This is a genomic window from Odoribacter lunatus (assembly GCF_943193135.1).
Classification (GTDB): domain Bacteria; phylum Bacteroidota; class Bacteroidia; order Bacteroidales; family Marinifilaceae; genus Culturomica; species Culturomica lunata.
In genome coordinates this window covers 1-41,093 of record NZ_CALPCZ010000023.1, presented here as the reverse complement: position 1 = coordinate 41,093, position 41,093 = coordinate 1, and the positions used below count along the sequence as shown (strand labels likewise).

The window sequence follows — 41,093 nt, the reverse complement described above, 5'->3', positions numbered from 1 at the left end:
AAAAGTTAAATTGATTTTTCCTATTTACTAAGGTATTACAATCTATTTTACATACTGCAATTTCTCTTAGGAAGAGAGGATATTGTTTCTACTTAACTATTCAGATGTGTTCCAAATGGGGAATAACGCTTTTAAGGAAAGCAGGTAGAATGATTCAGCGAATCAGCAGATAATGGAATATATCTTCCTCCCCCGCTATGGAGGAAGGAAGCTATTTTAAACTTATCTTAATTTATTCTCTATAATATCTGTCAAGACATCCCGCAAGGCAATTCCCATGACCTTAACCATTTTAGGTATAAAGCTGTTTGCAGTCATACCCGGCGTTGTATTTACCTCCAGCATGATGACTTTGTCCCCCTGCACAAAACCGTCTATACGAACAATGCCTTCACAGCGAAGAATGTCGTAAACTTCCGATGCCATGTTCTGTATCTTTTCAGTTATTTCTTCCGAAAAACGCCCGGGAATGATTTCATCCGACCAGGAGGCGTTGTATTTGGCATCATAATCAAAAAACTCTTTCTTCGGTACCACTTCCGCTACAGGGAAAATCACTTTTTTGTCCCCCGCTTTATATAATCCACATGTGAATTCCGTTCCGTCAATAAATGTCTCGACCAATACTTCCCGGCATTTCTCAAAAGCTGTGTCCAAAGCCTGCTGTAAATCGGCTTTGGTCTTGACCTTCGATACGCCGAAGCTGGAACCCTCCGCGTTCGGTTTTACAAAACAAGGCAAGCCAGCAGTTTCCAACACGGAATCCAAATCATACGTCTTGCCACGCACCAACATCAACGGATTGGTTGTCTCTATGCCAAAGCCCTGCAAATAGTTCGTACACGTATATTTATCAAAGGTTATCGCTTCTCCCAGCAAACTGCATGTAGAATAAGGTATCCCCATCATATCCAGATAGCCCTGCAACATGCCGTTTTCTCCCGGAATACCATGTATTGTAATATAAGCGTAATCAAAAACTATCTTTTCCCCATTCCGGCAAAATGAAAAATCATTTTTATCCACCGGATAATCTTTTCCGTCCACTTCAACATTCCATTCCCATCCCTTCAATATCATCAAATATTTATTATAACGTTCGCCGTCTATTTCCGAAAAAATATGATTTCCCGATTGTATGGAAACCCCGTATTCGGAAGAATTTCCGCCTGCAATAACAACAATATTCTTTTTCATCCCTGGTATCAATTAATATGAATTTTAAAAATATCTTCTTTACGAAGTGCAAAAATAGGGAAATTAGAGAAAAAAATCCCTAATTTTTGGGAAGAATAAAAAAAGGGCTAAATTTGACCAGCGGAAAATAATATCCGACGACAAATAAAAAATTCACTAATAACTAAAAAATAAAAACATGAAAGTAACAGTTGTAGGAGCCGGTAACGTAGGCGCAACCTGTGCCAATTGCATTGCTGAAAAAGATATCGTAAATGAAGTTGTTCTTTTGGATATCAAAGAAGGTGTTTCAGAAGGGAAATCCCTGGATATGTGGCAAACAGCCCCGATTAACATGTATGACACCCGCATCAAGGGCGTAACGAATGATTACACCGCTACTGCCGATTCTGAGGTTGTGGTTATTACTTCCGGACTTCCCCGCAAACCGGGAATGAGCCGTGACGATTTGATTTCCACCAATGCCGGTATTGTAAAATCCGTTACGGAAAATATTATCAAGTATTCTCCGAAGGCTAAAATCATTATCGTTTCCAATCCGTTGGACGTTATGTGCTACTGTGCTTTCCTGGCTGCCAAAGTGGATTCATCCAAAGTATTCGGTATGGCAGGTATTCTTGATACAGCCCGTTACAAAGCATTTTTGGCTGAAGCATTGAATGTTTCTCCCAAAGATATTCAGGCATTGTTATTAGGCGGCCACGGAGACACGATGGTCCCGCTGCCCAGATATACGACTGTAGCAGGTATCCCCGTTACCGAATTAATTGACAGTGACAAGTTGAACGCTATTATTGAAAGGACGAAAGTAGGCGGCGGTGAATTGGTAAAATTAATGGGTACTTCCGCCTGGTATGCTCCGGGCGCCGCAGCTGCCCAAATGGTAGAAGCTATCATCTGCAATTCCAGAAGGGTATTCCCGGTATGTGCCATGTTGAACGGAGAATACGGCATGAAGAACATTTATTTAGGTGTTCCCGTTATCTTAGGCAAGAATGGTATCGAGAAGGTGGTAGAGGTATCTTTGAACGCAGAAGAAAAACAGTTATTGGCCAAATCGGCAGAAGCTGTAAAAAGCGTCATGAGTGTTTTGGACAATATGAAAATGTTTTAAGGCGTAAAACCGATAATTTTATACGAAGAGGCTGCCGACAACGGCAGTCTCTTTTTTATGCCTATTTTTCTCCATACACCTAGAGATATTCAAAAAAATATTATACTTTTGCGCATTAAAATCTTCATGGAAGAAATATAATCTAAAATAATATCAAAAATTAACTAACAAAATGCGAAACAAAGGAGCAATTACATTACTTACAATCGCTTTGGCTTTAGTAAGTGCTTACCAGTTGTTTTTCACTTTCAAAACATCCCAGGTGGAGAAAGCGGCGCGGGAGTTTGCCGCAGGCGATCCCGCAAAAGAAAGAGCATATCTGGATTCCGTTGCCAACCAGGCTATTTATAATTTCCTCGGGTTGACAAAATTCACGTACAAAGAATGTAAAGAGTTAGAACTACCGTTGGGTTTGGACTTGCGCGGCGGTATGAACGTAACGATGGAAGTTGATGTCGTTGATGTCGTACGCAGTTTAGCGAACAATACCACAGACCCGGCATTCAATCAGGCATTGAATGAAGCGATACAGATGAGAAGCAAGAGCCCGAAGGATTTTGTAACCCTTTTCGGTGAGGCTTTTGAAAGAATCGCTCCCGATGCACAATTGGCTTCTCCCGATATTTTCGGAACCGTTGAGATGAAAGAAAAAATCAAAATCGGAGCCAGCAATAAGGAGGTGTTAAATGTTATCCGCAAAGAGGCTGATGCTGCCATCGATAATACGTTTAATATTTTGCGTACCCGTATCGACCGCTTCGGTGTTGCCCAACCCAATATCCGCAAGGCTGATATTTCAGGACGTATTAATATTGAGCTTCCGGGTATCAAAGATGCACAGCGCGTAAGAAAATTATTGCAGGGAACTGCCGCTTTGGAATTCTTCGAGACGTTCGATAATTCCGAATTTTATCCTCATTTGGCCAGTATCAATGAGAAGGTCAGAGAAATTGAACGCACCAATGATATTTTGGGATTGGAACAAGCAAGTACGGTTGCTCCGACACAAGAAAGTGTTGCCGATACGACCCAAGGCAATGAATTGCTTCGTCAGGCAGCTTCTTCCGATTCATTGAATTTATTGAACAATGAAGAAGAATTCCGGAAACAAAATCCGTTATTCTCTGTCTTAACTCCTGCTGTCGGACAAGACGGTTCGTTGAGACCGGGCTCTGTAGTCGGATACGCTCGATTGAAAGATACCAGCGCCGTAAATAAATTATTGGCCCTGCCACAAGTAAAATCTTTAATCCCGAGAAACGCCCGTTTGGTTTGGGAAATGAAACCCAGCGGCGAAATCATCGGCTTGCATGCTATAAAAATCACCACCCGTGACGGAAAAGCTCCTTTGGACGGCGGTGTTATTGTAGATGCCCGTAAATCTTTCGACAGCCAAAACAACGGTCATCCGGTTGTTTCCATGAATATGAACGGAGAGGGTTCCAAGATTTGGGCCCGTCTGACGAAAGACAACATTAATCGTTGTATTGCTATTGTTTTGGACGGTTATGTTGTATCTGCCCCGAACGTAAATTCAGAAATTAAAGGAGGAAGTTCACAAATCAGCGGAAGTTTTGATGTTAAAGAAGCGGAAGACTTAGCCAATATTTTAAAATCAGGTAAATTGCCTGCTCCTGCACGCATTATCGCTGACGAAATCGTGGGACCGTCTTTGGGACAAGAGTCTATCCAAACAGGTATGTGGTCTTTCATCATTGCCTTTGCTTTGGTATTGGTTTACATGTTGTTCTTTTACAGTAAAGGAGCCGGTTTGGCAGCAGACATCGCATTATTGGCCAACCTGTTTTTCCTGTTCGGTATTTTGGCTTCCATTGGAGCGGTATTGACGTTGCCGGGTATTGCCGGTATTGTATTGACGATGGGTATGTCAGTTGATGCCAACGTATTGATTTACGAACGTATCGAAGAGGAACGCCGCGGAGGAAAAGGTTTGAAGTTAGCAATTAAGGACGGTTACAATGCTGCCTATTCCGCTATTATCGACGGTAACTTGACAACGTTGCTTACCGGATTTATTCTTTATTATTTCGGAGAGGGTCCGATTAAAGGTTTCGCAACGACCTTGATTATCGGTATTTTCTCTTCTCTGTTCTGTGCTATTTTTATTACCCGCCTGATTCTGGAACGTGCTACGGCTAAGAATGAAAATGTATCGTTCACAACAGCCATGACTGCAAACTGGCTAAGAAATCCGAAGTTCCCGTTCTTAAAGAAACGGACGATATCTTATACTATTTCAGCTATTGCTGTCATTGCTTCGATTGCTTTCCTTTCAACGAAAGGATTAGACAAAGGTATCGACTTTGTCGGCGGTAGAACATACACGGTTGTTTTTGACCAACCGGTACAAGTTGAAGAGGTTGCCGCTAATCTGGAAAAAGTGTACGGCAGTGCTCCCGAGGTAAAAACGTTCGGTGGAGAGAATCAGGTAAGAATTACCACGAAATACAAGATTGACGAAGAAGGACTTGAAGTGGACGATGAAGTGGAAACTTTGCTGTACGAAGGTTTGAAATCCTATTTACCGGAGGGAACTTCCAGAGAACAATTCCTGGAAGAGAATCGCCAAATGTCAGAGAAGGTAGGACCTGCCGTTGCGGAAGATATTACCAGAGCAGCTTTTTGGTCTGTCATTTTCGCTTTAATCGGTATATTCCTTTACATTATGGTACGTTTCTCTAACTGGCAGTATGGTGCAGGTGCCGTTATCGGATTGGCTCACAATGTTATCATTGTTATGGGCGCTTTCTCTATTTTATCCGGATTGCTTCCTTTCTCTCTGGAAATTGACCAGGCTTTCATTGCTGCTATATTAACGGTTGTAGGATACTCCATTAATGATACGGTTGTTGTATTTGACCGAATCCGGGAATATCACTCACTGTATCCGAAACGCAGTGATATGGAGGTAACCGATGAAGCTCTGAACTCTACCTTACGCCGTACGTTCAGTACTTCTTTATCAACGATTGTCGTATTATTGGCTATCTTCCTTTTCGGTGGAACTTCCATCAAAGGTTTTGTATTCGCCTTATTAATCGGTATTGTTGTCGGTACTTATTCTTCTTTGTTCGTGGCTACTCCAATCTCTTATGATTTAAGACAACGCTTCGAACAAAAAAAGAATGCCGGTAAAAAATAATACATGCTACACGCAATAAAAAGAGAGCGCTCAATGAGCGCTCTCTTTTTTTATTCCTCCCCTCAACAAATACTAAAAGATTTTATCTATTCTTTTTAAATAAACGTCCTAATACGCTTCCCAAATCCTGTCCTTCAAAATGACTAAAAGCTATACTTCTAAATGAACTCATTTCCTCCTCTCCTATTCCTAATTGGACTGGATATACCAATACGCAATTATTTGTCTGAAAATACTTGTTCATATAAGCGGGAATCAGTGCCATCTGACGAGAATAAGAAGGGAAATTACGACGACTCATTATTACCATCAAGGCATCATCATCGCGGATGTCACGTGAAATAATCAAGACCTCATCCCAGTCCGTAAATTCAATAAACTCTGCATTTATGTTGTGCTTTGCCTTTACATCCTGCAATATTGAGAGAACGGAATGTGTACCATAAAATAGAATTTTACTGCCGGAATTACGGGCCAGATTCCATACTCTTACCAACCAATAAGGAAATCCAACTTCTTTCTCCGCATTTGCCGGAATAAGTATAATGTACCGTTTTACAGTGGCCAATGGCTGAACGGGACGATATACCAATGTCGTGGTAGCACATTTCGCCAAGACCCCTTCTGCCAGCTCTCCCAAAAAAGTATTGGATATGGCTGTCTCTTTCCGAAGTCCCAAGACGATATCCGTTATTTTATGCTCCTTTACTACATTCTTTATACCATTCACTATATTGATATCGTAACGCATCAACGAGTGAACCCGGTTATCAGTTGCCGCAGCCGTTTTTTCCGCTTTTTCCAATAAGAGCTGAGACCTTTTTTCTGCCGAAATATCGTTGCTGTCCGACTTGATGATACTCAACGCAAGCATTGTAGCCCTGCATTTAGACGATTTTACGGTTATGCCTAAATTTATCAACTCTTCTACTGTCTCGGAATTACTGAGCGGTATTAATATCCTATCTTCCGCATCATTTTTATCAACCAATTCCTCTTCCGCCATATCAGCCAAAGCGACCTGTTGCGCACCTTTTTGGGTAATAAAAGAGGCTATCGTACATGTCACCAGAATCATTACGATGGTTCCGTTCAATACATTGTCATCTAATAAACGCAAGGGATTACCCGCCTCATCATAGCCTAAAATGACTTGATACCCCACCATTACAGCGGCTAATGTTGCCGCCGCCTGGGCATTCGTCAAACCGAATAATAAAAAGCCTTCTTCTTTTGTATAGTGCAGTGTTTTCTCTGTTATCCAAGCTGCCAAATATTTCGACCCTGTAGCTATTACGCACATCACTATAGCAATCCACAGTGAGTCCCAGCCCGTAGTAAATACGTGATAGTCAACCAACATTCCTACTCCTATCAAAAAGAATGGAATAAATAAGGCATTCCCGACAAATTCAATCCGATTCATCAATGCTGACGTATTCGGGATAAGCCTATTTAAGGCCAATCCGGCAAGGAAGGCTCCAATAACATCTTCCAATCCGGCGACTTTCGCTAAGAATGAAGCCAGAAAGACTAATGCCAATACGAAAATATATTGTGCGATTTTATCTTCATAGCGTTTAAAGAACCAACGCCCGAAAATAGGATAAATGACCACAATAATGCCCACAAATATTATCGTCGATACACTTAATTGTGTCCAAAATCGCTGGTCTATATTTCCTGTTGACATTCCGACGATGACCGCCAATACCAATAATGCCAGTACACAAGTAATAACTGTTGCCCCGATAGAAATATTAACGGCACGATTTTTGGTTACCCCATACTTTCCCACAATGGGATAGGTCATCAATGTATGGGAGGCAAACATGCTCGCCAATAAAATAGAAGTCGGATAAGAAAAGTTCAGTAAATATACGCCCGCCACTGTTCCTAACACCATCGGTATTATGAACGTCAAGAAACCGAAGTAGGTGCTTTTAGCGCTATTCTTTTTCAAATCGGCTAAATCGATTTCCAAGCCAGCTACAAACATGATATACAATAGCCCCACTTTACCGAAAAGTTCGATGCTACTATCCCGAGCCATAATACCCAACGCATTGGGTCCAATAATGGCCCCGGCTATAATTAAACCTATTAAATCCGGAATTTTAAACCGATGTAAAAGTACTGGAGTCAGTAATATAATAAAAAGTATAACTGAAAATATGAGTACCGGATCGGTTAATGGTAAATTAAAAACGAATGCAAGCATAACAGAAATTGCGACAATCATTAATCTTCATATCTGATGATTGTCTGCTTCCGATCAGCTCCAACCGATACTATTTTTACCGGAACACCCGTTACTTCTTCAATAAAACTGATATAAGCATTGTATTCTTCCGGGAATTCATCTTCAGAGGTCATTTTTGTCATATCAGTTTTCCAACCCGGAAATTCTTCATAAACAGGTTCTATCTGCTCATTGATTTCATAAGGGAATTCCTCTACTATTTTTCCATCTATTTTATAAGCGACACAAATCTTTATTGTATCGAAGTTATCCAATACGTCACTCTTCATCATGATTAGTTGGGTCACACCATTAATCATCACCGCATATTTCAATGCAACTAAGTCCAACCATCCACACCGACGCGGCCGTCCTGTAACCGCACCAAATTCATGACCTAATGTAGATAAAAGTTTTCCCGTCTCATCAAATAATTCTGTCGGGAAAGGTCCGCTTCCCACACGAGTACAATACGCTTTAAAAATACCGTATACGTCTCCTATTTTACCTGGGGCAACCCCTAATCCGGTACATGCCCCGGCACAAATGGTGTTGGATGAAGTAACAAAAGGATAAGAACCAAAATCCACATCCAACATCGTTCCCTGAGCCCCTTCCGCCAATACGGATTTACCTTCATTCAATAATCCATTGATTACGTGCTCGCTGTCTATCAAACGAAAACGCTTCAAATACTCTATTGCTTCAAACCATTCTTTTTCCAAAGAGGTTATGTCGTAGGTGTAATTCAATGAACGAAGTATCGTTTCATGCCGTGATTTTGCCACTGCATATTTTTTTTCAAAATCATGGAGTATATCCCCTACCCTGACACCACTACGCCCCACTTTATCCGTATAGGTCGGTCCGATACCTTTACCCGTGGTTCCTATCTTTCCTTCTCCTTTCGCTACCTCGTATGCTGCATCCAACATGCGATGCGTGGGTAAAATTAAATGAGCTTTTTTAGAAATATATAATTGATTGGTTATGTCGTGTCCACTGGCAATCAAACTTTCTGCCTCTTGTTTAAAAAGTAAGGGGTCTAATACAACACCATTACCGATAATATTTATTTTACCTCCCTGAAAGATTCCAGACGGAATAGAACGCAATACATATTTTTCACCTTCAAATTCCAATGTATGACCGGCATTAGGCCCTCCTTGAAAACGAGTTATCAAATCATACTTCGGAGTCAATACATCCACAACTTTCCCTTTTCCTTCGTCTCCCCATTGCAATCCAAGTAATACGTCTACTTTCATCAGTTAAAATTTAAATCAAACAATCGGCATATTCAATAATTTGCAAACGCAAACATGCAAAGGTAATATATTTATAAAGAATTTTCAGTTTTCTTCTTCATTTTTAGTTTGCAGTTTTTACATATCCCATATACATACCACATATTCTGGTGTATTTCAAAATTGTACTTCTCCCCTACTGTTTTTAAGACTTCTTCCAAACGGTCATCCGCAAATTCTTCAACCCGATTGCATAACGTACAAATCAAATGTTCGTGATGCTTATTCTCCGCCCGTTCATAATGCGCCATTTCATTTTTGTATGTATGCTTCACCACCAACTCACACTCCAACAACAATTCCAAGGTATTATATAACGTAGCTTTACTCACCCGATAATTTTTATCGCTCATTTTTTGAAAAAGAGTTTCTACACTAAAATGTCCCGGATGAGCATATATTTCCTCTAAAATAGCATAACGTTCCGGTGTCTTTCGATAACCTTTCTGCTCTAAATAAGCAGTAAAATTCTGTTTTACAATATTTTTTACCTTATCCATAAAACAAGTATATTAAAATTTAGCCTCTCATTGTATTCTCTACTCCTTTCACTCCTGAAATTTTTGTAATCAAAGAATTTACATCTCTCGTATTATGCACACATAACTGAATTACTCCTTCAAAAATACCATCTTTTGTTTCAAAATGAATCATTTTCATGTTTATTCCTACTTCTCCGGATATAATTTTCGTAATTTCATTTACAACTCCCATCCTATCTATTCCCCGAACTAAAATAACTGCAACAAATGATGTGATATGATAATTTTCCCACGCTATCGGTACAATTTTATTCCCATAACTTGCCAGCAAGCGAATAGCTTCCGGACATTTTCTTTTATGAATCTGCACTTTTCCTTCTATATCCATTCCTACTACGTCATCTCCGGGTATCGGATTACAACAAGAAGATATAACTACATCTGCATTTTCCTCATCTTTGTATTCTTCTTTTTCACGTTCCTCCCGTTCATTTTTGAAAAATTGCAATCTCCAATATTTAGCAAACCAGTTTTCCATTCTTTTTTTCAACTCCTTTGCCAATTCCTCTTGAGTAATCGTACCCAAACACAATTTCAAATACAATTCCTCTTTATTCTGCAATTTTAACGCTGTCAGAATTTTCCTCATCAACTCTGCTGTCAAGGAAAGTTTCAAATCTTTGACAATTTTCTCAAAAATTCTCTCTCCTCTTTTTATTGCTTCCCGCCTGTTCTTTTTGAAATAATCATCTATGTGACTTCGTGCTTTAGCTGTTATGACAAAATCAAACCATTCTTCCTGCGGATGCTGCTTCTCGCTTGTTAATATCTCCACTTGATCACCGCTCTGCAGTTTATGACTCATCGCCACCAGCTTATGATTTACTTTTGCTCCAATACAAGTATTCCCAATCTCCGTATGAATGTCATAAGCAAAGTCCAAAGCCGTTGCTCCTTTAGGTAAGGTCTTCATGTGCCCCCGGGGGGTAAATACCCGAATTTCTTTGGCATATAAGTTGAGTTTAAATTCATCAAGAAAAGCCAGTGCATTGGAATTCGGTTGTTCCAACAATTCTTTTATGCCTGCCAACCAGTTATCCAATTCTGAGTTTCCCTCTCCATTCTCCGCTTTATACTTCCAATGTGCCGCTAATCCTTTTTCAGCAATTTCATCCATTCTTTCCGAACGGATTTGTACTTCAAACCACTGTCCGGAAGGTCCCATTACAGTCAGGTGCAGCGCTTCATACCCATTTGCTTTCGGTACACTCACCCAATCTCTAAGCCGTTCCGGATTCGGACTATAAAGATCTGTTATCAATGAATAGATGTTCCAACATTGCCATTTTTCCGGCTGAGAGGGCGTAGGTTTAAATACAATTCTTACTGCCAGCAAATCGTAAATTTCATCAAAACTAATATTACGTCTTTGCATTTTGTACCATACCGAATACACACTTTTCGTACGAGCCGTAATCGTATATTCATATCCATTTTTATCCAGACTCTCCCGAATGGGCGCTATGAATTTATCAAATAAGCCTGTATATTCTCTATGATAAGCCTCTATTTTTTGCGCAATTACTTTATACTCTTCCGGATGTTCATATTTTAAACTCAAGTCCTCCAATTCCGTTTTAATCGCATGCAATCCCATCCGATGAGCCAATGGAGCAAAAATATATAATGTTTCACTGGCTATTTTTACCTGTTTATGCTCCGGCATTGATGCCAATGTCCGCATATTATGGAGACGATCAGCTATTTTAATCAATATCACCCTTACATCATCTGCCAGGGTCAAAATCATTTTACGAAAACTTTCTGCCTGCAAGCTCGTATCTCCCCCCATTATTTCCCGGATTTTGGTCAATCCATCCACCAATGAAGCTATTTTAGCACCGAAAATTTCACCAATTTCTTCAAGTGTATAGTCTGTATCCTCCACCACATCATGCAGTAATGCCGCAATCACAGATTTTGTACCCAACCCAATTTCTTTTGCTGCAATCCGCGCTACTGCTATCGGATGTAATATATAAGGCTCGCCCGATCTGCGCTTTATCCCCTTATGAGCTTCATTAGCAAACTCAAATGCCTGCCTAATTCTCTGCTTTTCCTCCTCCGTCGTATCTTTACGCAGAACTGTAAGAAGTTCTTCAAAAGCCTCTTTTATCAATTCTTGCTCACCCATGTCGTATCGGAATCATTAATACTTTTCAAATATATGAAAAGTAATTTAAATATATTCTCTTTATATACAAATATGTTCCGCTTCTATTGCTCCTCCCATAAACATACTTGCCATCGGATTAAAAAGCTCCGGACTTTCCGTCGTCAAATAACAAATTGAACCGTTCTTGGATAATTTTTTCTCCATTTCCGGATGACGTATTAAATAATCTTCCAAACGATTCGCTACAATATAGCCCTGTTCAATTACTTTCACCCCTTGTGGGACATGACGTAAAATCAAATTCAATAATAAAGGATAATGAGTGCACCCTAATACAACAGTATCAATCAACGGATCTGTCGCAAACAATTCCTCTATGTATTTTCTTACGAAGAACTCTGTCCCCTCACCTATTAATTCATTGTTTTCCACCAATGGCACCCACATAGGGCACGCTTTTTGTGTAATATGAAAAGTTCCAACACCGTACAGTTTTTCTGCTTCGAGCGGATAAGATTCTGAAGCAACCGTTCCTCTTGTTGCCAATATTCCAACATGTCCATTACGAGAATAATTAGGCAAAGCTTCCACACTCGGACGAATAACACCTAACACGCGTTTTAATGAATCAATATGAGGTAAATCAATCTGCTGTATTGTACGTAAAGCTTTTGCAGAAGCGGTATTACAAGCCAAAATCACCAAAGGACATCCTAAATCAAATAATTTCTTTACGGCTTCTTTCGTATATTGATAAACAACGTCAAAAGAACGCGTTCCATAAGGAGTACGCGCATTATCTCCTAAATACAAGTAATCATATTCGGGTAACAAGCGGACTATCTCTTTTAATATACTTAATCCTCCATATCCTGAATCAAAAACTCCTATAGGACTTTTTCCCTCCATAATATTATTCCCTATCAATTATTTATTTGCAAGTCTGAAAAAAATAAGCCGCCAAGGAGGCGGCTCATTCCTTATTTTACAGACATTACTTTATTGAAGACCTAATTTCTTTTTTACTAAAGGCAATACATCCTCAGAATTATCTGAAACATATACAATTCCTCCAGAGTTCAAATCAAAGATATAAGTAAATCCATTCTCTTTTCCTACTTCTTTTATCGCATTTGTTGCTTTTTCATAAATCGGATGCAATAAATCATCCCTCGTTTTATTCAAATCGTTCATTGCCGTTTCCTCAAAACGTTGAATACGCTGTCCCAAATCCTGAATTTCCTGCTCTTTAGAAACCCGAATTACATCAGAGAAAGTATTTACATTTTTAGCATAGTCAGCAGCCTTATTCTGGTATTGTTCTCTCAAATTCTGGCTTTCTGTTTGTATTTCATTTTGCTTTGCTTCCAATTTCTTTCTAGCTTCAGCCATTTCCGGCATGGCAGAAATCAATTTATCACTTTCAATATGTCCCAATTTTACAGGCTGTTGTGCGGACAAACTCATTGTCATTAATCCCAAGACAACAACAGTCAAACATTTCATCATATTCTTCATCGTTTTCAATTTTTATTTATTCTAATATTAATAATTTATTCCTCACTCTTTGTCGTAGAATAACCTAATTTTCTTAAAATGGTCTTACTTTTATCCAATTTCGGATCATAAAAAAGCACTGAATGATCAGCAGAAACATCTAATATTACGCCATAATTTCCCTCTTTAGCCAAATCTTTTATTGCTTCCAATATTTCATCCTGAATAGGCTTTACCAACTCTTCCCGTTTTATAAATAATTCCCCCCGAGGACCAAAATATTCCTGCTGCAATATCCGAGCTTTATTTTCTTTTTCTGCAATGGCTTTTTCCCGCTGTTCTTGCATTGAAGCTGTCAGAAATACTTTGTCTGTCTGGTATTTACTCCGCATCTCATCAATATCCCGATATACGGCATCTATCTCCACCTGTAATTTTTTTGAGTATTCATCCAGTTCTAATTGCGCTTTTGTGTAATCTGGTATATTAACCAATATATAATCAAGATTTACAAATGCGTAACGAGTCTGAGCCCATGCAAATCCAATATTACAATACAAAATTAAAAAAAATATTGCTCTTTTCATCACTTCAAACACAACTAAAACTCCTGACCTAACACAAAATGGAACTGAGAACCGGAAGCGCCCGGTCTATTAGGTATGTCATCAAATCCATACCCCCAATCTATTCCCAATAATCCAAACATAGGCAAAAAGACACGCAACCCCACGCCTGCAGATCTATAAAGATTAAAGGGTTCAAATTCGCTTAATTCGTACCAAGAATTACCTGCTTCTAAAAATGCCAAAGCATAAATTGTTGCCGATTGCGCTAAAGATATAGGATAGCGCACCTCCATTGTCCATTTTGTATATACACTGGCATCTGCAGCATCAGGTGCAATAAAACTTGAACCTGCATTTGTCAAAGATCCATTTTGATATCCTCTCAAACCAATATATTCACGTCCGTACAGACTATAGCCCGACATTCCATCTCCCCCCATTTCAAAACCTTCAAACGGAGAACGTTTATGTTTATTATAATATCCCAGATAACCATATTGCACACCTCCATACAATACTAATTTTTCCCGACGATCTAAAGGCATAAACATTTTTCCCACAAACTTCCATTTGTGATACTCTATCCACCTATATTTTACTTTATCTTTCATATTTGATTTTCCATAATCCCTACCATCAAACCAAGAATAAGGAAGAGTAAAGGCAAGTGACATCGTAAAGTCACTTCCTTTACGAGTATAAAGAGGATTATCTATAGAGCTCCTTTTCAACTGTGTAGAAAACGATAGGTTATTGGAATTACCGTTACTCATAATATAATACGGCCAATTCTTTAATTGATAACGTTGATAAGAAATTTCATTATACATTGTAAAGTAATCATCCGGCCATTTTATTCTACGTCCTAATCCGACACTAACCCCAAAAGTTGTCATCAACTGATTGGTATTATACATGTCACGACTATTATTCACGTAATAAGAATGATTATAATAGTTAGAAGAGTAACCAGTCTGTCTGGAATAGTATGCAGAAATACTCAAAGAATTAGGTTTTTTACCCCCTAGCCAAGGTTCGCGAAAGGAGACACTAAAAGAAGTATAATATTTCCCGTTTGTTTGTGCTTTCAAACTTAATGTTTGTCCATCCCCTTGAGGTAAGGGCCTATAAGATTCCCAATTAAAAATATTTCGAATGGAAAAATTCGTAAAAGTTAAACCGACTGACCCAATAATCATTCCTGCTCCCCATCCTCCGGACAATTCAATCTTGTCGTTAGCTTTCTCCTCTACATCAAAATAAATATCTACCGTACCATTTTCTGCATCTGGTTTAGGTTCCGGCAAAATATGTTCCGGATCGAAATGTCCTAAATTTGCTAATTCCCGAATGCTTCGTACAATATCCTCCCGACTAAACAATTCTCCCGGATAAACATATAACTCCCGACGAGCAACATGCTCATGCGTACGATTATTACCACGAATAACAACACGATTAATTGTTGCCTGCGGCCCTTCCATTATACGAATTTCCACATTAATAGAATCTGCCCCCACAACTGTCTCGACCGGCACAGCTCGAAAAAACAAATAGCCATTATTTACATATAACTTGTCTACTGCAGTATTCTCATCTGTACGAAGGCGTTCCTCAAAATATTTTTTATTATATACATCCCCTTTATTAATATTCAATACCCGAGATAAATAATCCGAATCATAAATCGTATTTCCTACCCACGTTATATTATTAAAATAATACTTATTCCCTTCTTCTACATCAATATAAATCTTCACACGATTAGGAGAAACCTGAACTACGCTATCTGCAATAATCATCGCATCACGAAATCCCTTTTCATTATATTTATCTAACAAATTATATTTATCATCTTCGTAACTACTCTCAATATATTTGGAAGATTTAAAGAAATTACGCAACGACTTATCTTTGGTTTTCTTCATTGCCCGCTCTAATTTAGCAGACTTCACTTCCTTATTTCCTGTAATAATAATATCCTTAATTTTTATTTTACTATTTCGTTCTACCATAACGTCCAATTGGACAAAATTATCCTTTTCCGGATCATCCTTCTGTAATACCTTAATCGTAATATTATAATACCCTTTCTCTTTAAAATGTTTCTCCATGATATGCTTCAAATTAGCAATCATATTATCTGTTACCTGGGTACCGGGTAAGGGATTAATCTTTTCTCTAATTTTCTTTTCTTCAGATTTTTTCAATCCAATATAATTAATTTGAGATAATTTTTGACGTTCCTGTAAATACAAAATCAGATAAATATCATTACCAACGATGCGATCAACAGAAATATTTACATCAGAAAATAAACCATTGGAATATAATCTTTTAATTGCACGAGTAGGAATATCTCCCGGAATTTTTATCTCACTTCCAATGGACATCCCTGACAATTGAATCAACGTTTCCGAATCATAATGATCTGCAACACCAACGACCTCTATCCCTGCAATTCTATAAGTTTTAGGTGAAGAATAATATATTTCTGGCTGAACTAACGTGTCCTGAGCCAGTCCATAAAAATAAAAAAACGTACATATCAAAAAAAGAATTACTCTTCTTACCATTGTTCACAAATTGAATATTGAAAAGAATCTTATTTTTTATCTTTCCCTACTTGTTCCCCCGTTTTCCCAAAACGTCGTTCGCGTTTCAAAAAACTATGAATTGCCAAATATAAATCATCTTTTTCAAAATCAGGCCAAAATTTATCAATAAAATAAAATTCCGTATAAGCGCATTGCCACAACAAGAAATTACTCAACCGACATTCTCCGCTAGTTCTAATCAATAAATCCGGATCAGGAATTCCCGCAGTTGTTAAATGTTCTGCAAACACCCCCTCATTTACGTTCTCGATTTCTTTAATGATACCCTCTTTATATTTTTGAGCAATTCTTTTCGCCGCCTCTATGATTTCCCAACGAGCTCCATAACTTAAAGCCAACACAAGTTTCAAACCTTTATTATTAGCTGTTTTTGTAACCAACTCTTTTAGCTTACACTTAACATTTTCGGGCAAATCAACTATATTTCCAATTACTAAAACTTTAACTTGCTGATCCATCAATGCTGCCGTTTCCCGAACAATTGCATTTACCATCAGCTCCATTAATGCATTAATCTCTTCTTTAGGACGAGTCCAATTCTCTATTGAAAAAGTATACAATGTCAAATACTCCAACCCCAATTCTCCACCCGCTTCCACTATTCGTTTCACTGCATCAACTCCTTTTTTATGCCCAACTACTCTTTCCAATCCTCTCTTTTGAGCCCAACGTCCATTCCCATCCATAATTACGGCAATATGTCGAGGTAATCGCCCTGACATTTTTTTTAATTCTTCCTGTGCCCCCATAGCTATATATTATTTATATCCCCGACATTCTATATTAAGCGGGAACCTATATGTCAATGTCAATCCTGATACAAAAAAACTATCTTTATTATAAATAAAATTCGTCTCACCAGTTTCCCAGGGATCTTCTATACCATCTATTTTATCCGTAAACAATTTTCTGCATCCCCATTCTATTCCACAAGACAAATTTCCATATAAATTAAATTTTACTCCTACCCCAAAAGGAATTGATATTCCTCCTTCATCATTAGCACTAAGAAGTCCTGCTCCCACATAAATATAAGGTGACCATAAAGAAGATTTGTCTGTCTTAGGAACCAAAAAGCTTCGAAAATTAAACTCTACTAATCCACAAATATCAGTAACAGATGTTTTCAATTCCATCGGAAAGACTTCTTCTCCCGGCTCATTCCCCGATTTTACCCTAATTTTCGAAGAACCATATTGCAACCGAATTGCAAAACGATCATTCAAATTATATCGGTATAAACCACCAATATATCCATTCATTCCTTTAAAATGAGTTGACGGATTATATTCTCCCATATAATATCCACCACCTCCAATTATACCGATTTCTGCCCCTGGTTGACAAAAACTACTCAAAGGTAAGAACAATAATAGGAATAATAAAAAGTGAATTATGAAAAAACGAATAATAGATGTAAATAATCTATAATACACAAGACTGTGTATTCCACGAAACCACCCCGAATTGCAATATTTTAAGATAAACATAACTTACGGTCCTTTTCATTCCTTTTATCCTCACCCCATCCTAACTTATTCCGTAAAGTTTCATAATAGTTATGCCCAGGAAATTTTATAATATTCATTCTAAAATCCCCTGCAATCACTCTTATGCTACAATTATCTTTCACTCTTTCAGTTCTTGAATCTAAACTTAAAAGGAACTCTCCACTCCTGCCCTCAACTTCCAAGCGCAGTACCGCCGTATCAGGAATAACCAGACTTCTCATACTCAAATTATGAGGACAAACAGGAGTCAATACTATAGCTCGACATTCAGGACTGATTATAGGACCTCCCCCACTTAAAGAATAAGCTGTTGAGCCCGTAGGAGTAGCTATAATTAAACCATCTGCCCAATAGGTTGTTAAATAAATATCATCCACATAAGCATGAATCCTTAACAAAGATGAATGCTCTGTTTTTTGTATACTTACTTCGTTTAAGCCATAATCAAATCCCAAGAAGCCACTTCCCTCTACTTGTAACCTTACTAAACTTCTTTGTTCTATCTCATAATGACCTGAACAAATATAATCAACTGCCAAATTAATCTCAGAAACTGATACATTTGCCAAAAAGCCTAAATGCCCACTGTTAATTCCTAAAACAGGTATTTCACTATTTCCCACATACAATAATGTATCCAAAAATGTACCATCCCCTCCAATACTTAGCAATAAATCAACTTCCTTAAATTTCAAAGATTTTTTGGAAAATGTATCTTGAAAAAAATCCCGACAATCAAACTCCCTTTCTAACAAATCAACAAACCCTTCCTCTCCCATCAGCCACACGCCCTTTTTCACCAATTCATTTAATAAAGTCTTTAAATAAGAATAAAACTCTTTATTTACATTCTTACCATATACAGCCACACGTCTCATATTCCCTCCTCTTTTAATTATTTCCTTCCCGAATCCTTGCTCCAATTTTACACTTCATGATGCTTATTTCTACCAACACCTCTTTACAACACAACATTACTTTTCCAATACCTTTTTCATCCAAATACTTACAACAGCGAGCTGTATATAATAAATCACAAACTTCCTTACACGAAACAGCAGCAATTGCTAACGAATTTTTAAAATGCTCCAAGGTATTTAAAATGCATCCTTCTGTTATAGTGCAAAAAACACTTTCCGAAGTCTTTAAAAGTAATAAATAAAACTGCCTATTTTTAATATTGTCGGATTGATTATATACCTCTTCTACCAAATTCCGAGCAACCTTCCAAACATGTAATTCTTTAAGACTATGGATTCGGTGCATATAAAAAATAATTACTTTATAATATAAACAAATTTCTACTTACAACGGCTATAAAGATACAACTTTTTATAATAACCGTCCATAATCCGTTCAATTTTCGACTATATTAATATTTCTTCCTATTCTCTATAACAACAAGGAGGTATAGAAAAATCTATACCTCCCCATAAATAAACAATTTATTAATTTCTTTCCAACAAATCTTTTAGCACTTGTGCCTCTCTTCTACCAATAGGCCTTGTCCCCGACGACGTCTGTCCTGATGTCGAATAATCATTTGTATTTAATACATAGGCATTTTTAAAACCTTTCCTTCTTATGTTTTGCAAACTATCTTCCGCTCTATTTTTATCTGCATACATTCCACTGCAATACATGTAAGAACCATCTGCCATTGCATAAATATCCACATCATCAATACCCTCAAATACCTGCATATCCAATACCTGATTGGTAGGCATCAATACAACCGTATACCCACTTTCCATCCATCTAATTTCTGATTCCCGTGGTTTGTCAATATACCTGCGATTTGGCAATTTAACCTTTTCTTTCTGACTCTTACGTGCCAATTCCAACTTTTTCTGTATTTCAAATTTTTTCAACCGAATTAACAAAAGTTCATCATCACTTATCTTATCTCCACTAATGTCATGTTGTATCTTTTTTTCTGCAACATAGCGTTCTACATTCATCACAAAAGCATCATCCACATATTTTCTAACTCCAGACAAATCTCTATTAGCAAGAGCTTCATCAGGATACTCTCCTACCGTATAACGATATATATTATCATATCCCAAATACACTTTCACATTCTGAAAATTTTCATAATATACACGAGGTACCGGATTACGAAAAGCACCTACTTGAATAGCATAACGATAATCAACTGCAAACATTTCCTTTTCCGGCACTACCACTTTCTCTTCTTTCGGTTGTTCCACTTTACGACTAGGTAACAACTTCAAAGAAAAAAGAAAATCATTATATCCCGTACCCCCTCTATTCGTTGATACATATCCCTCACTACATTTTGTATCTTTAAATACTAAAGCAAAGTCATCCATAGATGAATTCACTGGACGTCCCATATTTTTCGGTTCAGACCAACTTCCATCATCCAACATTTCTGATACAAATACATCCAATCCACCTAAACCGACATGACCATTCGATGCAAAATATAATTTTCCACTATCATCAATAAAAGGAAACAATTCATCATCAGAGGTATTAATAACATCACCTAAATTCTGAATTTCTCCACATACCTCTCCATCAATCTCCATCATATAAATATCTTTCCCTCCATTTCCCCCTGGCATATCTGATACAAAAAACAACAATGAATCCCGAAATAGACAAGGGTGTGCACAAGAATAATCCTCCGAGTTGATACTCAACTCTCTATTATTCTCCCACTTTCCATTCCTATTTTCAGCCGTCATCAATTTCAAAATACTGGTACCGTCTTTTTTCAAAATCGTCTTTGAATAATATATACGGTCAAAATTCTTTGTAAACGTTACTGCTCCTATATGATACTTATCAACTAACTCATCAGCAAAAGGCATTAAACGCCCTCCCTTCCCATCTGCAGAAAACATAGCGTTATATAAACGAACCGATTTATAACCTCTCGTATCTTTCATTGCATCTTCCCCTGTCCCCGGTGCAGCAAGAATAACACCCTTGCCTTTATAATAAGTGACACCTGAAGAAAAACCACCAAAATCCACATTTGTTTTATTAGCAGTATACAATGGCTTTTCTTTCGCAACTTCTTTTGCAAATTCACAAGATGCCTTTAGACGTTCTAAAGCAATTTCATCACATCCCACTCCTTCTGCAAGATCTGCTATATCCAATGCCTTATTATATTCGCCAGAACGCTGTAATGTTATAGCATAATACAACAAATCCTCTCCCCCTAAAATGTCTTGATTTAACGATTTGTAAACTTGACCTGCCCGAACCACATCATTCAAATGGAAAAAACAATTAGCCATTCGAGCTCTTATTTGGTTGGTATTTCCCTCTTGAGATGGATTTTCTAACTCCTTTTGATATAATTTTAATGCACCCAAATAATCTCCTCTCTCAAATAAACGCTCCGCTCTATTCTGTCCTACAACAAATTCCCACGAAAGCAATACGATTATTATAACCCCTAATTTCATAAATGAACTATTTCGTTTATATGAAATTTAAAAATATCGAATTGAATTTATATCTTCATAATTCTCTTGTGTTGGAGCACTTTTCTCTTTTTTCTTTCCAAAACTGAATGTTAAAGAAATCTCCTGTACACTATTGAAATTATTATCTACATCCGAACTATTTCCTTCAAATGAATATCCCAACCACAACTCATCAATCAACTTTACCCTGGCCATTGCAGCGAAAGCTTGTTCCGTACGATACTGGACACCAAAAATAAAACCCTCCCTATAAATCAATTTTGCACCTAAATCAAGCTGAGTGCTTTCCTGACCGGAATAAGTCAGATATAGGTAAGGCTCCAACTTCGCATTTTCACTTAAACTAAAACGATAGCCTCCATATAAAAACATACGCAACATGTCCGAAATCATCGAATTGATTTTATTTCCCTGTTCATCAATCGTATTATACTTGAATTCAGGAATTGCAAAACCAAGATAATACTTATCTGCTTGAAAGTGTAAACCAAATCCAAAATTCGGCTGACTATAATTATCCGAGAAAATAATTTCTTCGTCCGCCATCTGATAATTTCCTGCATTGGAAACATAATTTAATCCAGCCTGCAATCCGAAAAAAAGATATTTTCCTTCATTCACTTTCAATTTATAACTTCCTGCAACGTAAGCAAATAACTTTTGATATGGTCCATACTTATCAAATATCAATGATAATCCCCCTCCTAAATTTTTATTTTTTATCATTGAATTTATATTAAAAGCACCTGTAGAAGGCCAATAATCTGACTTCTCAAAACGGCTCCTGTAAAGTAATAAACCATTTATTCCCTCTTCCACGCCCATACATGCCGGATTTATTAACGGTTGGGTTAGCCCATAATCCGTAAATCTTAACACGCTACTTTGCGAAAAGCCCAATATGCTTATTAATATTAATATTCCCGTAATTAAAAATCTCATACCACTATTTTATAAAGGCGCAATTTAAAGCAAAATTCTCCAATCACTTCAATTTTTAAGTTAAAAGTAACTACTAATAATATTTATACTTTCCCCTATTCATATCGCGACGTATCTCCAACCAATTTTTCAATATTTCTTTATTACCTAAATCTATGACATAAGTATAGATCCCGTTAGGTAAATTAAAATGAGAAACATATCCACTAGTTGCTTTTCCAGTACCATCCCAATCATTTTGATAATTCTTGGCTTCAAATACCACTATTCCATCCCGATTATAAACCCGAATGTAATGCTCCGGATAATCAGCTAAGAAATCCAACTGCCATGTATCATTCAATCCGTCACCATTCGGTGTGATAATATTAGGTATAAAGAATCTCTTTCTATCCAAAACACTAATGTAAATATACCCCGTTTCTATCTTCGTTTGATCAAATTTATCAACCACTTCATACTTCACGACATCCGATCCAACAAATCCAGCATTTGGTGTATAATCAAAATATCCATTGAAATTCATCGAACCAACACCCCATCTTGGATAACCATCTGCTGTGATTCGGAAAATTCTAGAATCAGTATCACCTTTTCTTCGCATATTCAAATTATGAATTCTTTCACCTTGATAAATTGTAATCATTGTATCCCTACCCTGGTCACCAAAACTGATAACTAATTCATTTGATAAAACTTCTGAAGTACAGATTCTTTCTCCTTTCACTCCACATATAATCACATCTCCTTGAGCTAATTTATCAGAAATATACTCCGGATAATCACTATCATTCAATACATAATCATAATTCAAATACCATGTATAGTGAGCATTTGTAGGCATACCTATAACTTCCGACTCAATAATAATTTCATCTCCAGGTCCTTTATCTCTCAAATCAGAGAAAATCGTCACTGCTGGTTTCTCCAATACCCGAATTACCATAGAATCTACCAATACTTTACCATCATAGCATACATCATTCCCCGGAATCAACCAACACTTCAACCACATATCCTTGTCGTCCAAAGTTGCTTCGACAAACTGAGTATGTCCCCAATCCCACACATCCTTACGCCAATTAAATGTTGGATTAGTTCCTGCATTTTCATAAACAGCAGTAAATAATATCCGGTCTCCTCTACAAGCCAATGTATCTTCTATGTTATTAATAATCTCCAAACTAGGTGTTACCCATGCTTTCTTTCCTAAAAATACAGTATCTACATATTCCGGCAATTCCGTACAAACTTCTTTAGAAGGAGTCACTATTACTCTCATCCATGTATCTTCCTGTCCCATTACCAATGTTACCTTTCTCTCAGAATAACTCAATAATTCATTTCTTGAAGAAGTCTGTATCGGTAAATGAAATACATCATTGTACCAATCAACATGAGCAGAATCACCTACATTCTTCGCTGCAATCCAGAAATCAACCGTATCTCCCGGACAGAAGCGATGTTCTGGATCCACAGAAGTCAATAAATTCAATGAAACCTCCTCAAATTCACGAGCTTTCAAACGCAAATAGTGTGCACATACCTCTTCACAAGCACCATCACTATAACCACATACCTTCACAACAATATCATCTTCCTGAAACTCTGGAATCCATGTTAATACACAAGTATCCGTTTCCAACTCAAAATGCTCCTCCGGTAATTCCAATCCGTCAATCGTCCACCTATAGTGTGCATTTTCTATTTCATAGCCCTCAGGAGAACTCAACACAGCCCGCAAAGCAATCTGCCTTCCCCGACAATACCAACCATCTATTTTATTTGAAGGATCAGTATCCTCTATAATCCCCTCCTGCATCAATAACACAATTTCAATCTCAAAACACTCTTTTACCCCCAGTTCAAAAACCATGGAAGTTGTATCACAATCATTCGCAACCACAACTTTAAATTCAGAACCATCCCAACTTTCCGGTAGCGTCTTTAAAACCAACGAATCCGTTGTTGTTCCGCTTATAGTCGGTAAACTTACACTATTATCACTTAATGGAGACCAATCACCATTTTCCTTACGATACCACTCATAAGTCAAAGGCCCCGAACCTGTTGCTGTTACAGCAAAATAAACATCCTTTCCAATAGCTATATTTCGCGGATTCTTTGAATGACGAACAATTACCGGTTTTTCTTTCACTACCACAATGGTATCCTTTGTCACCGTACATCCGTTTTTCGCTGTTGCCGTTGCCGTGTATACCCCAGTCAAGGCCGGTTGAAAAGGTACTCCATTCTGTACTCCGTTATTCCATGTTACCTCTGCTCCTAAGTCTGCTGTTGCATCTAAAATTACAGACTCTCCCGGACATATTTCCGTTCCTTGAACTGACAAACTCAACGTCGGTTTCGGATTTACATTTACCATCACTTGATCGGTTGCAGAACATCCATATCCATTCGTTCCGGTTACCTCATATATTCCCGATGTTGTCGGAATAAAAGGCTGACCATTTTGTACTCCATTATTCCACGTATATTCAGCATCATCACCACTTCCTGATAAAATCAATTCATCCCCTTCACAATGCTCCAACGTAGAATTCTGCACTACACCATGAGCATACACCAAAGGCACTTTATAGAATTCAGCATCAATATTCTGACTAGGAGAAATATTCCCCGTCACTGTAGTTCCACCAGCTAAAGAAGCCTCAAATTTAGACAATTCATATATTCCTTTTTTATCCGTAGTCACAATATATGTCCATGATGTGTTTGTTTCCTGATTTACTGTCATAGCAACAGAACCATCTGGTGCAGATAATACATAACTATATTTCATCCCCGCTGTGCCCCCTGTAACCTTTAAAGTAATTGTTCTCGTTTCTCCCGGATATTGACATACTTTTTCAGTAATCTCCCATGACAAAGTCGGAACACCAGGCACTCCTTCGACATTTACCGTCACGTTTTTCGTAGCACTACATTTCCCATTCTTAGCTTCCACAGTATAAGTTGTTGTACTGTTTAGCGTTCCTGTCTGCACACTCGCTCCTGTCGAAGATACAAGCGGACCACCAGACCAAGTTAATGGAGTAGTAGATGGATCTACAATCACACTCAACTGAGAAGACTCTCCAGACGTAATAGATGCTGGATTAGCCAATTCACCACTCAACTGCGGAGTCTTTGTAATCACTAAATTTATATCTTTCTCAACCACACCCCCAGTACCTGTATCTGTTACTTTTAAATGTACTGTATATGTTCCAGGATCAGACGTATTTGCTACTGTCGGAGCAGCCGCCGTCGTAGATGATAAATTTACACCTGCTGGAGCAGTCCACAAATATGTATAAGTTCCAGAGCCACCACTTGCAGCAGCATCTAATGATATCGGCAAATTTCCCGAACAAACATCTTGATCTTCCGGCTTAGCTGTCAATGCTCCGCCCGAAACCTTTACAGTTGTAGTCGCTGTACCTTTACATCCATTATTATCAGTTACCACTACGGTATAAGTTTCTGTGGCTGTTAAAGCTCCTGTACTAACACTAGCCCCTGTTCCTGTTACAGAAGAAGGAGTCCAAGTATAAGTATAACCAATACCCGTAGGGGTTGCAGTTAAAGTCGTACTACCACCATTGGAAACAGTTGTATTTGTTGCAGTCAACCCAGCCGTTACCTGATGACCTGTTACTGTTACAGCTGTTGATACATTACTTACACAGTTCTTCTGATCTTTCACCTGAACTGTAAACGTATTCGTTCCATTGGCAATCGTTGCATTTTTCGTAGCCGTTGTTCCTCCTGCAGGATTCCATGTATAAGTATAAGGAGCACCACTTCCTCCTGATGCACTCGCTGTTAAGTCCAATTTATCTCCCACACAAAAATCCGTTTTGGCTGGAGGAGTAATCGATACTGTAGGTTGTGGATTTACCGTAATAGCCTGTGTCGCCCTATTCGTACACCCATCTTTTGTTACCTCTACCGTAACATTTCCTCCCGTTGTTAAAGTTACATCCTTGGTTCTACCTGTACCAGTAGCCAAACCACTCCATGTATACGACGTCGCTCCCGACGGATTAGCAGTCAAAGTCGTTTTTGTATTAGCACAGACTTCTGTTGGAGTAATAGTCACTGTCGGCAAGGCATTAACTTTTACAGTATAATTTGCCTGAACAACCGCTCCACTTTTATTTGTTACATAAGATCCATCAGCATTTTTCAACTTAGCTGTAAGATTATAAGTACCTGAAGTAAGCCCCGTTCCAATATTACCTGTTGTAACAGGAGTTCCTGACGTTATATTAGCATTTCCCCATTCTATAGTATATCCAGCGGGTGCATTCGCAACTGTTGCAGTCACTGTTTTATCTGTTGCTCCTTGACACAAAGTAGCCCCCGTCACCGTTATTGTTGGATCTGGAATTTCAGGTTGTAGTGCCCAAGATCCTGTATAAAAGTCACTCCCATCATCAGGATTTAAATTTCCAGCTTTATAAGTACCAGAATATTTAACCCCTCCATATTCTACAGATAATACTATAGTTGTTCCTGATGATACTGCATTATAGTCAGTATGCGTTAAATCAAGTTGTGCAAAATAATACCCACCAGCATCAAAAAAATCAAAAGACCCACCAAAAGCCGTTTTAGTAATTACAGGAGTACTCTGTATCGTTAAATTTATATTCGAATAATCACCGGCAGAACATGATCCTGTACAAGGTAACTGAAAATACATTGTTTGAGGTATTGCCCATAAATGCCCCGAAACTGCCAACAGCAAGATGCAAATTATAACAACTCTTTTCATTAGTATAAATTATATATGATTCTAATTTTTATTATTTCTATTAAATCTCTCTAACGAATTCAAGGCCAAGTAAAATCAATCAATGAATTCCTACCCTCTGTTCCTCCAACATAGAGGAATAATACATCATACCCCGCTCTTGCATGATATCCATTTAACATAGCTGGATTACTTTCACTTGTAAATTTGTTCGTAAACGTTATATAAGAATCACTCTGAGGATTTTGAGCTGGATAACGTTTATCCATATTCCAATATCCAATTGCAGATAATTTAGTGACTATCCCCGTCGCTATTAATTGTGATGTCGTTAAAGTTATCCTATCAAATGGAAGATAACATATATTGGGAGAAGATTTTATTGACCCTGCAGTATCCGCTACATTTTTGTTATCAAACACAACATCTCGAGAATCACGAAGTTTACCAAACATCACAAATTCAATTCGATTACCCGGATTTACAGAGATGGAGAAACACAACCCTACCTTTAAATCCACATGGGTACCTGCTGGAGAAACTCCAGTCATACCAACCCATCTATTGGTAAATACCATATAAGAATCATTTAACCATCCCCAATTCCCCGCTTCCTTTACCGAATTATTTGCAGAATTTTTATATTCATCTTTTGCCCATGCATTCACACTCGAAATATATAACTTATTGCTAGCATCTTTATGTTTTCCATCCAATATATAATCTACAAAATCAGTTACATAAGTCAATCCATATCGAGTATGCATATCAAAAATATACGGGAATGCATATATTCCTGACTGACCTTTATTCGTATATACCGTATCCGTCGCATCAGCAATATGACGGACATATCCAAATGTATCAGTTTCAAAAGACTTATATTCAACACTACAAATTGTTCTGTTTGCTGTCACATAATAAAACTCAAGCGAATCCATTGTTGGCTCTGCCCATGATAAAGCAGTAATGCCCGTTCCTGTAGCTTCCGCAGTATAAACATTTCCATCTTTTCCAGTCAAGCAATAAGGATCCCACTTACGACTCCATACTGTATAATCATCAGCCCAATCAGTATTACCCCATACTAATTGAATATGACGTTTATCATCTATCGTATCTATATCTGTAAGTGGTGCATCAGGTATACGATAAATATGAGCTGTATCAGAACCCTTACACCCTGCTACACTCTTACTAGATGCTGTTACAATATATTGAAGATCTTTATCTCCCATAACTCCACTTATTGTTGGATTTGTTGATGCACCACTCAAACTACCTGTCGTCCATGTGGTTCCATCACTACTTTCCCAAACGTCCCAAACATAATCAAAATCTTTGGGATTTACAACATTTAAGTTAAAAATACTGTCTTTGTGTAAAGCAAGACAATTCTCCGCCAACTCAACTTCCGGTAACGCACCAATATTTCCTTCCAATTCAAATCTTGCACTACAGTTATCATTAGAAGCAATAACAGCAATTTTATAACTTACAGTTCCCGTTGTAAAATGTGCTGTAGCCTTATCACACCCGGAACCAAGTGCCGCTGCATCACAAAATATCGAGCCATTGTATGGGTTAATCCAATCATACTTCGTTGCATTAGAAGTCTCTATCGCAAAGTGTACTGCTGTAGAACAACTGTCCAAGGCTTTGAATGAAATCAACTCTATACCCGGACCAATCAGTAAATCCGCCGTATCTTTTGATACACCACCATTTATACTTACTTCAAACCGATAAAGTCCTACTGCGGCTGTACTGGTATTAACAACTAAACTATCCAGATTCGTACTTCCTATCAGAGGCAACGTTGCACCTCCAACCTGAGACCAACTATAAGTAACACCTGTCGTTCCCGCCGGTGAAAGTACTGTCGTCAATACTGCACGCTCTTCTCCCGCACAAACCGTATCTCCAATAGCTAATATTGTTGCCAAAGGTGTCCCCTCAATACCAATCGTAATTGTTGCTGAATCTATACAATTAGTTTCCGTATTTCTAACAAGCACTTTGAATGTTGTAATCTCCTCAACAACAAAATTCAGTGTATTTGCACTTCCAAATCCTTGAATCAAAGAATCTGTAGGCGTTTTTACTTTTAAGAATTCATATTCATAATTTCCCATTGGACCAGCCGTTAATGTAACTGTTGTTCCCACTGCTACCGGACTTCCAGAAGGTAAATTTATACTCCCATTAGCTGCTACCAATGTCGCTTCAAAACCATTTACCTGTATATTTAAAGTCGCATCCGGACCTTCACAACCATAACGGTCTGTTACATGTACTTTTACAGTTTCTGTTTTTACCGTTGTTGAAGCAAAACTTGCAGTTGCCTCATTATTCGTTGTTTGAGTCGCATTTGTCCAAGTATAAGTAAACGGTCCGTTAGTTAATCCTGTCGTATCGGCTACCAATGTCACCATCTCATTACTACATACCTTTTCTGTCCCAGTTAGAGTTACCTCAGGTTTAGCAACTACATGTACTGTAACCGTGGCTGTATCCACACAACCTGTAATAGAAGTTCCTTCAACAGCAAACGTATAATCGCCAATACTCGTTGGAGTAAATGTGATTCCTGCACCACTTACTACAGCTGCTGATGCATTATACCAATTATAGGTTGCAACTCCGGAAGCTGTCAATGTTGTACTTGCTCCACTTTGATAACAAACAATTGTATCTCCGGCAATCATTACATTAGGTATTTCAATATCAACCTTTACTGATTTAATCACAGGATCACACCCCTCAGAAGCTCCCTTTAGATAATATGTCTGAGATGTCGTTGGAGAAACAACAGAAGTTGTCAATTGATTTGTTGAAGCAGCCGGATCTGTCCAATAAGTAATACTAGAAGCAGGATACGTCGTTTGTGCCCAATTAATACCCGAAATCAAATCAACACTACCAGCCTCACAAACACTAAGTGGAGAATTTACCTCCAATTTAGGACCATTCAAGACTGTTACCCTTATTGTATCTTCAGCTGTTTTACATACACCATTCTCCGCACGTACATAATATGTGTGTGTACCGGGAGTATTTACAGTTGGAGAAATTGTAGAAGTAAAATTCGCTGAACTTCCATATTTCAATGCCCCCGGAGAAGTAGTAGAAGCAACTGTCGATAAATTCACAGAGTTACAAGCAGCAAGTTCATGTTTAGACAATGTAAGCGTCGGCATTTTATCTACTGTTACCACGATAGAAGCACGCTCCACCGTACATCCATGTACATCTGTACCATCTACATAATACGTAGTAGTTTGCGTCGGTGTGACAGATTGAGTGGTTCCATTTATTCCAAGTGTCGGATCGTTCGGCACAGAACTCCACGTATATGAACCTCCTGTCAGTCCGCTTGCCGTCAAGGTCACGTTAGAGGATGCTTCACACACAATTTGATCTTCGGACAAGTTCAGCTTTTCCGGAACATATACCTGTATAGTTGTATCAGCCGTAGCAATACACCCATTGTCATCTTTCCGCTGTACTTTAAACTGTGTTGCAGTAGTAATTGATTTTGTTTTTGATTTTCCTCCTCCATCTGCAACTCCTCCTACGGTCCAGCTATACTCTGTATCTGCCCCTCCACTTGTAACCTCAACACTTGCATCACCACCAGGACATACAGATCCTTTGTCCGCCGTTAAAGTAACCGTCGGAAGATCATTCACGATTACCTTACGTGCTGCCGAATCAACACAACCATAAACAGATGTTGCTATAACCTTATAAGTCGTCCCTACCGTATTGACTGTTGTAGTCGCAACAGATTGAGTAGCACTAGTCGGCGCTGTTATAGTTGAAGGCTCTTTCCACAAATAACTTACTCCTTCCGTAAGTGAGGTTGAAGCGGTTAAATTTAACGTTGATTTCAAACAAACTGCCAAATCTGCCGAAGCATCTCCATTAATTTTCACATCAGGCGTTGCACCTATAACCAATTTTACACTCTGATTTATCGTTTTACTTTCAGCATCTGTAAGAGTTACTTGTATAGTATACGTTCCAGGCGTTGCTGTCATCGGATTAAACGTCAATACCAAAGAATCTCCTTGTGCAACTTTAGTTTGAATTCCTGCTGCTGACGGAATACTACCCCATGTATACGTGTAAGGTGTAGTACCAAACATAGCTTTAGCCCTCAATACAGCTCCGTCACTCAAATCAGTAATACAAACTGTATCTCCTTTCAACAAACTCCAAGCCAAAGCCTTCGCTGTATATTTAACCTCTACTTCAGCAGAATCCTTACATCCTTTTGCCGTCGTCATTACCACCTGATATTTCGTAGATGCTGTAGGTAATGGAGGATTGTAAGTTGCAGATGCCGTATTGCCCAAATGAGCCGGCACCGGATTCACCCGATTATAACTATAACCCGTAATAGCACCGGCATTTCCCGCAGAAACACCTATTGCCGTCAAGGTTAAACTTGAAGAAGTGCCTTCTATAAAAGTAGCCGGATTAGCTGTCAAGCCCGCACCTTGAATATATCCCCCCTCTACAGTTTGAGAGCCAGTCGCCGTACATCCTTTTGCATCCGATACTGTCAACTCAAGCGTATTCAAACCTTTTCCTAAAGTAGCCAACACTTGTGCACTATTACTCTGTACCACAAAACTAGCGCCTCCACCTGTTGCAGTCATACTCCATACATAATTAGAATAGGGCGTCATACCGCCAGTCACCGTTGCCGACACATTCACATCCGTTCCGGCACAAGCATCTGCAATTGTCGATATCGTAACCGTAGGTATTTCATTTATAGCTATATTATACGCATCTGAACGTGTCTTACATCCACCTGCGACCTCTGCCTCCACAGTATAAGAAGTTGCTGCAGTAAGGTTTGGTGTCGTATAAGAAGTACCTGTACCAACCTGATTATTGGAAGCATTATACCATTTATAAGTAACACCAGCCACCCCAGCAACCGTCAATGTCGCATTGCTTCCTTTACATACTTCCGTAGGACCGGAAATAGTTGGTTTAGCCGGGCTCTGATTTACTGTAGCTTTCAACTCCACAGTATCTGAACAACCCGTCGTTGTATTTTGCCCTACTACCCAAAATGATTTAGGAGAATCAGCAAAAGCTACTGTTTGAAAATTAGACGTCGGATTAGTACAATTGGCATTAGAATAATATGTCAACGTTAAACCTGTTGTCCCTCCCAAAGTAGCAGAAGCCAAATCAATCTGCGAACCTTCACACTGCGGTGTCGGCTGATTCGTAACTGATATATTCGGTTTGGGATTTACCGTAACCGTTGCCGTATAGTCAGCAGATTTACAAGTTCCTTTTACAGATTTCACCAAATAGGTTATTGTAGTAGGTGAAGTTCCTGTATTTACAGGAGTAACATTTACTGTATTGGCTGTCACCGCAGAACTCGGATTTACCCATTCCCAACTATCTGCCGTCTGTCCTGCAGCGACTGTTGCAGTCAAAGTAATAGTCTCCCCGGAACAAACAGTAGACTTTGACGCAGCTAAAGTAGCAGACGGAGCCTCATTTACTGTAATCTGCAATTGAGTCGTATCCAAACATCCTGCATCTGATCGCGCAATAGCTTGATATGTCATTGTTCCTTGTGGAGCGGCTGTATAATTACCATTAGTTGTACTAAAAGTACTGTGCGATGCAATATTGACATCTGTTGAAGTTCCTACTGCACTCCATGCATATTGCTTTGCTACATTTTTAGAATCAGTAATAGACAATGTCAATGCATCATCTTTACAAATTGTAGCAGCTGGAGTAGGAACAATTGTAATATTCGGTTTCGCACTCACAACAAAAGCAAATGTTGCATCTGCTGTATTTCCACCAGCATCCGTTACTGTTGCTTTTACTTTATAATCTCCAGCAGGACAATTCTGTGCTATCTGAATGTTATCCCCACTTACAGTTGCATAAGAAGGATTAAACGTATTCGTTCCTCCTCCATCAGTCAAGGCTATGGTATAAGCCCCGTCTGCATTCGATACTGTAGCTATTGTACTAACATTCAAAATACTTCCCTCACACATATTTGCAGTAATATCGGGAACTGAAATCGTAATTTTTCCCCCTGTAAAATCAACTATTTTATCGGTATAGTCCCATGTACCAGCAGGATAAAGATTATCTGAAATCTCATTTATTCCTCCACAATCATAAGTTATTACAATATGCAAATTATAATTATTTGAAACATTTTCTGCACTCAACGTTCCAAAATCAAAATCTCGAAATTCAACAGATAGCCCTAAAAGACCACCTAAATCTACAAACTGCGTATTTACAGGTGATGAGCCAATTGATGAGCCATCTGCATCAATATTTCCCAATGCGATTATTGCTTGTGTTGTTGTAACTGTACCAACATCATGAAATGTCAAAAAGCATTTCGTAAAATCTGTTGCTCCTGCCATATCTATATCTGGACTCACACCCGGTGTTATTACAGTCGTGGTAACAGCTTCCGTTTCTAACGCAACATAAAATCTCATACACGAAGCATTGCTCGTAGGAATAAAATTTCCGTTTAATCGAGGCATTACCCATATCATACTTTCCGTTTTAAAACTCCCTGTATTATTAAACGTCTTTGTAATATTCTCTACAGGAGCCGTCCACGTTGTATCTCTACACGTTTTTTGTTGAGCTTCGACACAAAATGTCATCAATATATAAATCCCAAACAATAAAATTTTTTTCATAGGACTATTTATAATCTTCAAACTTCCAACTTAATTTTTCGATGTTAACTCTAGACTGAATTACCGTCCATGGTCTTATATAAAGCTTTTTATTTATTTCTTGCGGATTCCAAATATTAAGTGTACTATTATAATCTGCATACTTATTCGGCCTTCTCCAACTCTGATTCGTAAATGTCCAAGTTTGAAGAGATACTTTATCAGGTATCTTATTTCCAATATGCTGCAACCAGCAGGAATCAACTGAATATAAAGATGCTGCTATCATATTATACCTATCAATACTTCCTTGTGCATATAAATCGTATGCAACATCAGAAGGTAATTTTCCATATAACAACAACTCTATATCACTTTTATCTACTATAGTTTCTCTAAAACGAACTTGATATACTTTACCTAAAACTAAATCCGAAGTATCTCCTGTAAATACATTTAATGTTTTATTATATTTCAAGCGTTTTTCTCCCCATGTATTCATAGTTGCAGTATAAGATAAAGACGAAAGTGTAAAAATATTATATTTCCCATCCCCACTTATATCTTTACCAAAATATTTTGCTAAATCTGTCATATTAACTAATCCTTTAGCTTTCATATCAAAAGGATAAAGAAAATAATTATATGAATCATCCGCTAAATCTGTTGAAATTATAGAAACCCACTGTTTAAAATACCCAACCGTATCGCTGGAACGAGAGTAATAACTCTGTCCTAACTCAGCGATATAACGGCTTGCATTGGCATAGAAGAATTCCAAGGTATCATTTGAAATATCCACCAGATATCTATCTGAATCAGCTACAACCATAGCTCGCGATGCATATTGTGTTGCCACTGCATAACCATCCCATTTCACACTCATAACCCGAACAGAATCCGCCTGTTCCAATCCCGGTTGCGTGTGATCCCACAACAAGAGAATATTTCCCGTTATAGAATCCTTATCAATATCCAAAGCTATTGAATCCGGTATGATATAAGCCCGAACCGTATCCGTTGCAGAACAAGCAGCATTAATCTTGCTACTGGCTTTAAATACATATTCCACATCACCGGACAAAGGTTGGGATTGCATCGTCAACAGTGTATCCGTTCCATCTATCTTACCTGACGGATCAGAAGTCCATTGATAATCAAACGAACCATTCAGCAATTGCGTCGTTTGATCCACATGCAGAGTAAAGATACTATCCCGATATTGAGCAAATGAAGGCTCCAAAATATTGACAACCGGCATTTCACCAATCGTAGCATCAATTCCTACAGTGTCAGATACACAACCATTTGCTGCTACAGCATATACCGTTACCGTATGATGCCCTGTTAAAGACAATACCAACATATTGCCAGTCACTGCTAACGGACTGCCGCCATCCAAACGCCATGTATAGCCTAACACCGGCTCTCCTGTATTCGTCACCTGAATCGTATCATTCTGACAATCCCAATGACCATTCAAAGCCAATAACGGTGCATAAGCATCATTCACTTTTACATTGACTTTTGCTGCCGCCTGTTTACCATTTGCGCCAGTCACCAATACTGCGTAGGTATAGTCTCCTGCAACCACCGGTTTAAACACAACCGATGCCGTATCGGTTTTTCCAACTAAGAAATCTGTCGGAGTCCAATCAAAAGTAGCTCCTTGCACCGGCCCACAAGTAATCTCAGCTGTCCACGTCATTGTGTTATTCAAACATATCGTATCTGTCTCCGGTGTCGCTTTCACGCACAATCCGTCAATATTATCTATAATAACTTTGGCTGTATCCGGTAAGCTGACACAATTATCACCATCCGTTACATACAATTGATAAGATGCGGGATCATTTAACAGTTTTGTTTGCGGATACTGATAAGCCGTATCGGCAAGAGTTGCTAATCCGCTTGCCGGAGACCAGTGCCACTCATAATCAGCCACTGTCGTACCTCCGGTACCCATCGTTGTAATACTTCCCAACAAAACTGTACTATTACCCGCTTGTATAGTCATATCTGGTCCTGCACTAATTATCGGAGCCGTATGTGTAGGATCCTGCACCAACATAATCGAATCAGCACCTACCAATCCGGACTGATCCATCACTTTCACACTATATTTATCCACATCGGCATAAGCAACCCATAAGGTATCGCTTAATCCATTTGTATGAGACGAATTTAGTAAAATTCCGTCTCTATACCAAGAATATTCAAAATTTAATTGTCCTCCGGCTGCACTAGCTACCAACATAGCTGCACCTCCCAAACATACTTGATTACCATAAGGAGATGTCAAAGAAACAAGCAAGCTATCTCCCATGACTACAATGTCTTTTTCCAATGTATCACTCGGACAACCATTAGCATCCGTAGCAAATACCTTCATTGTATAATTAGCCGGAGTGTTTACCAATACATTGTAATAACTAATAATTCCCTGTTCAACCGAATCTTTCGGTAAACTGCCAAACCAATGATAAATATATTCCTTATCTGCACCAACTACAATTGGAGTACCTCCCGTTGCTTGTACACCTGCAGAAATATAAGCCGTATCATTTACCAGATAATTCGGAGACTGAGGTTGTGCCAGCCAATTCAACAGAGAAGGACGTCCGAATACCTCTCCCGACAATGTACGGGTCATACTACATACCGTTCCATTAGACGCCGTCACTTCTATAGTATAAGCTCCCGATGCTGAAATCGTATAAGTTGCCGCATTGAATGCTGTTTGCTCAACTGTCGCAATACCGGCAGGTATCGTAGACCAACTATAATTTTGCGTTGCACCGGATCCGGTAGCTACCACTTTTCCGACACCACAACTATCTGTTATAGCCAAACTTAACAACGGAGTAGGATTCATATCCACCGTAATTTGCTTAACAGATGAACTACACTCACCCAATTTACCTGTCACTTCATACGTATGCTGTCCCGTCAAGGTCACCACAAATATACTATCAGTACAACTAATCACTGAACCATCTTCTTTCCATTCATAAGAGGAAGCAAAGTTAGTCGTACCACTAGGATAAACTACCTTCAACGTATCATATTGACAATCATTTGTTCCACTCTTCACTAAATCAAACTTCGGAGCTTCAGAAGACAATACATGAATATCCGATTTTAGTGCCGCCACTTTGTTACCGTCTTCTACCTGAACAACAAAGGTATAATCACCTGCTACCGTCGGTACAAAATGCGCAGAATCTCCTTTCACTTCCAATTCCGTCATAGTAGGAGTCCATGTAAAAGTCGCCGATGCACTTAACGAATTTGTAGCTTCCCGAACCACCATCCACACATCATTTCCCAAACACAATGTATCAACAATCGGATCAATACTCAAATGCAATCCATCCGGAGTGACATTCACTATCACCGTATCCGGTAAGCTGACACAATTATTATTATCCGTTACATACAATTGATATTCTTGTTGTGCTGTAAGTGCTTTCGTTAAAGGATATTGTTTAGTTGATTCAGTTGTCGTGTTCAACATATTCGCAGGCATCCACAACCATGTCTGAATATTCGTACCACCTCCCAACAAAACAGTCTGTGCACCACTGGCAATAGTCATATCAGGACCTGCATCGGCAGGTGTAGCTATCAAGGTCGGGCTAATAGTCAACTGTATCGTATCACTTCCTAATCCCAACGGATTACCGCTATCTCTTACTAACACATAATAGGATTCTGTAGCAGTAGGCATTACTATCAACTGATCCGTCATACTACTACTTGTTACAACTTTAATCGGATTAGGCTGTCCAAGTAAATACCATTCATAAGTATAATTAGCTGTACCTCCATTTACTGTTGCCTCCAAAATAGCAGAACCGTTCTGACATACAACAGTTCCATATACTGAATTCAAATCTACACTCAATGGCGTATATCCCGTTACATCAATATCGTATACAACAGTATCACTAATACATCCCATAGCGTCTACCGCATAAATTTCAATATGATAGGACATCGCCTGTGCAACAAACTGGAAGTTATCATTATCTGTTCCAAACCACGTTAATGAATAAGGTGAAATGTTATTATATACATAAGGAGCCGTCCCTCCTGTAGCTTCTGCAGTTCCTTGAATTAAACTGCTAACAGCCACCGGACTTGAAGTAACGGAAGGTAAAGTAACCGTAACCTTATGAATATCTACCGTCACCGTATCAACGTCAGACCTGCAATTACCTTCTATGGCTACCACTTTCACATGATGAACCCCTGTTGTAGTCATTGGAAATTTAGCCCCTGTAATACCAGTCTGCAAAACTCCGTCTACATACCATTCATAAGCACTAGGAGTAATGCTTCCCGTTGCCAGATATGCTTCTAACGTATCTCCCAAGCAATAAACAGGATTCAAATCCGTAAGCATAGGTGCATAATCCGGCTTCACATGAATAGTTACACTAGCCGTTTTCTCTACCCCATTTATATCTGTTGTCTTAACATCAAAGGTATAATCACCCGCTGCAGTCGGAGTAAATACAGGTGTAGAAGATGTTGAATCATCCAAACCTGCCGCTGGTGACCATCTGTATGATATCGGGAAATAATCATCTGGAGCAACTACACTCAATTGAGAAGTATTAGCCAAACAAATTGTATCCGGCGTTGCCACAGCAAGAATAGTTGTTACAGAATCACAATTCACAACTGTAAAATGAACCGTATCACTCTTACAACCATTCATGGGCTCTTGTGCTACCACTGAATAATTTCCCGGTTGTGCATTCGGTATAATCACCGGATTACCCGTTGCAAAATAATTTCCGCTAGCATCAAACCATTTCACAATAGCTCCCCAATCAGAAAGCGAATTTAAAGAGGCATTCACATTCACATTACAATTATCCCAACTCGGTTTAATTCCTAATGTCAAACTCGGGTTATTAACCGTAACATTAAATGTCTGTTCTACCGAATTAGCGCATCCTTGACCTGTTACTCTTATCTTATACAAACCATTAGAAGCGTTATTCACAACAGCCGGATTTGTCGTTGCTATAAGTTGGCCTGCAGGATTCAACCACTCTATGTATGCGCTCCAGTCACTTAATGCCAATAACTGCAACGTAACTGTTTCCGTACAACTTGCATAACCACTCGGATTTAATGTTATCTCAGGCAAAGTATTCACTTTTACCTCAAATTCCAATGTATCACTATTACATCCACCCGTAGTACCCTCAGCAAAAACATAATAAGTACCATTTGTAGTTATCGTTGCAGAAACAGGTGAACCGGTAGCTATAACCGTACTCTTATCCTGAGCTAACCATTTCACCGTTGCCCCTGCATCACTCAATGAAGACAACTGCAACAATACATTCGTATCACAAGAAGTAAACAACGGCTCTACAGTTATAAGAGGTTCTGTTTCCGTAGACACATTAAACGGTAATGTATCACTCTGACAGGAAGCACCCCCAACTGCAACCACATAATGTATGCCATTATTAGCAGGAGCTTCATGTAACATATACGGATTCCCTGTACCTAAAGAATTCTTGTTCACATCAAACCAGTGCACTGTTGCACTCAAATCACTTATAGAAGTCAATTGCAAAGTAACATCCTGCGTACAACTAGAATACCCACCGGCATCTACTGTTATAATCGGATTCGTATTAGGACGAACCGTCACTGGCAATGTATCACCACAACCAGCAGCTGTTACACTAATATAATAAGTTTCCTCATGCGTTACCCCCGTTATGGTAAAAGGATTCGTACTTCCCAATACCATAGTCTTTGACGGATTTAACCAATTTACGATAGCCGAAGCATTGGTCAAACCGGAATAAGCAACTATTACATCATTCCCACAAGACGTATATTGCGGCTGCAACGTAACACTGGGTTTCGTACCCAACAATACGTTTACAGTTACAGTATCACTTAGGCAACCGTCTCCATTTTCCGCATAGACATAATATGTTCCGGATGTTGTTACAGTTGTTGTATTTATGTCCGTATAAGTATTATCTAACCATTTTAATGTTGCCGTATTATCACTACAAACTGCAACTAAATCCAAAGAATTACCACAACTTGTTTGCGGATCCATTGCTGTCACTGTCGGACGAACCCCGAACTGTACATCAACAGATAGTGTATCGCTCGTACAACCACTACCAGCATCCGCATAAACATAATACGTTCCAACCGATGTCACCGTCGTTGAAGGCAAGGACGTATAATCACTCTTCAACCACTTCAACGTGGCCCCAGGATCACTGCTCGTGGCTACTAAATTTACACTATTATCACAACTCGTCTGAGGATCCGTTACCGTTACTACTGGAGAAGTATTCAACTGGACATTTACAGGGATTGTATCACTCTGACAACCCGTGCCGCCATCTGCATAGACATAATACGTACCTGAACTCGTCGCCATCGTTCCTGAAAACGCATTATAACTGCCATCCAACCACTTCAACGTGGCTCCAGGATCACTACTCGTGGCTACTAAATTTACACTAGAACCACAACTCGTCAAAGGATCCGTCACTGTTATTATCGGGCGTGTACCGACTTGTACACTCACTGCTACTGTATCACTCGTACAACCTCCCGTCGTTGAAGCATAAACATAATACGTACCTGAACTCGTCGCCATCGTTCCTAAATACGCATTATAACTGCCATCCAACCACTTCAACGTAGCACTCGGATCACTACTCGTGCCTACTAAAGCTACACTAGCATCACAACTCGTCAAAGGATCTGATACCGTTACTACCGGGGAAGTATTCAATTGAACACTCACTGCTACTGTATCACTCATACAACCACTACCTCCATCGGCATAAACATAATACGTACCAGAAGTCATTACTGTAGGTGAAGGCAATGATGTCGTTTTATCAGATTCCAACCATTTCAACATTGCTCCAGGATCACTGCTCGTAGCAACTAAATCCACTCTATCATCACAACTGGTTTGAGGATCTGTCACCGTTATTACAGGACGGGTATTCAGCAATACATTTACTGCCACCGTATCACTCATACAGCCTGTACCACCGTCTGCATAAACATAATATGTACCACCATCTGATACCGTCGTTGAAGATAATAACGTATAATCACTCTTCAACCACTTCAACGTGGCTCCAGGATCACTGCTCGTGGCTGTCAAATCAACTTGATTATCACAACTTGTCAAGGGATCTGTTACCGTTACTACCGGACGGGTATTTAATAATACGCTGAACGCCATCGTATCGCTCGTACAACCACTACCAGCATCCGCATAAACATAATACGTTCCAACCGATGTCACCGTCGTTGAAGGCAA

Annotated in this window: 20 protein-coding genes; 2 read left to right on the top strand and 18 right to left on the bottom strand. The window is 38.8% G+C overall.

Features of this window, described 5'->3' with window-relative positions:
• Positions 1-222: 222 nt before the first annotated feature.
• Positions 223-1,197, bottom strand: a complete 975-nt coding sequence (locus NFR61_RS08845; RefSeq protein ID WP_251623195.1) for a D-alanine--D-alanine ligase — start codon at positions 1,195-1,197, stop codon at positions 223-225.
• A gap of 178 nt (positions 1,198-1,375) precedes the next feature.
• On the opposite strand from NFR61_RS08845, the gene mdh reads away from it, so the two are divergent.
• Together mdh and secDF are read left to right on the top strand one after the other, a co-directional pair.
• Entirely contained in the window at positions 1,376-2,311 is a 936-nt protein-coding gene (mdh, locus tag NFR61_RS08840; RefSeq protein ID WP_251623192.1) for a malate dehydrogenase, read from the top strand.
• A gap of 172 nt (positions 2,312-2,483) precedes the next feature.
• Positions 2,484-5,474: a protein translocase subunit SecDF gene (gene secDF / locus NFR61_RS08835; protein WP_251623191.1), complete on the top strand. Its 2,991-nt coding sequence runs from the start codon at positions 2,484-2,486 to the stop codon at positions 5,472-5,474.
• An 82-nt stretch (positions 5,475-5,556) separates the two neighbouring features.
• Here secDF and NFR61_RS08830 read toward each other — a convergent pair whose 3' ends face one another.
• The 17 genes from NFR61_RS08830 to NFR61_RS08750 form a co-directional block, all read right to left on the bottom strand.
• Positions 5,557-7,716, bottom strand: coding sequence for a cation:proton antiporter (locus NFR61_RS08830; protein WP_251623189.1), 2,160 nt, complete (start codon positions 7,714-7,716; stop codon positions 5,557-5,559).
• Positions 7,716-8,984: an adenylosuccinate synthase gene (locus tag NFR61_RS08825; protein ID WP_251623187.1), complete on the bottom strand. Its 1,269-nt coding sequence runs from the start codon at positions 8,982-8,984 to the stop codon at positions 7,716-7,718. Before NFR61_RS08825 ends, NFR61_RS08830 begins: the two co-directional genes overlap by 1 nt.
• Positions 8,985-9,055: 71 nt before the next feature.
• Positions 9,056-9,523 (bottom strand): Fur family transcriptional regulator, encoded by a 468-nt coding sequence (locus NFR61_RS08820; protein WP_251623185.1) that lies wholly within the window; start codon positions 9,521-9,523, stop codon positions 9,056-9,058.
• A 19-nt stretch (positions 9,524-9,542) separates the two neighbouring features.
• Positions 9,543-11,699, bottom strand: a complete 2,157-nt coding sequence (locus tag NFR61_RS08815; RefSeq protein ID WP_251623183.1) for a RelA/SpoT family protein — start codon at positions 11,697-11,699, stop codon at positions 9,543-9,545.
• Positions 11,700-11,759: 60 nt separating this feature from the next.
• A complete protein-coding gene (murI, locus tag NFR61_RS08810) occupies positions 11,760-12,590 on the bottom strand; it encodes a glutamate racemase (RefSeq protein WP_251623181.1) in 831 nt (276 codons plus the stop codon).
• Between the two features lie 90 nt (positions 12,591-12,680).
• Entirely contained in the window at positions 12,681-13,199 is a 519-nt protein-coding gene (locus tag NFR61_RS08805) for an OmpH/Skp family outer membrane protein (RefSeq protein ID WP_251623179.1), read from the bottom strand.
• Positions 13,200-13,234: 35 nt separating this feature from the next.
• Complete coding sequence (locus NFR61_RS08800; RefSeq protein ID WP_251623177.1) at positions 13,235-13,765, bottom strand: OmpH/Skp family outer membrane protein; 531 nt, start codon at positions 13,763-13,765, stop codon at positions 13,235-13,237.
• A gap of 14 nt (positions 13,766-13,779) precedes the next feature.
• Positions 13,780-16,323: a BamA/OMP85 family outer membrane protein gene (locus NFR61_RS08795; protein ID WP_251623175.1), complete on the bottom strand. Its 2,544-nt coding sequence runs from the start codon at positions 16,321-16,323 to the stop codon at positions 13,780-13,782.
• Between the two features lie 29 nt (positions 16,324-16,352).
• The gene (locus NFR61_RS08790) at positions 16,353-17,114 is read right to left on the bottom strand and encodes an isoprenyl transferase (RefSeq protein ID WP_251623173.1); all 762 of its coding nucleotides are present in this window, start codon (positions 17,112-17,114) and stop codon (positions 16,353-16,355) included.
• Between the two features lie 9 nt (positions 17,115-17,123).
• Positions 17,124-17,801, bottom strand: coding sequence for a type IX secretion system protein PorG (porG, locus tag NFR61_RS08785; RefSeq protein ID WP_251623171.1), 678 nt, complete (start codon positions 17,799-17,801; stop codon positions 17,124-17,126).
• 41 nt (positions 17,802-17,842) lie between these two features.
• Entirely contained in the window at positions 17,843-18,754 is a 912-nt protein-coding gene (locus tag NFR61_RS08780) for an NAD kinase (protein WP_251623169.1), read from the bottom strand.
• A 13-nt stretch (positions 18,755-18,767) separates the two neighbouring features.
• Positions 18,768-19,142: a four helix bundle protein gene (locus tag NFR61_RS08775; RefSeq protein ID WP_277613067.1), complete on the bottom strand. Its 375-nt coding sequence runs from the start codon at positions 19,140-19,142 to the stop codon at positions 18,768-18,770.
• 182 nt (positions 19,143-19,324) lie between these two features.
• A complete protein-coding gene (locus NFR61_RS08770; protein WP_251623165.1) occupies positions 19,325-21,325 on the bottom strand; it encodes a tetratricopeptide repeat protein in 2,001 nt (666 codons plus the stop codon).
• 27 nt (positions 21,326-21,352) lie between these two features.
• The gene (locus NFR61_RS08765) at positions 21,353-22,288 is read right to left on the bottom strand and encodes a PorP/SprF family type IX secretion system membrane protein (protein ID WP_251623162.1); all 936 of its coding nucleotides are present in this window, start codon (positions 22,286-22,288) and stop codon (positions 21,353-21,355) included.
• Positions 22,289-22,361: 73 nt separating this feature from the next.
• Complete coding sequence (locus tag NFR61_RS08760) at positions 22,362-27,071, bottom strand: T9SS type B sorting domain-containing protein (RefSeq protein WP_251623154.1); 4,710 nt, start codon at positions 27,069-27,071, stop codon at positions 22,362-22,364.
• A 59-nt stretch (positions 27,072-27,130) separates the two neighbouring features.
• Complete coding sequence (locus NFR61_RS08755; protein WP_251623152.1) at positions 27,131-33,565, bottom strand: immunoglobulin domain-containing protein; 6,435 nt, start codon at positions 33,563-33,565, stop codon at positions 27,131-27,133.
• Between the two features lie 214 nt (positions 33,566-33,779).
• A complete protein-coding gene (locus tag NFR61_RS08750; RefSeq protein WP_251623150.1) occupies positions 33,780-41,078 on the bottom strand; it encodes a hypothetical protein in 7,299 nt (2,432 codons plus the stop codon).
• Positions 41,079-41,093 lie beyond the last annotated feature (15 nt).

Coding starts and splice junctions, on each gene's coding strand:
- NFR61_RS08845 (WP_251623195.1), bottom strand. CDS start 1,197: ATGAAAAAGAATATTGTTGTTATTGCAGGCGGAAATTCTTCCGAATAC.
- mdh (WP_251623192.1), top strand. CDS start 1,376: ATGAAAGTAACAGTTGTAGGAGCCGGTAACGTAGGCGCAACCTGTGCC.
- secDF (WP_251623191.1), top strand. CDS start 2,484: ATGCGAAACAAAGGAGCAATTACATTACTTACAATCGCTTTGGCTTTA.
- NFR61_RS08830 (WP_251623189.1), bottom strand. CDS start 7,716: ATGATTGTCGCAATTTCTGTTATGCTTGCATTCGTTTTTAATTTACCA.
- NFR61_RS08825 (WP_251623187.1), bottom strand. CDS start 8,984: ATGAAAGTAGACGTATTACTTGGATTGCAATGGGGAGACGAAGGAAAA.
- NFR61_RS08820 (WP_251623185.1), bottom strand. CDS start 9,523: ATGGATAAGGTAAAAAATATTGTAAAACAGAATTTTACTGCTTATTTA.
- NFR61_RS08815 (WP_251623183.1), bottom strand. CDS start 11,699: ATGGGTGAGCAAGAATTGATAAAAGAGGCTTTTGAAGAACTTCTTACA.
- murI (WP_251623181.1), bottom strand. CDS start 12,590: ATGGAGGGAAAAAGTCCTATAGGAGTTTTTGATTCAGGATATGGAGGA.
- NFR61_RS08805 (WP_251623179.1), bottom strand. CDS start 13,199: ATGAAGAATATGATGAAATGTTTGACTGTTGTTGTCTTGGGATTAATG.
- NFR61_RS08800 (WP_251623177.1), bottom strand. CDS start 13,765: ATGAAAAGAGCAATATTTTTTTTAATTTTGTATTGTAATATTGGATTT.
- NFR61_RS08795 (WP_251623175.1), bottom strand. CDS start 16,323: ATGGTAAGAAGAGTAATTCTTTTTTTGATATGTACGTTTTTTTATTTT.
- NFR61_RS08790 (WP_251623173.1), bottom strand. CDS start 17,114: ATGGGGGCACAGGAAGAATTAAAAAAAATGTCAGGGCGATTACCTCGA.
- NFR61_RS08780 (WP_251623169.1), bottom strand. CDS start 18,754: ATGAGACGTGTGGCTGTATATGGTAAGAATGTAAATAAAGAGTTTTAT.
- NFR61_RS08775 (WP_277613067.1), bottom strand. CDS start 19,142: ATGCACCGAATCCATAGTCTTAAAGAATTACATGTTTGGAAGGTTGCT.
- NFR61_RS08770 (WP_251623165.1), bottom strand. CDS start 21,325: ATGAAATTAGGGGTTATAATAATCGTATTGCTTTCGTGGGAATTTGTT.
- NFR61_RS08765 (WP_251623162.1), bottom strand. CDS start 22,288: ATGAGATTTTTAATTACGGGAATATTAATATTAATAAGCATATTGGGC.
- NFR61_RS08760 (WP_251623154.1), bottom strand. CDS start 27,071: ATGAAAAGAGTTGTTATAATTTGCATCTTGCTGTTGGCAGTTTCGGGG.
- NFR61_RS08755 (WP_251623152.1), bottom strand. CDS start 33,565: ATGAGATTTTATGTTGCGTTAGAAACGGAAGCTGTTACCACGACTGTA.